The organism is Microcella humidisoli, assembly GCF_024362325.1.
In the GTDB taxonomy this organism is placed as follows: domain Bacteria; phylum Actinomycetota; class Actinomycetes; order Actinomycetales; family Microbacteriaceae; genus Microcella; species Microcella humidisoli.
This window is the reverse complement of the sequence record NZ_CP101497.1, coordinates 283,924-338,563: the sequence shown is the minus strand read 5'-3', so window position 1 is coordinate 338,563 and position 54,640 is coordinate 283,924. Positions and strand designations below refer to the sequence as shown.

The window sequence follows — 54,640 nt, the reverse complement described above, 5'->3', positions numbered from 1 at the left end:
CGGTCGCCGCGAGGCACCGGGCGGTGGCCGTGGTTTTCGCGGCGATGAATGGGCTTAACTCGCGCACCGCGTCGGCCCCCGCAATGTAGGTCACATCGACGATGATCTCGGTGACCGGGGTGCGAGCGTAGGTCGTGAAGACGTAGCGCGGAGCATTCGACTCGTCGAGCAGCCAGTCGACGCCGTCAACGTCAAAGCAGGGCAGATCGCTCGGCCCTTGCTCGGGTAACCCGCAGCGGTAGATGACCGCCGTCGGGTCACCCCAGGCGGCCGTGGACTGTGCGTTCGTCGAGCGCCGCGCGAGGGCCACGGTGCCGACCGTGTCGGGCAGACTCACCATGACTTCCGCGCACGCGAGCGCGTTCGATTCGGGGCCCGGCTCGAGAGCGACCGTGCCGGCGCATCCCGTCACGCCGAGAACCGCCGTCGCGAGCAGCGCGGCGGATGCCCGGCGGGCGCGCGGAGGAGCGGTGCGTGTCGACATCGTCTCCACGCTATCGCGGCACAGGTGGGCGTCGGCTTCGAGCCCGCCGCCTACATCGCCTGATCGGTCGCCGACAGCAGCAGCGACAGGAGCATGAACCCGATGAAGACAAGGATGATGACCAGGATCACGCTGAGGAACGACAGCACCCCGCCGATACCGATGATCATGCCGACGCGGGAGCCCGGGCTCATGTGCGAGAGCGGCCGCACCATGGCGCGCCAGACGACCATGTGGAGGCCGAGCACGAGCAGCGTCGGGCCGATGAATGTCAGCAGCAGACCGGCGAACTCGCTCAGGGGGTCGATGCCGAAGCCGCCGGTGACGGTGTAGATCACGAGCGCCACGATGCTGAGGGCCAGGCCCGCGAGCGGCAGCACGATCGCGAGGAGCCTGAGCGTGCGCCGGGCGCGCGTGACCGCTGGCGAGTCGCCGTGCGGCGCCGGAGCGACAGCCGGGGCGACGGCGGCGTCGGAGGCAAGAGCATCAGACGGGGTGCCGAAGAGCTGGTCGACGCCGTCGGCCGGGCCGTACGGCGAGGCGGGCGGGGGTTCGGGAGCTTCGTCGGGCCGCGGAGCATCAGTCATTCGTACACTGTACCAGCGGAGTGAAGAGCGACTAGCGTTGTGGCGTGATCAACCAGGGGAATGGGAGCGACACGCTCGGTGCGGTCGGCGAGCTCGCGGCGCTCGCGCGCATCATCCCGCTGCTGCCGGAGAGCGAGTCGACGATCCTCGGCCCCGGCGACGATGCGGCCGTGCTCGCGGCGCCTGACGGCCGCTACGTCGTGACGACCGACATGATGATTCACGGCCCCGACTTTCGCACCGCGTGGTCGACCATGCACGACCTCGGGTTCAAGGCCGCGGCGACGAACCTCAGCGACGTTGCGGCGATGGGCGCGCGGCCCACGGCGCTCGTCGTGGCGCTCGCCGCGCCCGCCGAGACGCCGGTCGCCGAGCTCGAGGCCTTGGCCGAAGGGCTGCGCGATGCGTGCGAGGCGCTTGCGCCCGGCTGCGGGGTTGTGGGCGGTGACTTGAGCGTGTCGAGCGTGCTGACGATCGCCGTCACGGCGTTCGGTGACCTCGACGACCGTGAGCCCGTGACACGTGCGGGCGCGCGGCCGGGCGACTGGATCGCGGTCTCCGGCTCGCTGGGCCTCGCGGCCGACGGGCTGCGGATTCTCTTCGAGCACGGGGTCGACGCGACGGGGGCTCCGGATGCTGCGGCAGCGGCTCGACTGCGCGCCGAGCATCCCGTGCCCCTCGCCGCCCAGCTCACGCCGCATCCGCCGATCGCGGACGGCGTGGCCGCCGCCCTCGGCGGAGCCTCCGCCATGCTCGACCTCAGCGACGGTCTCGCCCTCGACGCCCGCCGCATCGCCCGCGCGAGCGGGGTCAGCCTCGACCTCTCGAGTGAGCAGGTGCGCGAGGTCGCGCTCGCGCACGGCCTCGACCCCGCCGCGCCCGCGTCGCTCGCGCTCACCGGGGGAGAAGACCACTCTCTGCTGGCAACCTTCCCGCCCGATGTGGCGCCGCCGCTGGATGCTCTTCCCGGCGGCTTCCGCGTCATCGGCCGGGTCGCCGCGGCCGATCGTCATGGGCCCGCGCTGCTCGTCGACGGGCGGGTGTTCGACGAGCGCGGCGGATGGGACCCGTTCGCCGAGTGGAGCGGGCAGGCCGGGTGAGCACGGCGACGACCCCGGGGTACGGGTCGTTGCGGCGATAACCTGGCGTCATGAGCATCGGATGGGTTGAACGAGAGTTTGACCGCCGCGCGTCGACCTACGACCAGAGTTCCTTCCACGTGTCACTTGCGGAAGCCGCCGCGCGGTTTGCTGCTCCGACGGTCAAAGACGCAGTGCTGGATGTCGCCACGGGCACAGGTCTTGTCTTGCGCAGCTTGCAGACACTGCCTGCTGCCCACCTGACGGGCATCGACGTGTCCTCGGCCATGTTGGATGTTGCACGCTCCTCGTTGCCAGGTGCGCGCTTCCTTCAAGCGAGTGCAAGCCGCTTGCCTTTCGGGCCAGGCGAATTCGACGTCATTACCTGCGTTTCCGCAATGCCCTACCTTGACGATCCGGTCGAGGCTGTTCGGGAGTGGCAGCGAGTGCTTGTGCGCGATGGGCGGATTGTCATTTCTGTCTTCACGCCTGACGGACTGACCGGGCCAACGTTGCTTCGCCGTGCCGCCCGTCAACACGGCCTGATGGTGGACGATCCGAACGAATCGACGTCGACCGTCGACGCGTGGCGCGAGATCGCCGCAAAGGTCGGTATGCGCGTGGTTCGCACCGAGTCCTGGACGTTGGCCTTGCCGAGCGCGACCGTTGAGTCGCTACTCAAGCCGCAGTACCCCTTTGGCGTCCGAAACGACCTCCGCGACGCGACCTCAGATGACTTGGCTCTCGTTCGTGTTTCATTGGGGGAACTGATCGCTACAACAGACACGTGGGAGGCATCCGTCTTGCTGCTGGAACTTCGCGAGGACGGGTAAGCCTTCGCCGGGCAGTGATTGACCAAGTGATCACTTCTTTGCTGTACATCTAGAAGATCCATTTGTACAATTGAGCAATGAACCCCCTCAGCGTCGCCGACGCCCGCAAGCATTTTTCCGAGGTGATCGACCGCTCGCAAACGGAGGCCGTGTTCATTGAGCGCCGTGGACAACGCGCTGCAGTCGTCATCAGTCCCGGGCAGTATGAGCGCATGCTCGATGCCCTGGAAGAAGCCGAAGACGCCACGGCGTTCGACGTGGCGATGGCTGAGGAAGGGTCGAACGTGCCTTGGGCACAAGTGAAGGCCGACCTGGGCTGGGCGTGAGCTATCGCATCGAGCTGCGACCGGCGGCGATCCGCGCCCTCAAGCAGATCGACCACCGCGACCGCGAACGCATTCGCGGGGCGATCGCGCTGCTCGGCGACGACCCGAGGCCACCGGCCGCGAAGCCTCTGCGCGGGCGGCCCGCCTGGCGCGTGCGCGTGGGCGACTATCGCATCATCTACACGATCGACGACGGAGTGCTGCTGATCGTCGTCGTGACGCTCGGCCACCGCCGCGAGGTTTACGAGCGCTGACTAGCCAGACCGTGAATCAGGGGTTTCCGGGTCGAGCCAGTACACCGCGGTCTCGCCGTAGCGCGACACCTTGTCGAGCGCGAGCCCGGCGGGCCAGGCGGGAGCCGGGGTGCGCGATGAGCGCTCGAGCGCGACGACAGCATCCGGAGCCAATCGCGGCACGAGGCCCTCAAGCACGTGGTCGAGCTCAAGCCCGCCCACCTCGTAGGGCGGGTCGATGAAGACGAGGTCGAAGGTGTCGAGCGCCGACGACAGGTACGAGGTCGCGGGCTTTCCGATGATCTGGATGCTCGGCCGCTCGCCGCGCCCCGCCCGACCAGCCACAAGCGCAGCATTGGCCTTGCACACCTGCACAGCCGCGAACGACTTCTCGACGAGCACGGCCGAGGCGGCGCCGCGGCTGATGGCTTCGAGCGCGAGGGCGCCTGAGCCGGCGTAGAGGTCGAGCACGCGCATCCCGTCGATCGCGTCGCGCGCCTCTAGGGCGCTGAAGATCGCTTCGCGAACGCGGTCGCTCGTCGGCCGGGTGCCGGCGCTCGGCACCTTCAGCGTCAGCGAGCCCGCGAACCCGGCGATGATGCGTGTCACGGGGACAACGCTACTGCGCCCCGCCGTCTGCACTCCGTGGGCTGCCGGCGCCGAATGCGCGTGCGGCTCGCGACAAGGCCGAGTCGTCTCCAGATTCCGCAGGCACCGATGCCGATACCGACCTCGATCGGTCCCGAATAGGGGTGCGGCGTGTGACGTGCTGCAATTCGGGACCGATCGGTGCGCTCGACAACGACGACGACGACGATCGGTCACTCGTTGCGGACTGTCCCGCGAGACTTCGCAACGAGTGACCGATGGATGGCCAGAAGCGCGGCAGCACTCTGCGCGACAGCCCTCGAGCGAGTCGGCCCAGCCGAGTAGGCGCCGTCGCGCCCGGCCGTGACGGTCGGGCGGCGCGAGTAGCGTTGACACCGTGACCAGCCCGCTCGACGCCAAGCTCAGCAGTGCGCTGGGCGACCGCAGCGCGAACTCGCTGAAGAAGGCGTTCGGGATGCTCACCGTCGGTGATCTGCTGACCCACTATCCCCGGCGCTACGCCCGCCGGGGTGAGCTCACGGCGCTGAGCGAGCTCGTCGTCGGGGAGAGCGTGACGATCGTGGCCGAGGTCATCGAGGTCGTCGAGCGGTCGATGCGCGAGCGCAAGGGCACGATCCTTGAGGTGCGCATCACCGATGGCAAGGGCATCCTCGTGCTCACGTTCTTCAACCAGGTGTGGCGCAAGAACGAGCTGACGCCCGGCGCGCGCGGCATCTTCGCGGGCAAGGTCGGCGAGTACCGCGGCGTGCGGCAGCTCGCCCACCCCGACTACGAGCTGTTCGAGGCCGGCGACGCACGCGATGCGGGGCCGGAGGCGACGAAGTGGGCGATGCAGCCCATTCCGATCTACCCGGCCACGTCGACCGTGGCCAGCTGGCAGATCGCCAAAGCCCTCGGTGTCGTGCTCGACACCCTGCCGCCCGTCGACGACCCGGTGCCGCACAACGTGCGCGTCGACCGCGAGCTGCTCGACCTGGGGCAGGCGTACCAGTTCATCCACCGGCCCGAGAACGACGGGCAGTGGCGCCGCGCGCGCGACACCCTGCGCTTCCACGAGGCGTTCCTGCTGCAGGCCGCCCTGCTGCAGCGCCGGGCCGCCCTGCGCGAGCAGCCCGCGACCCCGCGGCGGCCGGGCGCGGAGCTCGCGGGCTTCGACGCCCAACTGCCGTGGAAACTCACCGACGACCAGGTGCTCGTGGGCGACGAGATCGCGCGCGACCTCGCCTCCGATGCCCCCATGAACCGGCTCGTGCAGGGTGAGGTCGGCTCGGGAAAGACACTCGTCGCGGTGCGGGCGATGCTCACGGTGGCCGAGAGCGGCGGGCAGAGCGCCCTGCTCGCCCCCACCGAGGTGCTCGCCGCGCAGCACGTGCGGTCGATCGTGCACACTCTCGGCCCTGACCGCGCGGCCCGCCTGCGCCCCGTGCTCCTCACCGGGCAGCTCAGTCAGCCCGAGCGGCGCAAGGCACTGCTGGCGATCGCGAGCGGAGCATCCCGCATCGTCATCGGCACCCACGCCCTCCTGGGCGACACCGTGCAGTTCGCCGATCTGGGCCTCGTTGTCGTCGACGAGCAGCACCGGTTCGGCGTCGAGCAGCGCGAGACCCTGCGCCGCAAGGGTGCCGTGCCGCCGCACGTGCTCGTGCTCACCGCCACCCCGATTCCCCGCACGGTCGCGATGACCGTGTTCGGCGACCTTGATGTGTCGACGATCGCGATGCTGCCAGCCGGGCGCATCCCGATCGTCAGCCACGTCGTGCCGCTCGCCGACAAGCCCGGCTGGTGGAACCGCGTCTGGGCGCGCCTCGGCGAAGAGCTCGAGCAGGGCCGGCAGGGCTTCGTGGTCGTGCCCGCGATCGATGCCGCGACGCCGGAGGACGACCCTGACGCGCTCGCCGACGATCCCGCCGACGGCTCCGCCGACCACGCGGATGCCGTGGCGCGCCCCCCGGCGACCGTCGCCGAGCTGACGCCCCTGCTGCGATCGCACCCCGCGCTCGCCGGGCGGCGGGTCGAGCCGTTGCACGGCCGCATGTCGACTGACGAGAAAGACGCGACCATGCAGGCCTTTGCGCGCGGCGAGATCGACGTGCTCGTCGCGACGACCGTCATCGAGGTCGGCGTCGACGTGCCGAACGCCTCGACCATGGTCGTCGCCGACGCGGACCGGTTCGGCGTGAGCCAGTTGCACCAGTTGCGCGGCCGCGTCGGCCGCGGTGGCGTGCCCGGGCTATGCCTCTTCGTGACCGCCGCGCAGCAGGGCAGCCTGGCGCGCGAGCGCGTCGAAGCGGTCGCTGCAACCCTCGACGGCTTCGAGCTCGCGCAGGTCGACCTCGAGCTGCGGCGCGAGGGCGACGTGCTCGGCGCGAACCAGAGCGGCGGGCGCTCGAGTCTGCGGCTGCTGCGGGTCGCCACCGACGGCGACCTCATCCTCGACGCGCGCGAGGCGGCGGCCGGGGTGCTGGGCGGCGATGCGGCTCTGCGCGAGCATCCCGCGCTGAAAGCGGCCCTCGCGCGCCGCCTCGATGAGTCGGCGCGAGACTTCCTGGCCAAGAACTAGTGGGCCCGATTCGACCGTGGCACGCCGGCCGGGGGAGGATGGGGCTATGAGAGTCATCTCGTACAACCTGCGCAAGCACGCCGCCCGTGGTGAGCTCGAGCAGCTCGTCGAGACGCACACGCCCAACCTGCTGTGCCTGCAAGAGGTCGACACCGACGACCTCCCGCGCGAGCTCGGCCCACTCCAACTCGCCGACGCGACGCGACTCAACCGGCTCGGCCTCGCGATCTTCTACAACCAGGAACGCTTCGAGGCGCTCAGCACCAAGGCCTTCGCGCTCAAGCGCTCGCTGCACGACATCATCGCCAAGCCCGCGCACGAGCGGCTGCTCGGCAGTCACCTCATCGACCGGAAGCACGACCGCGAGCTCGTCATCGGCTGCTTCCACGCGGCACCGCTGACGGCGCTCAACTCGCTGCGGCGCACGCAGATTCGAGCGGCACACGTCGCGCTCGACAGCTTCGGGCCGACCCTGCCGACGCTCATGGTGGGCGACTTCAACTACCCCGTGTTCAAGGACCACCTGTCGACGAGCGTGCAGGAGACGGGGCACGAGGTGACGCTGAGCGACGCGCGCACCTACACGCGCTACAAGTTCTTCCGCGGCCACTTCGACTTCGCCACGTCGATCGGTCTGTCGATCACCCGCGTGACGACGCTTCCGCAGGGGCAGTCCGATCACCTGCCGATCCTGGTGACCGCCGATTACGCCGCGCCGCTCGACGAGGGCGATGCCGACACAGTGGCATGACTGCGGCTCGATAAGCTGAGCGCATGAGCACCGTCGCCGTCGTTCCCGGGTCGTTCGACCCTGTGACCCTGGGCCACCTCGACGTCATCGAGCGGGCTGCGGCCATCTTCGACGAGGTTCACGTCGTCGTCGTGCACAACCCGGCCAAGCAGGCGATGCTGCCGATCGCGCAGCGCGTCGCCCTCATCGAGCAGGCGGTGGCCGACCGGGCGCTGCCGCCGAGCATCATCGTCACCAGCTGGAGCGTCGGCCTGCTCGTCGACTACTGCACCGACGTGGGCGCGAAAGTGCTCGTCAAGGGCGTGCGCAGTCAGGTCGACGTCGCCTACGAGACCCCGATGGCGATCGTCAACCGCAATCTCGCCGGGGTCGAGACCGTCTTCTTGCTGCCCGACCCGGCCCACGCGCACGTCTCGAGCTCGCTTGTGCGCCAGGTGGCCTCCTTGGGTGGCGACGTCGCCCCGTACGTGCCGCGCGCGGTCGCCGAGTTCCTGCTGAGTCAGACCACCGACTGACCCGCGGATGCCCGGCCTCGCGCGGCGCTAGCCGCCGAAGCCGCCCAGGCCTTTGCCGATGAGCAGCACGCCCACGAGCAGCAGGATCGTGCCCACCATCGCCGAGTTGTGCTGCACGAGCCACGACCGAAGCCGGTCGAGCGCTCCACTCAGGCGGTCGAGGGCGACGAGCGCCAGCACGACCGGAACCACGATCGGCAGTGCGGCGACCATCGCGACGATGAGCGCGACGATCGCCGACTCGCCGATCGTGAGCGCGCTGGCTTCGAGCGTGACCCCGACCCCGATGCTCAGCAAGAGGTTCTTGGGCTTGATGCCGCCGAAGATCGCCCCGAGCACGAAGGCCGACGACGTTGTGATGCCTTCCACCTTCGCGATCCACCCGGGTAGCTCGAGGTCGTCTCCGGGGGCGGGGCGGCTGCGCCACTGGCGCACGGCGAACACGACGGAGAGCACGCCGAGCGCGGTCAGCAGGAACGGAGCCGAGATCGACGTCTCGTCGTCGTGCGGCAGCACCGAGGCGAGCAGGTAGCCGACGGCGGCGATGACGATCACCGCGAGGAGGAACCCGAGCAGGAAGGCGATGCTTGCGGCGCGCGGGCGGCTCGAGAGCAGCATGAGCACGACCGAGGCGATCGCGAGGGGGCTGAGGGCGAGGGCGACCGCGAGGGGCAAGAGCTCTGCGATGACGTCGAGCACGGGGGTCCCTTCGAACGTGAAGCGCGATCGCGACGTGCGGCCACCTCACAGTGAACACCAGCGGCCCGTCGGCCGCCAGTGGCTAGGCTGACGCGCATGGGTGCATGGGGATCAGGGTCGTTCGAGAACGACGACGCTCTCGACGCGGTCGACGCGTTGGTCGATGGCAGCTTCACGCTCGACGAATTGCGCGAGGCGGTCGCCGGCGACTACCTCGAGGCTCCGGAGGGCTCGGTGGCGCTCGCGCTCGTCGAGGTCGCGCTCGCGGCGCTCGGTCGCATCGACCCGCCCGCCGAGCTGGATGAGGTGGACATCCGACTGCTCGCGACGCAGTTGGATGATGCCGCGTACGAGCTCATCCTCACGGCGGCGGAGCGCGTGGTGCAGCCCGACGGCTCCGAGCTCTACGAGCTGTGGGAGGACGCGGGCGAGGATGAGCTCGCCGAGTGGCGCACGGCCGCCGTCTCGTCGGTCGACCTGCTGCGCTCGGCGATCGCCGAGTAATTCCGCAAAGACCAATAGCGGATTCTGGATACAGTATGCAAGAATGGATCTCATGACACTCCCCCTCACCCTCGGATACAAGGCCTCTGCCGAGCAGTTCGACCCCCGCGAGCTCGTCGAGATCGCCGTGGCCGCAGAGGCGCACGGCATGCAGTCGGTCGCCGTGAGCGACCACTTCCAGCCCTGGCGCCACACCGGCGGGCATGCTCCGTTCTCGCTGACGTGGATGGCCGCGGTCGGCGAGCGCACGTCGAGCATCCGCATCGGCACCTCGGTCATGACGCCCACCTTCCGCTACAACCCGGCGGTGCTCGCCCAGGCCTTCGCGTCGATGGGCGTCATGTACCCCGACCGCATCTTCCTCGGCGTCGGAACGGGCGAGGCGCTCAACGAGGTCGCCACGGGCTTCAAGGGGGCGGGCGAGCAGGAGTGGCCTGAGTTCAAGGAGCGCTTCGGACGCTTGCGTGAGTCGATCGAACTCATGCGCCAGCTCTGGACCGAAGATCGCGTCAACTACCGCGGCCAGTACTACTCGACGCACGACGCGTCGATCTACGACCGCCCCGAGCACCCCGTGCCGATCTATGTCGCCGCGGGCGGCCCGTTCGTCGCTAAGTTCGCCGGCAAGGTCGGCGACGGCTTCATCTGCACCTCGGGCAAGGGCGTCGAGCTCTACACCGAGCAGCTGATTCCGGCCGTGATGGACGGCATCGAGCAAGCGGGCAAGAGCCCCGACGACGTCGACCGCATGATCGAGATCAAGCTCTCGTACGACACCGACTACGACGTCGCGCTCAACAACACGCGGTTCTGGTCGCCCCTCTCGCTCTCGGCCGAGCAGAAGCATGACATCACCGACCCCATGGAGATGGAGAAGGCCGCGGATGCCCTGCCGATCGAGCAGATCGCCAAGCGCTGGATCGTCGGCAACGACCCCGATGCGGTCGTGGCGCAGATCGCGAAGTACGTGGAGTACGGCATGAACCACCTCGTGTTTCACGCGCCGGGCCACGACCAGCGCCGGTTCCTCGAGCTCTTCGAGCGCGACCTCGCTCCTCGATTGCGGGCACTGAGCTAGTTCTTGCTCGTGCGCACCGACACGCTGCTCGGTCGACCACAGGGCGACCGCGGTTCAGTAACCCGTCACGGTGCCCAGCACCGCGTCGACACCGGAGAGGTTCCGGCATGACGGGCGCGCATCCTGACCTCAGTGTGTTCACCGTCGACGGTATCGGTGAGATCGTGCCGGGGGATGACCTGCCGCTCATCATCGCCGAGAGGGTGAACGGTGTCGCACGACCCGGCGACATCATCGCGGTGACCAGCAAGATCGTCAGCAAGGCCGAAGGGCGGTTGGTGCATGCGAACGACCGCGACGACGCGATTCGCTCGGAAACCGTCCGCGTCGTGGCGACCCGGGAACATCGGGGACGTGTGACCCGCATTGTTGAGAACAAGCTTGGGTTGGTCATGGCCGCGGCGGGAGTTGACGCCAGCAACACGGCCGATGGCACCGTGCTTCTGTTGCCGCTCCATCCCGATGAGAGCGCAGCGTCCATCAGGATGGCGATGGAGGCGACCGTTGGCGGGATGGTCGGCGTCATCATTACCGACACGGCCGGTCGACCGTGGCGCGAAGGACAGACCGATATCGTCATCGGCGCGAGCGGGGTCCGACTTCTTGACGATCTCCGCGGTCAGCGCGACGCAGCGGGCAAGCTGCTGGAAGTGACGGCTCCCGCGGTCGGCGACGAGATCGCGGCCGCCGCCGACCTCGTCAAGGGCAAGTCGAGCGGAGTACCCGTCGCCGTGGTACGCGGTCTTGCGCGCTTCGTCGACGCCGAGGCGCACGGTGGGCGCGAACTCGTGCGGGGCGCCTCGGACGACATGTTCAGCCTCGGAACCGCGGAGGCACGCCAGCAGGGTTGGGACGAGGGCTACCGCGCCGGGCTCGCGGCGCGCGACTCCTGACGTTGCGACGCGGGGGCCACGCTCGGTGATTCACGGCGTGCGCCGAAACTGATGGCGCGGCGGCCGGTTGCGGCATCGACGAGAATGCGCGCGTCGACGCCGTAGACCGTGCTGATGAGTTCATCGCTGAGGATGTCGAGCGTGCGGCCGTGCGCGATGCGCAGACCCCGCGACAGCACGAGGGCGTTATCGCTGAACTCGAGAGCAAGCGCGAGATCGTGAAGCGCGACGACCACGGTCACGCCCTCTGAGGCCAATCGTCGCAGCAGGCTCATGATGCTCAGTTGTGCGGCGATGTCGAGGTGGTTCGAGGGCTCATCGACGATGAGCAGACGCGGCCGCTGCGCGAGGGCCATGCCCAGCGCTACCCGCTGACGTTCGCCGCCGGAGAGCGACAGCAGAGCGCGGTCGGCGAAAGCCGTCATCCCCACGGCGTCGAGGGACTCGTCCACGATGCCGCTCTCGCTGTCGTCACCCCAGGCACCGACGTGGGGAGTGCGGCCGAGCGCGATGGCATCTCGCACCGTGAGCTCGATGTCGGTCTCGGTCGACTGCTGCACCATCGCCACGAGCTGAGCGCGACGTCGGCGAGTCATCGTCGAGAGGTCGTCGCCGCCCAGTTCGACGACGCCGGTGCCGTGCAGCCGCGCGAGCGCCGCGAGGACGCTCGACTTGCCGGCGCCGTTGGGGCCCACGACGGCCGTGACGGTGCCGGCTGCGGCCTCGAGGTCGATGTCGTCGACGAGCATCGTGCTCCCCGCGGCAACGCTCACCGATCGGGCCCGCAGTCCGGCGTCGGCAGGATCGGCCTGCGGCGCGGAAGAACGAGACGGGAACCAGGTCATGATCGAGCTCCGATCGTTGTGCGCCGCGCGAGGAGCGCGGCGAAGACGGGGGCGCCGACGAGCGCCGTGACGACGCCGACCGGCAGTTCGCGGGGGTCGAGCACCGTGCGCGCGAGCGTGTCGGCGAGAACCAGAAAGGCTGCGCTCCAGACGACGACAAGGGGGAGGAGTGCGCGATGCCCCGGTCCGACGACGAGTCGCACCATGTGCGGCATAACGAGACCCACGAAGCCGATCGCGCCGCTGACCGAGACCATCGCTCCCGTCAGCAGCGCGGTGGCGACGAGCAGGATGAGGCGGATGCGCGGCACATCGATGCCGAGCGTCATTGCCGACCGCTCACCGAACGCGAACGCGTCGAGCGTGCGACTTGTCGTCAGCAGCGCCCCGCCGACGACGAGCAGCGCCACGCCCGCGATCGCCGCGCTCGACCAGTCGGCGGCGCCCAGCGTACCCAGTAGCCAGCCCAGAATCTCGCGGTACGAGTCGCCGGTGGCGCTCCAGAAGATGACTCCGCTCGTGAGCGCACCGAGCATCGCGGAGACGGCGACGCCGGCGAGCACTGTGCGCACCGGAGTGATCGCGCCGCCGCGGCGCGCGATCGCGAGCGTCGCCGCCAGCGCCACCAGAGCGCCGAGGAAGGCGGCGACCGGCAGCAGCAGGCTGACTCCGAGCACGATGACGGCGACGGCGCCGAGCGATGCTCCAGAGCTCAGCCCGAGCAAGTAGGGGTCGGCGAGAGGGTTGCGCGTCACCGCCTGCATGATGGTGCCGGCGAGCCCGAGCCCCGCGCCGACGGCAGCGGCGGTAAGCACGCGCGGCAGTCGCAGCTCCCACACGATGCTCGACCGCAGCGCCGACTCGGGCTCGGCGCCGGTGAGTCGATCGAGCAGGATACGCGCGAGCTCGGCCGGGCCGATGTCGGCCGCGCCGACGACGATTCCGAGGATGAGCGCACCGAGCAGCACCACCCCGCCGAGCAGCGCGACGACGGTGATGCGTCGTCGCCGGCTGCCCGACGCGCCGGTCGTGCCGGCCACGCCCGGGGGCTGCGTACCAAGTGCGAGCATCCTCATCAGTCCATCGGCATCTCGGCGAGCTGCTGAGCGAGGTCGGCTGCGGCCCAGGCGGTGCGGGCTCCGGCCTCGGTCGAGGCGAAAGGAATCACGAGATAGCGCGAGTTCTGCACGGCGTCGAGCTCGGCCGTTGCGGCGTTCGACTCGAGCAGCGCGATCTTGTCAGCGGCGCTGTTCCAGGTCGCGTCGACGAGCACGATGACGTCGGGGTTGGCGTCGACGATGGCTTCCCAACTCATCGACGTCCAGGTGTCGGCGACGTCGGCGGCGACATTCTCGAGACCAACAAGGTCGAGAATCAGCTGCGGGTTACCAATGCCGGCACCGACGTACGGGGTGTCGGTGCCCGAGGAGTACCACAGGGCTCGAAGCTCGCGCGTGTCGGCAGAGATGGCGTCGAGGGTCGCCCGCTGCTCGGCGAGGAACGGTGCCGGGTCGACGGCGATGATCTCGGCGAGCTCAGTGATCTGGCGCTCGAGCTCATCGACCGTCATGCGGTCAGGCTGGTACGTGGGGTCTTTGCAGGCGCTCGGCGCGACATAGGTGTGGATGCCCAGCGCTGCGTAGCTGTCGCGCTCGCCCGAGCTGTCGGCGCTGAACACCGACTCCCATCCCGCGAAAATGAGATCGGGCTCGAGCTCGAGCACGGCCTCCTGGCCAGGAGCACTGTCGGAGAGCACGGGAATGTCGGCCGCGGGCGCCCATTGCTCCGGAATCGGGCCGTCAGGGAAGGCTTGCCCCACAATGCGATCGCCGGCACCGAGCGCGAGCAGTAGCTCGGTTGTTGACGACTTGACGGTGACGATGCGCTGCGGCGGCGAGTCGAAGACGACCTCGGTGCCGCAGTTGTCAACGGTGACCGCGGTGGCGTCGCTCGGCGCCGGTTCGGCTGAGGTCGAAGCGGCGCACCCGCTGAGCGCGACCACGGGAATGGCGGCCAGCGCGGAGAGACGGAGTGCGAGAGAGGTGGTGAACGAGTAGACCATGGATGCTCCATCCGGGGTGTGGGCAGGGGTGATGAGGTGCACAACCGGCTCGACGCCAGCGACCACCCCGTCCCAGTCCGGACGGGAGAACAACGGGACAGGTTTCCCGTGGGTCTTGTATCCAGTATACATGTCTGCGACACTCAGTCATCACGATGCATACTCAGGGATACGGTATTCGATAACCTGCCTAGACTGCATACCCGTAGCGTCGATGTCTGGAGGATTCCGATGACGAGCCAGGAAGCACCGGCCGACGTGCCGAGCTCCGCCCGTGGTGCGGGCCTCGACGGCCTGCAGGGCCTCGCCAGCCAAGCCGCCGTCGGCTACCGCTCCGTCGGGGCGATGGTCTACGACGTTCTTCGCGATGCCATTCTTTCGGGAGTGTTCGAGCCGGGCCAGAAGCTGCGCCAAGAGACTCTCGCCGAGGCGATCGGAGTGAGTCGTGTCCCGGTGCGTTCGGCGCTCATTCAACTTGAAGCGGACGGTCTCGTCGAGATGCACGACCGCAAGGGTGCTGTCGTGCGATCGCTCACCGTCGAGCAGGTGACCGAGATCTACCAGCTGCGGCAGCTCCTCGAAGAGCACGCTCTCGTGCGCTCGATGTCCACGATGACGCCCGCGCGCTGTGACAGACTCCGCGCGCTCGCCGACGATTCGGATGCGAAAGAAGAGGGCGCGGGCTTCCTCCGTGCCCGCGAAGAGTTCTACGCCGAGCTCTATGACGCCGAGAACAACCCACTGGCCTGGGAGCTCATTGAAGACTTGCGTCTCAAGGTCGGCCTCTATGTACTCGGCTGGCGCGTCGCCGGTGCGCACGACCACTCTCACCGCGAGCTCGTTGACGTCGTCGTGACGGGCAATCTCGACGCCGCGAAGGCGGCTCTCCGCGAGCACCTCGGCACCGTGCGCGATGGAGTGCTCCAGATGATCCGCCGCGACGGCGCCGCGAACTGACACGCGTGCGCCCTCGGCCCGAGCTCGCGGCGGCCACGGCCGGTGCGGTCGTTCTGACGGGGGTGCAGGGCATCGTTCCCGCGCTGCCCGAACTGCAGCGAGCGCTCGGGCTCGACGACCCGGCGGTGTCGCTCGTCATGCTCGTCTACGTGCTGGCGGGGGCCGTTTCGGCGATCCCCGCGGGGGCGCTCGCTGATCGCATCGGCGCGCGTCCTGTCATGGTCGTGGCGCTCGTCGCATTCGGGCTCGTCTCGATCACGCCGGTCGTCGTACCCGAGACGTGGATGCTGGTGCTCGCGCGCACCGTGCAAGGCGCCAGCTTCGGCGTCGTGCTGTCGCTCAGCGTCTCCGTGCTCGCTGACAGCGTCGACCGATCGCGGCAGGCTGCAGCGCAGAGCCGGCGCGTGGTCGTGATGTCGTCCACGGAAGCGGCGCTGCCCCTGGTCGCTGGCGTCCTCGTCGTCGCGGCGGGTTGGCAGAGCGCCCTGCTTCTCGGCGCGCTCGCGCTGCCTGTCGCTGCGCTCTGCTGGTGGGGACTTCCGGCAGGCGCGCCCGTTCGCCACCTCTCGGGTCGTGCCAGTTTCCACCTCGCGGTGAGGGCGGCGACGAGTCGTGACGGCCTCGGGGTGCAAGCTCTCGGTTTCGTGCGCTTCTTGCTGAAGTTCGCAGCGCTGAGTTTTCTCCCGATCCTCGCTGACCGCGCCGGACTCGGTGCCGCGGCGATCGGCCTGGCGTTCAGTGCTGGTGCGGTGCTTGGCATTGGTATTGCGGCGTTGGCGCCCGCCTTGTTGCGCCGTATCGGGGTGACCGCCGTGCTCGTGGGATCGCTGCTGCTGGCGGCGGGACCCTTCCTGGCCGCACCACTCGCGAATGATGCATCGATGGTCGCCGTCATCCTGGTCGTCATCATCGTGCTGATCTCGAGCATCGGAGACGCCCTGCTCGGTGTGGCAACCAACGTTGTCGCCGCGGCCGCGGCTCCCGCGGGAGCCCGGGGATCGTTCATCGGCATCACGTCGACGGTGCGCAACACCGGGAAGGTCATGGCGCCCGCGCTCGTCGCGATTCTCGTACTCGCGATCCCTCTCTCGTTCTCGGTCGCGATGCTGGGCACCCTCGGTCTCGCGGCACTTCTCGCTGTGCCTCGGGCCGTGCGGGCTGCTGACGCGCCGGAGCAGCATCCGGGGCGGGGTTCTTCCTCGCCGTAGCGAACGGAGCCCAGAGGTTCGCGGGGGCGGACATTCCGCGCGCCCCTGGCGAGTTCGATCGCGCACTCGTCTTTTTCTCTGGCTACTGGATTCTGGATACAGAATGCGCCATGATGGTCCACGACACCGCGCGTGCGGTGTGAGACCCCCAACGGCGAGGAGTGACGATGAGACCCGTGCACGTCGGATACGCCGCGATGAGCGGTGGAGTACCGCCTCGCGAACTCGTCGAACTCTGCCGGCTCGCCGAGCATGCGGGATTCTCCGGAGTCATGGCGGCTGACCAGCTGCAGCCGTGGTTGCCCGTGCACGACGAAGCACCGCACGTCTGGACCCTGCTCGCGGCAATCGCTGAGCATACGAACGGCGACCTCGGCCCCGGGGCGGTCGCTCCGATCCACACCGTGCACCCCTTCGTGATCGCCCAGGCGAGCGCGACGCTCGCCGCTCTGCACCCGGGTCGACACTGGCTCGGCATCGGCGCAGGGGAGGCGCTCAGCGCCCACATCGCGGGTCGGTACTGGCCGGAGGCACCCGAGCGTCTCGAAATGATGTGGGAAGCCGTCGACGTGATCCGAAAGCTCTTCAGCGGCAAAGAGGTGCGACACCGCGGAGAGTACGTCGCCCTTGAGAAGAGCCGACTCTGGACGATTGACGAGAAGCCCCCCGTGCTCATCGCGACTGACGGCCCCGTGACCGCCCGGCGCGCCGGTCGTGAAGCAGACGGCATCATCACGACGGCATCGTCGGTCGAGAAGGTGGCCGCGCTCATGTCCCGCTTCGACGAGGGCGCCCGCGACGCCGGACGCTCACCCTCAAGCCTTCTCAAAGTGCTGAGGGTGCAACTCTCATGGGCTCCGACGCAGGAAGAGGCCGAACGAGCCGCCGTGGAGCAGTGGCCGATGGCGGCTTTCGGCGCCGTCAAGAGCGACCTCCGGAGCCCGTATGACGTCGAGCAGCTCACGCGTCGAGTACGGGCCGACGACTTGCACGGCCGTCTGCTCATCACGAGCGACCCCGACGTCATCCGCGCGCAACTGCAGCGATACCTCGACCTTGGCATCGACCGTCTGTACCTGCACAACGTTGGCCAGCACCAGCGCGACTGGATCGCGACCGCAGGCCGAGAGATCGTGCCTCGCTTGACGGCGTGAGCTGAGCATCCAGCCCCGACCCACCCCTGACAACAAGGAGCCCACGTGAGAGAGACAGCAGTCGAGTTCTACAGCGAAGGAGATCGCATTGCTGCGCTCTGGCGTACACCTGACACCGACGGCCCGTATCGGGCGATCGTTCAAGGGCCGGGGTGGCTCGGCCTGAAAGACGCCAAGCTCTACGTGCGCTATCACGAGGCGCTCATCGCCGCCGGCTTCGGCGTGCTCATCATCGACTACCGCGGCTTCGGCGACTCTGGCGGCGATCGCGGCGTGCTCTCGCCCTCGCGCCAGCTCCAAGACCTCGTCAACGCGGTCACCTACCTCACGACGCGCGACGACGTCATCGTCGACGCGATCGGAACCTTCGGCACCGGCGGCACTGGCGGTGGCAACGCAATTCTGCTCGCCGGTGCCGATGCTCGCATCAAGGCCGCCGTCAGCCAGGTGCCCGTCTCCGACGGCGAAGACTGGCTCCACCGCATGCGCCAAGAGCACGAGTGGCTCGCCTACCTCGCTGCGCTCGATGATGATCGCAAGCAGCGAGTGCTGACCGGCGAAGGTCGGCGCGTGCATCCGCGCGAAGACATCATGGTGCCGACCCCCGAGCGTCGTGCAACCACGATCAAGGCCGATGTCGACGACCGCATCCCGAGTTCGATCTCTCTCTCGGCGGCCGAGGAGATCATCGCCTACAAGCCCATCGTCACGGCTCGCACTCTCGACACCCCGCTGCTCGTCATCGGTGTCGCGGGTGACGCCACGACACCGACGGATCACGCGGAAGCGCTCTACGAGGCAGCGCGCGGCCCGAAGCAGCTCATCATGCAGCACCACACCACGCACTACGCGGCGTACGACCGCTACTGGGAGCAGACCACCCCGCGCATCGTCGAGTGGTTCGACCGCTACGTGCGGCCGAGCGACGTCGAGATTCGCACGACCCTGCCGGCCGAGTCCGGCGAGACCATCGAGAACCTGGAGACACCGCAGTGACCATCGACCTTCGATTGAGTGGCGGGCGCATTGCGACGCCCCATGGCGTCGTTGACGCCGACCTGCTTGTGAGCGGTGAACGCATCGCCGGCATCGTCTCGCGCGAGACGGCCGTGGATGCTGCGCGCACGATCGACGTGACCGGCAAGCTCGTGCTGCCAGGCATGGTCGACGTGCACGTGCACACGCGCGAGCCCGGCTACACCCACAAGGAGGACATCCGCACGACGACCGAGCAGGCGGCGGCCGGCGGGGTGACGACGATCTTCGGTATGCCGAATCTCGATCCCCCCACGACCGACACCGCGACCTTGCGCGATGTCTTCGGCATGTACGAGCGCAGCTCGATCGTCGATTACAACCACAACCCTGCGCCGACGAAGCTCGACGAGGTCGTGGCAATGAGCGAGATGGGCATCCGTGCCTACAAGATCTACATGGTCGTCGATACGGGCCGCACCTACCCGCACCCCGCTGGCACCGGCATGCACGACCACGGTCACCTGCTGCAGCTCATGGACATCATCGCCACGACGGGCAAGCGGTTCATCATCCACCCGCACGACCAGGCGCTGATGGACTACATCGAGGGTGAGATTCTGGCCCGCGGCGAGAACACTCCGCAGGGATACGCGACGGCGTACGCGGCTCGCGAGGGCGTGATCTGGGACACCGCGATTGATGTTGTCCTGCGGCTTGCCGAAGCGTCGGGGTGCCCGATCCACATCGCGCACATTCAGACGCCCCGCTCGATCGAGGCCGTGCGCCGCGCGAAGGCTAACGGCGTCGACGTCACGTGTGAGGTCAACCACTGGGCGCCGTTCCTATCGACGTGGGATGACGTCGAACGGCTCGGCCCGTACGCGCTGTCGTACTGGCTGCCCGACGAGAACCGGGCCGCCGTCTGGGAGGGCATGCGCGACGGCACGATCGACATCGCCTCGAGCGACCACGCGCCGCACACGCGCGAGGAGAAAGAGGTCGGTTGGACCGAGATGTGGAGCGCCCACACCGGCACCCCGGGCATCCAGTACTACTACCCGCTCATGCTCGATGCCGTGAACAAGGGTCAACTCACGCTTGACCGAGTCGTCGACATGGTGGCAACGCAGCCTGCCGCTGCTTTCGGTCTCGAGGGAGTCAAGGGCGTGCTCGAGGTCGGGGCCGATGCCGACATCGTGGTCGCCGACCTCAACGCGCCGTGGACCATCACGAACGACGGTGTGCTCTCGCGCATCGAGTGGACCTGCTACGACGGGCGCGAGATCTCGGCCCGGATCGACCGCACCTTCGTGCGCGGCCATGAAGTCTTCGCCGATGGCGTCGTCACCGGCGCCCCCGGTACCGGAAAGCTCGCACTGTCGAGCACTGACAGAGAAGGAAACGCACGATGAAATTCGGACTCCTGCTGCCGCACTTCGGTGAGCACGCGAGCAAGGACAAGCTGCTCGAAGGTTCCATTCTCGCCGAGAAGATGGGTTTCGACTCGGTCTGGGTGCGCGATCACCTGGTCTTCGAGCCTCACGGCGAGATGGAGAAACCGAACCGTACGTTCTACGACGCCATGATCACCCTCACGGCGATCGGTGCTGTGACCGAGAAGATCGAGCTCGGCACGGGCTCGCTCATCCCGTTCCGGCACCCGCTCGTCACGGCCCTCATGGCCGGCACCATGACGCAGCTCGTCGGCGACCGACTCATCCTTGGGTTCGGGGCTGGCACCTTCGACCACGAGTTCGAAGCGATCGGTTGGGGCGACCTCGACCGGGTCGAGGCCGTGCGTTCCAACGCCGAGATTCTCAAGCGCGTCTTCACCGAGAACGACGTCACCTACGACGACGGCATCTTCTCGTTCGAGAACGTCACGATCGAACCGAAGCCGGTGGGCGGTCGCATTCCGTTCTGGTACTGCGGTGCGACGCCGCGTTCCGCTCGCCTCGCGGTGGAGTACGCCGATGGCTGGATGCCCGGACGCATCTCGATGGCGACGTTGGAGAAGCGCATCGCCACGATGACCGAGCTCTCGGCTGAAGCGGGCCGTTCGTTGCCGACCATCGCGGTGATTCCTCCCACGAGCATCGAGTCCACACGCGAAGAGGCGCTCAAGCACGTCAACATCCCTGGTTTGCTCGCGTGGGCCAACAAGGCGAAGTTCGCGGTGAAGCCGCCGTCGGGCACGTTCGAGACGGTCGACGACCTCGAGGGGCAGTTGATTCTGGGCAACCCCGAGCAGGCCGTGGAGCAGCTCAAGAAGTTCGAGTCGGTCGGCGTCGAGCACCTGGTGTTCGACTTCCGGTTCAAGTTCGACAAGTATTTCGAGCAGATCGAGCTGCTGGGCACTGAGGTGCTTCCGAAGATGCGCTGACGCGCCGTCGGGGGCGATCGAGAATCTGGTCGCCCCCGACGACCTCCTTCCACCTGACGCCGGAGTCGAGCTCCGGTACCGACCACAGAGAGACGTGATCCCATGCCAGACTCCGCAGAGAACGTTGCTGCGCCGCTGATCGAGGTGCGCGGCGTGACGGTGCGATACGACATCGCCCGCACCGGGACGAGCCTGATGGCCGTCGAAGGTGTCAACCTCGACATCGCCGAGGGCGAGTTCGTCACCGTCCTGGGCCCGAGCGGTTGCGGCAAGACGACCGTCATGAACGTCATCGCCGGCCTCGTGCAGCCCACGGAGGGCACCGTCACCGTCGACGGACGCATCGTGACCGGGCCGGGCCCTGACCGCGCCGTCGTCTTCCAGGACTACGCGCTGCTGCCATGGCGCTCGGTCTTCGACAACGTGCGTTTCGGGCTCGAAATGCAGTCGACACTGAACTCGGGCGACTGGCGCGAGCGCGTGCAGAACGCGATCGAACTCGTGGGTCTCGCAGGCTTCGAGCAGTCGTACCCGCGGGAGCTGTCCGGCGGCATGCAGCAGCGGGTCGGACTCGCGCGGGCCATCGTCGCTGAGCCTCGCATCCTGCTCATGGACGAGCCCCTCGGTGCCGTCGACGCTCTCACCCGAGAGGTCATGCGCGATGAGATCGAGAAACTCATCACCGCTACCGGCAAGACCGTCATCTTCATCACGCACTCGATCGAAGAGGCCATCCTCTTGGGTGACCGCATCGTTGTGTTCAAGAGCCACCCCGGCGCGGTTCTCGAGGAGATCACCGTTGATCTCCCTCGGCCGCGGTCAGAGCGTGGGGCGCAGTCTGACCCGAGGTACCTGGAGCTGCGCGACCACTTGTGGGACGTGCTCCAGAACGAGGCCACTGCAGCATCACGGGGAGGACAGGGATCGTGAGCTCCCTCTTCGCCGCCCCCACGGGGCTGCGTGCGCAACGGGGAGTCGCCGGCTTCATCGCAGGACTGAGCCCTCGGGGTCGAGCGCTCCTCATCGCTGTCGAAGTTGTCCTGCTCCTCCTGCTGTGGCAGTTCCTCGTGGGCACGCTTGGCCTCGTCAACGCCGTCTTCTTCCCGCCGCCGCTCGACGTGGCACAGGGATTCGCCGAACTCGTGCAACAGGGAACCTTGGCGCAAAACGCTGCCGTGTCGGTGCAGTCGTGGCTCACCGGGTTCGCAATCGCCGTCGCGATCGGTGTGCCGCTCGGTTTGCTCATGGGCAGTTCGGTACCGGTCGATCGCGTCTTCGGCCCGATCGCCTGGACCCTGTATGCCGCGCCGGCCGTCGCCTACCAGCCACTCACGAAGGCGTGGTTCGGCTTCGGCACGGGGCCGGTGATCTTTCTCATCGTCATTAGCGCGATCTTCCCGATCATGCTGAATCTCGCCGCGGGCATTCGGACGACAAGCCCGTCGCTCATCCGTGCTGCTCGTGTCTACGGCGGTTCGCGAATGGACGTCTACCGCAAGATCCTGCTGCCAGCCGCGGTGCCGTACTTGTTCGCCGGTCTGCGCCAGGGTGCTGTGCTGGCGACGATCGGCATGGTGGTCGCAGAGCTGACCGGAAGTTCAGTCGGCATGGGCGCCGTCATCATCCGCTCGGCCAATACCTACAACACGGATCAGTCGTTCGCGGCGATCATGCTCATCGTTCTCTGGAGCGTCTCGATGACGCAGCTCGTCGGTCTCGTCGAGCGCTGGCTCGCGCCCTGGAACCGTCGGAAGGGGGCCGCCTCGTGACCGCCACGATGCCGCTCAAGATCGTTCGCCCCAGTCGATCCGCGAGGCGAGGCTCCGGGGAGGGCCGCTGGCGGTTGCTCCTTGCGGGCGTCGTGCTCGCGATCCTGCTGCTCTGGGAGGCGGCGGTGAGCTGGCTCCAGCTCGTCCCGGCAGTCTTCCTCCCGCCACCCACCGCCGTTGCCGCCTCGTTCCTCGAACTCATCGTGCGGCCCGACTTCTGGTCGGCCTTCGGCTACAGCCTCGGCAACCTGGCGATCGGCGTTGTGCTCGCTGTCGTGATCGGCGTGGTGGTCGGACTCGCAGTCGGGTGGTTCCCTGTGCTGCGCTTCACCGTCGCGCCCTTCCTGTGGCTGCTGTACTCCACACCGAAGGTCGCCCTTGCCCCGCTGATCATCCTCATCCTGGGTTTGGGTGCGGCGTCGCAGATCGCTCTCGTGCTGCTGCTCGCCGTCTTCCCGATCATGCTCAACACCATGGAAGGCGCGCTGACCGTCAACCGGTCGCTCGTCAACGCGGGGCGCGTATTCGGCGCCAATGGCATCGCGTTGGGGGTCAAGGTGCTCATTCCGGGCACGTTGCCGTTCAGTTTGGTCGGCATCCAGCGCGGAGCCGCCTTGGGCTTCACCGGACAAGTGCTCGGTGAGTTTCTCGGGGGTGCGGGCGGCCTGGGCCACCTGCTCGAGCGGGCTGCCTTCGACTTCCAGATGGACGACGCGATCGCCATGGTCATCGTGATGGTCATCATCGCCAATCTCACGCTCACGGTCATCGGGCTGCTGCGCAAGCGCTTCGCGCCGTGGCATGACGATCGCGCGACCGTGAAGGCGGGCTGATTCATGCACCGTGAGACGGTGGTGCCCGAGGGGATCTACGCGCCCACGTGGGACTTCAGCCAAGCGGTCAAGATCGTTGACCCCGGATCGCTGGTGTACCTCAGCGGCATCATGGGCTATCGCCCCGACGGCACGATGCCCGACGGCATCGTCGCGCAGTCGGAACAGCTCTGGCAGAACCTCGGAGCCGTCATGGCCGCTGCGGGTGGCACTCTGGCCGACATCATCAAGGTGACGGTCTACGTCGGCGAGAGCTACCTGGACCACCGCGCCGAACTGCGTGCCGTGCGCTCGCAGTACTTCTCGGAGCCCTTCCCGGCCAGCACACTCGTGCAGGTCGCCGGCTTCGCGAATCCCGAGTACCTCATCGAAGTCGAGGCGGTTGCCGCGCTCGCCTGATTGACACCGCCAGAGGCGGGCACCTCTTATCACACAGGGGTGCCCGCCTGTGTCATGCCTGCTGACGTGCCGGACGCTGCGTCTGGTTCGTGCAGGGGAGCCTTGGGACCTGCCTCGGCGCTGCGCCGCGAAGCGTGGGAGACCCAGGTGCAGCAGGGCTGGCTTTGGCCGTGGGCGAGGGGGAGAGCGGAGGTCGAACGACGACACTCTCAGACACGAAGAAGGGGGCCGGACGTCGTCTCGACGTCCGGCCCCCTTATGATGCGGAGGGACCCAGCGGGTGAATCTCTCAGGTGCTTGCTACAGCTCTACGGGTAGGCGATCTCGCTGGGTCCTTCGTTGTCGATGCCCAGCAGCTCCTGAGCCTTCAGCAGGTAGCCGAGGTCGACGTTCTCATCGAAGTCGAGCGGCTGCAGGCTCTGGGTGTCGATCGTGATCTGCCAGGCCTCCTCGTCCACGTAGAGGTTCGGGCAGGCCAGGTGGCCGTCGAGAACCCACGGGTTGTCCTGCACGCGCAGGTCGGCGACGTCGAAGTCAGCGGCCTCGAAGATGTCGAGCACCTCGTCCTTGTTCGTCGGGACCTCGCCGGCGCTGGGGGCCACCATGAAGTCGACAGCCTTCATCGTCGCGCGCAAGAAGCGCACGGCGCTGTTGGGGTTCTCCTGCAGCCATGCCGAGCCGGCCATGTGGAAGTCGTTCGCCCAGTTCTGCAGCGACTCCACCACGATGTTCGCCCCGTACTCCTCGAGCGCCGGACGGTCGTCGCCGTAGAACGGGATCAGGCTGACCCGGTCGTTGACGAAGAACTCGCGCCAGGTGGCCGAGTCGGGGCCGGGATAGACGATCTCGACGTTGACCGTCGAGAGGTCCCAACCGGCTTCCTTGAGTGCGAGTGCACGCTGGAACTCGGCGGGGTCACCAGCCTGACCAGCGAGCACGACGGCGGTGCCATCGAGTTGCTCGACCGAGGTGATGTCGGGCTGCACGGCGAAGTCGAAGTTCTGGCGGCAGTAGTGACCACTGAGCAGCTCGGCCTCGACGCCACCGCGAATCGCCTCGATCACGGTGCCGGCGCTGTCGACGCCGATGTCGGCACTTCCGCTCGACACGGCAGCGGCGACGTTGTCGGCGGTGATCACCTCGACGGTGAGACCCTCCTCCTCGTACCAGCCCTTCGCCGTGGCGACCTCGTACATCGAGTACATCGTGATGTCGGGGAAAGGGATGGCGACGGTGATGTCGGCGTCTTCGGCGGGACCGATCTCGCCTTCGGGGAAGGTGACCCCACCGGCCGGTTCTTCGGTTCCGGGGTCGGCCGGGGCGGTGCAGCCGGCCAACAGCGCTGCGGCGGAGACGCCGGCGACGACGGCGACTCCCCACTTGCGGGACAGTGTGCTCATGTGTCTCCCATTCCTGTACAGGGGCATGACGCGTGACCGGGGTGGGGGAGCGTCGTTGCCCGAATGCTGGATACGGTATCCAGAATGTGGTTTCCTGTCTACGTACGGTCACCAAATCGTGATATGCCGCGTGCCAGCCTCGGGCCAGCCGCGCCGTAGACAGGAGGCGTCGATGCAGCCGAACACTGCTGATCGGGGGATGGATGAGCTCCGATCGCGCATCGCTGCCGACCCGGAGGCGGGCATCATGCGTCCGTGGTTGCGCGCGACGATCGTGGAGGGCGTGCATGGTGCAGCCGAGTTCGAGCAGTACGGGCGGTCGCACCGATTCGAGAGCGATGAAGCGATCGAGCGCGGAGGTTCCGGCTCTGCGCCGAGCCCCCTGCGCTATCTGCTCGCCGCCCTCGCGTTCTGCTCGCAGGGCTGGATCGCGAAAGAGTTCGCCGAGCGGTCGGTCGACGCACGCACCGACACCGTGGATGCTCGCACCATGATCGACATGGCGGGCGAGCTCGGCATCGGTGCCGCGGCGCCGCACCCGCCGTGGTTCGTGCTGGACATCGCGTGCGCGTCCGACGCCGTCGACGACGGCGCGCTGATCGAGGCCGTCCGCGCAGGAGTGGCTCGGTGCCCCGTGGCCTCGCTGCTCGCCGCGGCGGTGCCACTGAGGCTGCTCGTGCGGCAAGGGGACAGCATCCTGCTGGATGAACGCGAGGACAGTATGCGCAGTGACGACGAGCGCGAGCTGTCGCGATGACTGAGGTGACGCTCCTGCGGGGCGGGTACGTGCTGACCCTCGACGACGAGCTCGGCGAGATACCCGACGCCGACGTGCTGCTCATTGACGGCGGCATCGCGGAGGTCGGCGTCGACCTGCAAGCGCCCGAGGGTGCCGACGAGGTCGACTGCCGCGGCATGCTCGTGATGCCAGGATTCATCGACACGCATCAGCACCTCTGGAACTCGTTCTTCCGGGGTCTCACCACGGGGGTCGGCGAGCGTGCCTACTTTCCGGTGAAGCGCCGGCTGGCAGCGCTCGTCACTGCCGATGACACTGCGGCGGCGACGCTCGCGGCATTGTGGGAGTCGGCAGCAAGCGGCATCACGTCTGTCGTGGACTGGCACCACAACCTGCGTTCCCCTGACTATGCCGAGGCGACGGCGGCCGCGCATCGAGTGAGCGGTCTTCGCACGCGGCTCGCCTATGGCAATCCCGACGCCTGGGACGCGACCAGGACGGCCGATCTCGACGACCTCGAGCGATGGGCGAGCGCCGGAGTCGGGCCATTGAGCGATCTCGGGCTCGCCGTGCGTGGGCCCACCCGTTCTGAGCCGGCGGTGCTCGCCGCCGAGTGGGAGGCGGCAGCACGCCTCGGGCTGCCGATGACCATGCACATGGGCGGTCGTCGATCCGACGTCGACCGCTATGCCGATCTTCGCGCGATGGATTCTGCGGGTCTTCTCGTGCCGGCGCTTCAGGTCGTTCACGCGGTCGATGCCGACGAGGAGGAGCTGAGATTGCTCGCTCATCGAGGTGTCTCCATCTCGCTGAGTCCTGCGACCGAGCTCGGATCGATGGGGGCACCTCCGATCGTCGCTGCCCTCGATGCCGGAGTGCAGCTGAGCCTGTCGACCGACTCGCTCGCGCTGCCCGCTCGCGCCGACATGTTCGAGCAGATGCGCACGGTGGTCCGCCTCGGCAACGCTCGTGGTGGCGCCCCTGTGACCCCTCGCACGGCGCTGTCGCTCGCGACGCGCGAGGGCGCCCGCGACCTGGGGTGGGACCACGTGGTCGGACGGGTGCGGCCGGGGCTTCGGGCTGACATCGTGGTGGTGGATGCTCGACGACTCGGATTCGCCGTCGCTCTCGACCCCGTGCTCTCGCTCGTCATGGCCTGCGGTGTCGAAGACGTGCATCATGTCCTCGTGGATGGCCGTTGGGTGAAACGTGGGGGAGTCGACCTCACCGGGCTCGACGCCGCGCGAGCACGGTCGCACGCTGCGCTGCGCGCACTACTCGCCCGCGCAGGCTGGGCGGTCGGAGGAACGGGCGAGGGGGACGTCGCGGTGGCTGGACAGGGAACCGAGTAATGGATACTGTATCCAGAAAGGGCGATGCGGCTCACGCTCGCCCCCTCGCCATCGGAGGCTCATGCTCGCCGCACTGCTGACCGCGCACGGTCTCGAGCGACTAGCAGTGTCGCCCGTACCGCTTCCGGTGCTCCGCGCCGGCGAGGTACTGGTCGAAGTCGAGGCGCTGGGCGTCAATCAACTGGACCTCAATGTCATCGCTGGCATCGGTCCCGGGGCGTCCGCCGCTTTGCCCCGCATTCCTGGCATCGATCCGGTCGGCGTGATCCACGCCGTCGGTCACGGCGTCAACGCCGCCCGAATCGGTGAGCCTGTCGTTGTCAAGCCGAACATCCCGTGCGGTTCATGCGACTTCTGCAGTCGCGGGTCTGAGGCGCGCTGCCCTCAGCAGACCGTGATCGGCGTGCATCGCGACGGCGGAGCAGCCGAGTACGTCGCCGTGCCTGCCGCCAGCGCCATCCCGCGCGGTGAGCTCGATGCGGCGCTCGCCGTCGGCATGCTTCACAGCCTCCCCATCGTGCTGCAGGCGCTTCGCGCGGCCGGCGATGTGCACACGGGGCAGACGGTCGTCATCTCCGGCGCGACAGGGGTCCTCGGTGACGTCGCGGCGCAGTACGCGCGACACCGCGGAGCGCGAGTCGTGGCCGTCTCCCGTCGACCCGCCCCCGCACTCGACGGAGTCGAATCGATCGTGGCGGATTCTTCGGAGATCGTCGCCCGCGTGCGCGAGCTCGCACCCGACGGAGTCGACCTCGCACTCGACACGACCGGGAGCGCCGATGTCGCGAGCGCTCTGCTCGGTGTGCTCGGCTGGGGCGCAACGCTCTCCGTGTGCTCGGCGAGTGTCTCCACCGATCTGCGGGTAGACCTCCGCCGCTTCTACCTCGGTCGGCACCGTCTCGTCGGCTCGGCAAGCGCCGACTACGCCGATATCCGTGATGCCATTGCGCTCACCGCGTCGGGTGCCGTCGTGCCTCGTATCGACAGCCGCTACCCGCTCGCCACGATCACCAGCGCCTACGAGCGCTTCTCGCACCCTGACCGACTCGGAAAGGTCGTCATCGATGTCTCCTGATCCCACGCCGGCTGGCCCGCTCGCCGGCATCCGTGTCATCGAGCTCGGCCAGTACATCGCCGGACCCTACGCGGCGAAGCTGCTGGGCGACATGGGCGCCGATGTCATCAAGGTCGAGGCGCCCGAGGGCGACCCGATGCGCCGGTGGGAGGGCAAGTCGGGCTACAGCCCGCAGTTCGCCGCCTACAACCGCAACAAGCGATCCATCGTGCTCGATCTCAAGAGTGCTGAGGGGCTGGATGCCCTTCTCGCGCTCGCGGACGACGCCGACATCCTGCTCGAGAACTTCCGGCCGGGTGTTGCCGACCGACTCGGCTTCGGCCCGGCCGTGCTCGCCGCCCGCAACCCGCGACTCATCACCTGCGCCATCACGGGGTTCGGGCCAACCGGTCCCCTCGCCAGCCGACCCAGCTATGACACCGTGATCTCGGCTGTCGGCGGCATGTACAGCCAGATCGTGCCCGCCGAGTCGGTGCGCCCGCTCGGCCCGGCATTCTCCGACCTCCTCGCGGGCCAAGCCGCAGCGCAGGCGGTGCTCGCCTCACTCGTCGCTCGGGCTTCGAGCGGCCGGGGCGAGAGCATCTCTGTGCCCATGGTGGGCGCTCTCATCGACTTCCTCACCGAGTCGGCCTCGACTTATCTGCAGACCGGTGCCATCTCGCACCCCGACTCGCGACCTCGACGCGCGCAGGCATACGGATTCACCGATGTCGATGGCCGTGCCTTCATCGTGCACTTGTCGGTGCCGGAGAAGTTCTGGACGGGACTGCTCGAGGTCGTCGAGCGACCCGACCTCGCGACCGACGATCGTTTCTCGTCTCGCGAGGGCCGTGTGCGCCACTACGACGAGCTCGACGCCGAGCTCAAGGCCGTCATGAGCACGCGCACGCGCGCCGAGTGGTTCGCCAGGCTCGAGGCGGCTGACATCCCTCACGGGCCGCTCAACACGGTGGCCGACCTCTTCGACGATCCGCAGATCGCGTCGATGGGGCTCGTTGAGAGCCTCGAACTGCCGGACGGCAGCACGATTGACATCCCTCGTCACTCCGTCGACTTCTCACGGTCGAAGCGCCCTGTGTATCGAGCCGCACCACTGCTCGGTGCCGATACCGACGCCGTGCTGACCGATCTCGCTACTCAAGGAGCCCTCTCGTGAGCATTCCCGACGACCTCGTCGCGATCGACGTGCACACCCACCCGCAGACGGCGGAGTTCATCGCCGCCATGGGGCAGCGCCACGCGCAGATGTCGAAGCACTTCGGCCGCGAGCGGCCCGTCGTGAGCTTCGCGGAGCAGGCAGATGCCTATCGCGAGCGCAAGATGATGGCCGTCATCGTCAACTCTGACTCCGAGACTACGAGCGGCATCAAGGGTGCGCCGAACGACCTGTTGGGCCGAGCGCAGGCCGAGCATCCCGATGTCTTTCTCGCCTTCGCCGGCATCGACCCCTGGAAGGGTGTTGCGGCGATCGAAGAGATCAAGCGCATGCACGGCGAGTACGGCATCAAGGGCGTCGGCGAACTCAACCCCTCGCGGCAGAAGTTTCTCGCAAACGACCCCCGCTTCTCCCCGCTGTGGCAGACCTGCAGCGATCTCGGGCTCGTCGTGATGTTCCACAGCGGCTTCCCGGGCGCGGGCGCCGGAACGCCGGGTGGTGGAGGCTACCGTCTCGAGAACGCGAAGCCCGTGCCCTACATCGATGACGTCGCCGCCGACTTCCCCGACCTCAAGATCATCAGTGCGCACCCTGCGTGGCCATGGCACCTCGAGAACCTCGCGATGGTCTGGCACAAGTCGAACGTGTACCTCGACCTCTCGGGCTGGGCGCCGAAGTACCTTCCGCCGGAAGTCGTGCGATACGCGGACTCCCTCATCAGCGACCGCGTGCTCTTCGGCTCCGATTGGCCCGTCATGACCGCCGACCGCTGGATGGACGAGTTCGAGGCGCTGCCCTTCAAACCGGAGTCGCGACGCAAGATCCTGCTCGACAACGCACGCACGCTCTTCGGGCTGTAATTCACTCGACCTCTCGACGAAAGGACACGCGATGGCACAGCTCGTGATGGCCGCGGCGACGCCGCACAATCCGTTGCTCTGGCGCACCATGCACGAGCCGATGCCCGACGATCTGCGGGGCGTCGCCGACAACTTCGCTCTTATCGGGCGCACGATGCGTGAGCTCGGCGTCGACGTCATCGTCGAGGTGGGAACCGACCACGTGCGCCAGTTCTACTCCGACAACTGCCCGGCGTTCATCATCGGCAAGGCCGACAGCTACCACGGCACCTTCGAGAACGAGGTGCGGACCTTCGGCATGGAGTACTGCGAAGTGCAGGGCCACCGTGAGCTCGCCGACCACATCGCAGGTCGCACCGTGCTCACCGATGCGATCGACTTCGCGGTGAGCCACGAGTGGAGGCTCGACCACGGCTTCATCATCCCGCTCGCCTACACGACTCCCGACTTCGACATCCCCGTCGTGCCGATTCACGTCAATGCGACGCTCCCGCCCCTGCCACGGCCCGAGCGGTTCGCGGTGCTCGGCCGCCACATCGCCGAGAGTGTGCGCACCTGGGAGTCCGACGCGCGCGTTGCTCTGTTGACGTCCGGTCACATGGCCACCGAAATCGGCGGCCCGCGGCAGTTCATGGGCGCGGGCTCGCCCGATCCTGACTTCGATCGCGATGCCGTGCGGTGGTTCCGTGACGGAGACCTCGAAGCCGCCATCGCCGGGTGCACCTACGAACGCATCATGGCGGCGGGCAACGTCACCTACCAGCACGTCAACATCATCGCGGCGCTCGCCGCGATGGATGGCCGCCCTGCTGACCTCGCTGAGGCCACTGAGTCGCGCTACGCGTCGAGCCCTTTCTTCCTGTGGAGGAACGCATGAGCAAGTACATGATCAACAAGCTCATGCGAGCTATCGAGATGAGCGACTCCGCCGTCGTCGCCTATGTCGGCGACACGGAAGCCTTCGTCGACGCTTGGCTCGCGGGCGGGGCGGGGCCCGACTCGGTCACGGACGACCGCGCGTTGACCCCGGAGGAGCGCGCCGCGTTCATTGCCCGCGATGAGGCCGAGCTCTATCGACTCGGCGCGCATCCCTATCTCTTGTGGCACTTCATCGAAGCGGTGTGGGTGCATGAAGTGCCCTGGCCGGACCTCAACGAGCGCTACCGCGAAGCGGTTCGCCCTCATGGCTACCCTGACTACGTCTGTTGAGCATGTCGCGCTGGACCGTCATCGTGCCGGTGCGCGGTACTGCCCGTTCGAAGACACGGCTCTGCCTGGCCGGCTTTGACTCCTCGATGCTCGGCGCCGCCTTCGGACTCGATGTGGCTGAAGCGGCCGCGACGGCGACGTTGGTTCAGCACGTCGTGGTGACGACGGCGTCTCCCTACCTCGCAGCGGCCGCTGCCGATCGGGGAGCACGCGGACTTCTCGACGACGGGCCAGGCACTCTCAACGAGGTGGTCTCGCGGGCGGTCGATCGGGTGCGAACGGCCAACCCTCTTGCCAACGTTGCGGTCCTCATGGGGGACGTGGCGATGGTCACCCCAGCAGACATCGACCAGTCGTTGACGATGGCGGCCAAGCACTCCCGCGCATTCGTCGCCGACCGTGACGACGAGGGCACGGTCATGCTCACCGCACGAAAGGGATACCCGCACCGACCGAGGTTCGGTCAGGCCTCCCGCTCGGCGCACCTGGCCGCGGGCTACTGCGAGATCGTGCTCGATGAGGAGGCCCGCATTCGCCACGACGTCGACACCTCCAGCGACCTTGCTGTTGCCTTCAGGCGGGGTATGGGATCTGAAGTGACCCGCCTGTTGACCACCGAGTTGCGTGGCGAGTCTGCGCTGACCTAGCTGCTCGCCAACGAGCAGACGCACGGCATGAACCATCTCGCGTAACACGAGCGGAACACGGGCATAACCCGGCCGGAATGCGTCGGGCCTAGCGTCAGAACCCTCGACGAACCGGGGGTGACGGCTCATGGCCGACATGCAGCACGAAACGACGATCGCGCCGCCGCAACCCGCGTCGCCGCCACCACCCGCGCCGCCGGGCTGGACGGGTGCCGCGATGGCGATCCACGCCGTGCGCCGCATGCCCACGCCGATGATCGTCAGCCTGCAGCCGGCCGGGCACGAGCCGATGCTCATCGACATGCGCGGGTACGTGTTCCAGTGGCCGACTCCCCTCGAGCAGTTCCCGGATGACCCCGCCACGGTCGCGATCGGAACGCGCGCGATTCGGGATGCGGAGCCCGCGTTCGCGGGAGACGACTTCGTCGACCACCCGCCCGCCTTCGCCGGGGCTTCGCTCGAGCCCGTGCTGTGGCTCATCGGCACGCGAGCCTTCGGGGGAGCGCGCGCCTCGTGGCTGCGGGCGGGCGACCGCTACCGTCTCTACCGCTGGCCCGACTTCGGGCTGCTGCCGATGACCCAGGAGCAGCAGCGCATCGTCAGGGCGAGCGCGGCGGGGTTCGCCGTCGTGGAGAAGATCGCGCAGCGCGCCAGGGTCGAGGTCGAGGCCGCTCAGCGCGTCATCAACGCCCTGAGCCTCATGGGGCTGCTGCGCCGGCACGCGGCGGCGAACGCCGCTCCCGACGCCCCGCCGCCGCCACCCGTGGGGTCGATCCCCGGGCGGTGATTCGGGCGCCTGGTAGCCTGGACGACGGCCTCGACGCGCCGTGCGGTGCTCGAAGTCGGACTCAGGGGAACCCAGACGCATGCCGAAGCACCTCCACCGCAGCACTCGGCCGGCCTATCGCCGGCATGGCTGGTCGACCCCGCGCACCGTCTTCACGTCAATCATCGCGGGCCTCGTCATCATGGCGTCGCTCGGATTCTCGACGCCGACGCAGGCAGAGCTCTTCGCCGCCTATGTCGACGAGAACGCGCAAGAGCTCGTCGCCGTCTCGTCGCCCGAGATCATCCCGGTCGTCGAACGGCACGACTTCAGTGCGACGCCCGGCTACGAGACCTTCATCGCCGGCGGAACCAACCACGACTGGGCCAAGCTCGTGCTGCTCATGGGGGGCTTTCCGCTCACCGAGGGCAACGTCACGGTCGTGACGCGGTGGATGCGGCAAGAGAACTTCGTCGACAGCTGGTGGAACCGCAACAACCCGCTCAACAACGGCTGGGGCTCGGGCGGTGGCGGGGGCACGGGCCGTTACGTCGACCTCGTGGATGCTGCGGCGAACGCCGCCGAAGCGCTCAACACCCTGCCCCGCTACAGCGAGATCGTGGCGACGCTGCGCGCGTCGGCGCCGACGGAGCAGGTCGAGCGCGCGATCTGGTTCTCGGGCTGGGCGACGGGCATGTACAAGAACGGCCAGCACTGGTCGTACGCTCCCGTGCCGGTGGTGACCGCGCCACCGAGCGCCTGGGGCCGGTAGGCCCCAGACGCCCGGCTCAGCGCGGGCATCAGCGCGGCGGCAGGGTCAGCAGCGCATCGCGCTGCATCGACCGCTCGCGGCGTTCGTTCGCCTGGGCCATCCGCACGCGGCGGGCCCGTTCGTCGCGGTCGTCGAGCAGCCGCGGGCGACGGCTCCACGCCACGAGCGCGACGCCGAGGCGCAGCGCGAGGCGATCGATGAGACGGACGCGTCGCGTCGGAGCGCGGTGCTGAAGCGTCGGACTCGGGGGGTGCTGCTGCTGGCGACCCGGTCGGGTCGTCGACATGGTGGTGTTCATCAGAAGGGTGTCCTCACTGCGATCGGGCGCAGGATTGTGGCGCCCGGTAATCCGGATGCTCCGCTCATGGCGGGGCGGGGGAAGGCGACCCGCGCACAGCGCACGAGCCGCTCGTGAGCCCTGCAGGATGCGGCCGAGATCAGGCGCACCCGGCAGAGCCGTGGCGGATTCGAGAGAGTTCGAATCGGGCTTCGAGAGCGTCGCCACCGGCAGAGAGCGGGCGGCAGAAACGCGGCTGCCCGATCAGGCGGTGAGAACGCCGACGAAGCCGGCGGTGGTGGGAATCATTCCCTGAGTGGATCGAATCAACACGCTCGGCCTCCTTTCGTCTTCTGGCGCTCGACGAACTTACCCGCAGCGCGTCGCCCGACGCAAGCGCGAATCCCGGGCGTGTCGCACTGTTCACCGATTCGTTACGCTGGCGCCATGACCCAGGCCTCGTCTCCCACCGTCGATCAGCGCCGACCGACGGGGGTGACCGTGATCGGTGTGTTCGCCTACGTCGGCGGCATCGTCGATATCGTCGGGGGCTCGATGCTGCTCGTTCTGGTGACCGGTGCTGCGCTCGTCGCCAACCCTGTTCCGGGCGGCTTCCTGACGGCGATCTCGATCATCGTCGCGGGCATCGTCGTGGTCGCCGTGGCGGGTGCGCTGCTGCGCGGCAGCGGCCTCGGGCGCTGGATCGTGACGGTCGTGCGCGTCGTCTCGCTCGTGGGGCAGATCGTGGCGCTCACCTCGGGTGGGGTGGCGCTCGTCGCGGGCATCATCAGCGTCACGATCTCGGTCATCGTGCTCTCGTGGCTGTGGACGCCACGGGCGAACGCGTACTTCGCGCTCGAGCGGATCCCCCGCTGATCGCCCGTTCTCGTCAGGCGCGCGCGATCGCGTAGTCCGCGCCCACGCCGGTTCGCGCCGGCATTCGGCCATCCCGCAGCCGCGCGAGGCCCTCGATCACGAGATCGACCATGAGCGCGTACTCCTCGTCGTGGTCGTGGTGCTCGCGGATCGTGCGCGTGATGCCCGGGTACTCACTCGCGAGCGCCCCATCGTAGAGCTCCCTCACCCGGTCGCCGAGGGCCACGGCGGACGGCCGCCGGGCCTGCTGGGCCGTGAACCCCATGATGGTGCCGTCGACGATGTGCAGCCCGTGGTGGGCAAGCTGGGCAGTGAACCCGGCGTCGAGCAGGGCGGTGGTGATCGTTTCGGCGTAGCGCAGCCGGCCGTCGCCCACGCTCGGGCGGTTCGCCACGAGCTCGACGGCCCAGGGCCGTGCCATGAGCGAGTCGTGTGCGCGGTGCATGACGGCCGCCAGCCGAGCTCGCCAGTCGGTGATGCTCGCATCGTGCTCATCGATCCAGCCGCGCACGATCGCATCGACCATCGCATCGAGCAGGGCCTCCTTGCTCGCGACGTGGCGGTACAGCGACATCGCCTCCACCCCCAACTCGGCGCCGAGGCGACGCATGCTGAGCGCGTCGAGACCGTGCGCGTCGGCGAGGGCGAGCGCGGCCTGCAGCACGCGGTCGTGGCTCAGGGCATCCCGGGGCGGGGTCATGCGGTCTCCTTGACAGGCCGGGCGGTCATCGATAACTTACGGCGTAAGCATACACTGTAAGCACGCCGTCACGCCCCCGAGGAGCCCGCCATGAAGTCGATCGTCGCCACCACCTACGGCGGCCCTGAGGTGCTGCGGGCGGTGGATGCTCCGCCCCCCGTCGCAGCCGAGGGCCAGGTGCTCGTGCGCGTGGCCGCGAGCTCGGTCAACCCGCTCGACTGGCACGAGCTGCGCGGCATGCCCTACCTGGTTCGGATCGCCCGAGGCCTGCGCGCCCCCAAACCGCGCGGCCAGGCGATGGGGTCTGACGTCGCGGGTGTCGTCGAGTCGGTGGGCCCGGGCGTCCCGCGGTTCACCGTCGGCGACCGGGTGCTCGGCTTCGGACTCGGCGCCTGGAGTGAGCTCATGGTGGTGGGCGAGGCGGGCCTCGTGCACGTGCCCGACGGCCTGCCGTTGACGGATGCGGGCGGAGTCGGCGTCGCGGCGATCACGGCGCTGCAGGGCCTGCGGCGGGGCGGGCTCGTCGCGCCGCTCACCTGGGCCCCGGGCGAGGTCGAGCCGATGCGGCCGCGCGTGCTGATCATCGGCGCCTCCGGCGGAGTGGGCACGTTCGCGGTGCAGATCGCCAAGCTGCTCGGCGCGCACGTGACCGCGGTCACGAGCACGCGCAACCTCGAGCTTGTCGCGCGCCTCGGGGCCGACGACGTCATCGATTACACGACGACGGAGGTGACGCAGGGGCTGCCGCGGTTCGACCTCGTCTTCGAGCTCGCTGGCAATCGTCGCGGGCGCGATCTAGCGCGCATCCTGACCCCGACCGGCGCTCTCGTGTCGTGCGGCGCCCCGCGCGGCCAGTGGGTCGGTCCGCTCGTCGGCCCAGCGGTCCTCGCGGTGCGCTCGTGGTTCTCGCGGCGCACGTTCACGTCATTCCTCGCCAAGCGCGACACGGCCGACCTGCAGCAGCTCGCCGACTGGCTCGGCACGGGAGCGTTGCGGGTGGTCGTCGACGAGGTCTACCCAGTCGAGCGCATCGCCGACGCGGTCGCGCACGCCGAGGCCGGCCACGCCCGCGGCAAGGTCGTCGTCACTCTCTGACAGCACGGTGTCACGGTGTGGCCGTGATGCTCGCACTCGTGCACACTCGGGTGATGGCAGAGACGCAACCCGAACTGAGCACCGTGCTCCGACGACGCGTTCGGGCTTCGCCCGCCGATGTGTTCGCCGACTGGACGGTGGCCGAGCGGCTCGACTGGTACCTGAACCCCGAGAACCGGTCACGAGCGACCGTGCCGATCACCGTCGATCTGCGGGTCGGCGGCGCGTGGTGCGTGCCGATGATCGTTGACAGCACCACCGCGTACGTCACCGGCGGTGTGTACCGGCAGATTCAGCCGCGCCGCGCGCTGCGCTTCGCGTGGGGGGCTCGGCCCGGCTGGCCCGACCCCGATGACGGGTTCGAGGGTGCTCTCGTGCTGGGGGAGACTGGCGGGCAGACCGACATGGAGTTCACGCTCTCGTGGGCCGCGCCTTCGGGCACCGACGTCGCAGGGTGGTCCCAGTGCGTCGCCGGGTGGGGCAGCACGATCGACCGCCTGGTCGATCGCTACGGGTAAAGGGAGGACGATCATGTCGTTTCAGGCATACCTCGACGCAGTCGAGGTGAAGACGGGCAAGACGCCCCGCGAGCTCATCGCAGAGGCGGGTGCGCTCGGCTATGACGATTCAGGCGTGAAGGCCGGCGTCATCGTGCAGTGGCTCGCCGACGACTACGGCTTGGGCCGCGGTCATGCGATGGCGATCGTGCACGTCATCAAGAAGGGTGCGACGATCGACGCGAAGCACGTCGGGTCGGGCGGCACGCATAGCGACGCCAGTGACACGCTCTGGCTCGACGGGGTCGCGACGAAACCGCAGTAGCACGGTCGTCGGCCGTCGCGCCTACGCTGACGGTGTGGTCGCGAACTCCGACAAGCCGGTGATGCTCTTCGAGCGCGTCGAGGCCTGGGAGGAGTGGCTCGAGGCGCATCCGGACCACCCCGGGGTGCGCCTGAAGATGCGCAAGAAGCGCTCGACCGCCCCCGGCATCACCTACGACGAAGCGCTCGAGTCGGCGCTGTGCTTCGGCTGGATCGACGGGCAGATCTACGGGCTCGACGACGACTACTCGCTGCAGGTGTTCACGCCGCGGCGCCCTCGCTCGGTGTGGTCGCAGCGCAACGTCGGCATCATCGAGCGCTTGACCGAGGCGGGCCGCATGCGCCCACCGGGCCTCGAACAGGTGGAGCGGGCGAAGGCCGACGGTCGGTGGGATGCCGCCTACAGCCAGAAGGGCATGGTCGTGCCCGCCGACCTGCAGGCCGCGCTCGACGCCTCACCTGCGGCGTCAGCGACCTTCGCGGCGCTCAGCGCCCAAGCCCGGTTCGGCATCGTGTTCCGCCTTGCCGGCGTCGTGCGCGCCGAGACGCGGTCGCGCAAGCTGTCGGGCTACATGGAACGGCTCGCGCGCGGCGAGTCGCCGATCTGACGCGTGCGGTTGGCCCCGCGCGCGCGACCGGGCAGAATCTCGGGATGACCGAGCCGACCCGCACTGCACTATTGCCGCGCGGCGATCGTCGCCAGCTGCTCGTGCCCTCGTGCGGTGACTGCCTTGCGCTCTGCTGCGTCGCGCTGGCCTTCACGCGCTCTGCCGATTTCGCGCACGACAAGCCGGCGGGCGAGCCGTGCCGCAACCTCGCCGATGATCGCTCGTGCACGATTCATGCCGAGCTGCGCCCGCGGGGCTACCGCGGGTGCTCGGTCTACGACTGCTTCGGTGCGGGCCAGCGGCTCTCGCAGGCGGCGGTCGACAGTGCTCCGGATACGCGCACGGCCCGCACGGCCCTCTACGCCGCCCTGCCGATCGCCCGGGCCCTGCACGAGCTGCAGTGGTGGCTCGCCGAGGCCCTCGCCCACCCCGATGCGGGGCCGCAGCGCCGCGCGCTGCTCGATGCCGCCGAGGCGACGCAGCGCCTCGGCGGCGCCGGGCCCGAGGCGTTGCTCGCGCTCGACCTCGATGCCGTGCGAGCCTCGGTGCTGCCGCTGCTCGCCGAGCTCGCCGCCGCCGCGCGTCGCGGCCTGCCGGCCCCGACGCGCGTGCGCGGTCGCACCCTCGGCCCGCGCGCCGACCTGCTCGGCGCGCGGCTCGACGGTGCCGATCTGCGGGGTGCCGACCTGCGCGGCGCTCTGCTGATCGCCGCATCGTTGCGGGGTGCCGACCTGGCGGCCACCGACCTGCTCGCGGCGGATCTGCGCGATGCCGACCTCTCGGGTGCCGACGCGAGCGCGGCACTGTTCCTGACGCAGCCCCAGGTGACGGCCGCGATGGGCGACGCGTCGACACTGCTTCCGCCGGGCATCCGCCGCCCCGATCACTGGGTCGCAGCGCACCGCGACTGATCGATCACCCGGTCGAGACGGGCACCTCGATCGCCCCGGTGCGCGCCTCGCGGTCGCTGCGGTCCTTCCTCAGTGCCGTGCCGCCGATGATGAGGGCGCACGCGATGATGACGAGGTTCTTGACGATGTACTGGCCCTCGAGCGTGAGGCCCCACGGGATGACCGTGAACGTCACCTCGGGCAGCAACACGAGCGGCAGGAAGGTCGCTGGCATCTGCGGGATGAGCAGGAGCAGGGCCACCCGGGTGAGCGGGGGGAACAGGAACGCCACGCCGATCGCGACCTCCCACAGGCCGATGAGCGGAATGATGATCTCGGGTGTCAGCCAGTAGATCGTCGCCGCGACCAGGTCGTAGGCGGGGCTCAGCTCGCCGATCATCTTGAGCGCGCCGAACCAGATGAAGACGATGCCCAGGGCGAGTCGGGCGAACTTGATGCCGAACGCGTCCATCGTCCAGACGACGAGCCGGTCGAAGCGCTCGAGCAGGGCGGTGATGGTGGGCATGGCTCCTCTTCCGGGTCGGTGCTTCGACGCTAGGCGAGGCTCCTGGGCGCGGGATGCTCGCGCGGTGTGCACCGGCTGACCGAGGCGGTAGCGTGTGGCCATGACGCCGTCGATCGCCGTTCCGACTATCAGTCTCGACCGCGACCCGAGCGTCGTCGGGCGCGAGTTCGACGAGACTCTGCGCACGGTCGGCTTCTTCCAGGTCGTCGACCACGGGGTCGACCCCGCGGTGGCCGATGCCGCGTGGAGCGCGGCGCGCGCCTTCTTCGATCTGCCGCTCGCCGACAAGCTCGCCGTCGAGCGGACCGCCGGCGGGCTCTACGGCTATTTCCCGATGCGCAGCGAGTCGCTCGCGGCCTCGCGCGGCGACATCACGCCGGGCGACCTGAAGGAGTCGTTCAACATGGGGCCGGGCATCCGCCCCTCGTTCTCGCCGGTCGACGAGACGGAGGCCGCGCTGTTCACGGCGAACGTGTGGCCCGCCGCGCTGCCGGATCTGCAGTCGACGTGGCAGGCGTACTACGCCGAGATGAGTGCCCTCGCCGAACGACTGATGGGCATGTTCGCGCTCGGGCTCGACCTCCCGGCCGACTACTTCGCGCGGTCCATCGACGCGAGCCCCAGCGCCCTGCGGGCCATCAACTACCCCGAGCAGACGCACGCGCCCGAGCCGGGGCAGTTGCGCGCGGGAGCCCACACCGACTACGGAACGCTCACGATCCTCCGCCAAGAGCCTGGTCGCGCGGGTCTCGAGGTGCACGACGCCGCGACCGAGTCGTGGGTGCCGATCCCCCCGGCGGAGGGCGCGCTCGTCATCAACATCGGCGACCTCATGGCCCGCTGGACGAACGACCGCTGGACCTCGACCCTGCACCGCGTGGTGAATCCGGATGCCGAGGCTGGGTCGAGCGCCGCCGCGAGCCAGCGCCGCCAGAGCATGCCGTTCTTCCACAACGCGAACTACTCCGCCATCGTCGAGTGCCTGCCCTCCTGCCTCGCCGCGGGGGAGTCGCCGCGCTACGAGCCCGTCATGGCGGGCCCGCACCTCGCCGGCAAGTCGACGAAGAGCGTGGCCCCGACCGCATGACCGTGCCCGCTATCGGCTACGCCGCCGCGCTCGAGCAGCTCGCCCCACGCGAGGCGGTGCGGCTCGCGGCGCTCGCCGAGCAGCAGGGTTTCCGCGGCACGCTCGCGGGCGACGCGGCGCAGCCGTTCACCCCGAGCCAGGGCGAGGCGGCCTTCGTCTGGAACGTCGTCTCCGCCCTCGGCGCCCAGACGACCGGCGAGCTCGGGGTCGGTGCCCTCGCGCCGACCTTCCGGTGGCACCCCGCGCTCGTCGCGCAGGCATCCGCGACGCTCGCGAGCCTGTACCCCGACCGGCACTGGCTGGCGCTCGGCAGCGGGGAGGCGATCAGCGAGCACATCGTCGGCGGCTACTGGCCCGAGCCCGCCGAGCGCATCAACCGCATGTTCGAAGCGGTGACGATCATCAAGAAGCTCTTCGCCTCCGGCTCGGCTGGCCGCGACGTCAAGCACGAGGGCCGCTGGTACCAGCTCGAGTCGACCCGGCTGTGGACGAGCCCGGCGGCGCCGCCGCAGCTGCTCATCGCGACGGCCGGGCCGATCACGGCGCGCCGTGCCGGGCAGGTCGCCGATGGCCTGCTCATCGACTCGGTGCCGTTCGAGAAGCTGCCGGTGCTGCTGCAGCGCTTCAGCGAGGGGGCGCGGGAGGCGGGGCGGCGGCGCGAGGCGCCGCGGCACGCCCTGCGCCTGCACCTCTCGTGGGCGCCGACCGAGGCCGAGGCGATGCAGAACGCGCTCGCCGAGTGGCCGCAGGCGGGCATGCGCTTCGCGAAGAGCGACATCCGCTCGCCCTACGATCTCGAGCAGATCGCCAAGCTCGTGCGCCCCGACGACTTCGACGAGCGGATGCTCATCTCGAGCGACCCGGATGCGCATCGGGCGAACATCCAGCGCTACCTCGATCTCGGCATCGACCGCATCCACCTGCACAACGTCGGTCGCGACCAGGATGCGTTCCTCGAGCTCTTCGGCCGCGAGGTGCTGCCCCGCCTCACCCGCTGAGTCGTGCACCGTGCGGCGTCGGATACCTGTGCCAGAGTGTTGCTCATGAACCCGATTGCCCCCTTCGACGCTCTGTTCACTGCGATCCCGATCCTCGTGTTCATTGCGGTCGTCGTCGGAGTCACCCTTCTGATCTGGGTGATCTACACGGTCGTGTGGATGGGGGTGAGGCGCGGGCTCGAGGAGTACTACGGGCCCGGCGAGTACCGCGGCTTCACGCCCCCAGCCACCCGCGAGAGTGCCGACTCGGCGCCGCCCGCTCGTGAACGCCGGCATCGCTCCGGTCGCCTCACCCGCTGAGTGTGCCGCGCGCGGCATGTGCCGCGAACGGCACACAGCCCCCGGGGAGCACCCGACCGGGAAGAATGGGCGCATGACCGACGCGAGCGCCGCCGAACCGCCCGCCGCCGAACTGCGCGTCTGGGGCATCTCGGGGCTTCCCGAGATCACCCCGGGCGACCACCTGCCGCGCCTCGTCGCCGACGCTGCGCGGCGCGCGGGGGTCGAGCCCGGCGACATCCTCGCCGTGACGAGCAAGATCGTGAGCAAGGCCGAGGGCCGCATCGTGCACGCCGCCGACCGCGAGCAGGCGATCACCGACGAGACGGTGCGGGTGGTCGCGACGCGCGCCCGCGCCGACGGCGGCACGACGCGCATCGTCGAGAACCGTCTGGGCCTCGTCATGGCCGCGGCCGGCGTTGACGCGAGCAACACCGCCGACGGAACGGTGCTGCTGCTGCCGCTCGACCCCGACGCGAGCGCCGCGGCGATCCGCGCCGCCGTCGAGGCGTGCGTCGGTACACCGGTCGGCGTCGTCATCACCGACACGGCGGGCCGTGCGTGGCGCGAAGGGCAGACCGACATCGTGATCGGCGCGAGCGGCGTGCGGCTGCTGGACGACCTGCGCGGGTCGCGTGACGCCGCGGGCAAGCTGCTCGAAGTGACAGCCCCGGCGGTCGGCGACGAGATCGCCGCGGCGGCCGACCTCGTGAAAGGCAAGGCGAGCGGCATCCCCGTCGCAGCCGTGCGCGGGCTCGCCCGGCTCCTCGACGACGATGCGCCCGGGGCGCGCAGTCTCGTGCGCCCGCACGCCGACGACATGTTCTCGATCGGCAGCCGCGAAGCCTACGAAGACGGCTACCGTGCGGGATTCTCGGCCCACGCTCCGGAAGACCGTGACAGAGTCGAGGAATGAGCATGACGACGACGTCGGAGGTCGGGGCGCTGAGCGCTGAGCAGTTCGCGGAACTCGGAGCGGGCATCCGGCGGGCCATGAACAGCGTTCTCGACGGCAAGCCCGACGCGGTGGATGCGGCGCTCACGGTGCTGCTGGCCGAAGGGCACCTGCTCATCGAAGACGTTCCCGGCGTCGGCAAGACGATGCTCGCCCGCGCGCTCGCGCGCTGCATCGACGGCACCGTCAACCGCATCCAGTTCACGCCCGACCTCTTGCCGGCGGACATCACGGGTGTCAGCGTCTTCCGCCAGCAGCTCGGCACCTTCGAGTTCACGCCGGGGCCGGTCTTCGCCCACATCGTCATCGGCGACGAGATCAACCGCGCGAGCCCCAAGACGCAGTCGGCCCTGCTCGAGTGCATGGAGGAGCAGCAGGTCACCGTCGACGGCCGCACGCACCACCTCGAGAGCCCGTTCCTCGTCGTCGCGACGCAGAACCCCATCGAGATGGAGGGCACCTACGCGCTGCCCGAGGCGCAGCGCGACCGCTTCATGGCGCGCATCTCGATCGGCTACCCCGACGCCGAGAGCGAAGCGCTCATGGTGCGCGATCGCGAGCACGGCAGCCCGCTCGACCGAGTCGAACCGGTCGTCGATGTCGCGGGGCTGCGCCGCATGATCGCGACCGTGCGCGAGGTGTACGTGAGCCCCGCCGTCGAACGCTACGCCGTTGCCATCGCGCAGGCGACGCGCGAGGACTCCGCCCTGCGCCTCGGGGCGAGCCCGCGGTCGACGCTGCAGCTCGTGCGGGCGAGCCGCGCGCGCGCCGCCCTCGACGGCCGCGACTTCGTGCTGCCCGACGACATCGACGCGCTCGCGACCACGGTGCTCTCGCACCGCATGCTGCTGGTGCCGCGCGCGCAGCATCCCGACGGCAGCACCGTGCGCAGTGTCGACGAGGTCGTCGAGCGCATCGTGGCGGCCACGCCCGTGCCGGTGCCGACCGCGCGCGACTAGGCCCCGCTCGTGCCCCGGCTCACCGCTCGCGGCATCGCGTTCCTCGTGGTCGCGGTGGGCCTCGGCGCGCTCGCCTACGTGCTCGAGCGGCCCGAGCTGCTGCCGATCGCGGCGATCGCCGTCGCGGCCCCGCTCATCGCCCTCGCGGCCGTCGCAAGCTCGCGGCCGCGAGTGCGCGTGGGCCGGCAGCTCGAGCCCGTCGTCGCGACCGAGGGCGAGCAGGTGCAGGTGACGGTCACCGTGAGCGGACGCGCGCGGGCCGCCGAATGGGTCGAGCGCGTGCCCATGCTGCCCGGATTCGCGGGGCCGGGCCGCCTGCGCGAGGTCACGGGGGCGCGGCCCTCATCCCTCGGCTACCGCTATTGGCCCGCCCGACGGGGCCTCGCCCTCGTCGGCCCGCTGCTCATCGAGGATCGCGATCCTTTCGCGCTCGCGCTGCGGGTCACCGACACGCGCGCGGTCGTCGCGCAGCTCGTGCTGCCGGCCGTGACGCCGCTGCCCGTCGGGCCCGTTCCCGACCCGTCGACCGATGCGGGACCGCGCACCTCGCGGTCGCGCGAGCGCGCTGACGACGACGTCGTGACGCGCGAGTACCGCGATGGCGACGCCCTTCGCCGCGTGCACTGGCGCGTGACGGCGCGCCAGGGCGAGCTCATGGTGCGGCAGGACGAACCGCAGGCGGGGCCGCACGCGCGCCTTGTCGTCGACACGCAGTCGATCGGCTATCGCGACGCGCAGCTCGTGCGCGACCGACTCGCGCGCGGTCAGCGCACGGCGTCGAGCCCGACCTTCGAGTGGATCGTGCGCATGGCCGCCTCGGCCGCCGTGCACCTCGCCGAACGCGGCTACAGCGTCGAGCTTGACACCCCGACCGAGCGCGGCGCCGACGCCCCCGTCGCCGACGGCCCGGTCGGCGACGTGCTCGGCGAGCTCGCGCTGCTCGAGCTCGCGACGCGCGCCGGCGACCTTCCCGAGCGCGCCGCACCGGGCGCTCCGCCGATCGTCGTGATCGCGGGTGCCCCCGACGATCAGACCCTGCGGTGGATGCTCGCACAGCGTTCCGGCCGCGCCCCCGCCGTGGCACTGCTCGCGGGTCCGGCGGCTCCGGGCGTGCGTGCTGACGGGTCGCTCGACCCCGACCCGGTGCGGGATTCCTTCGAACGGGCCGGATGGGCCGTCGCGCGCGTGTCGATCCGGCGTGCGCCCGACGATGCCTGGCTCGCCCTGCTCGGCGAGCAGCTCGGCGACCTGCCCGACTGGGCTCTGCCGGCGGCGGTGGGTCGTGGCTGAGCGGGCCCGCACGGGCGCGGCCCTCTCGTCGTCGCGCGGCGAGCGGCGCGGTTCTGTGGCGCTCAGCAGCGTCGCCCTGCTCGCAGTCGCGGCGGCCGTCACGGCGTTCAGCGCCATCCTCGATGAGGGGCTCTGGGGTCCGAGCGTGCTCGTCGTGGTGGCGGCGGCGATCGCCGCGGCCGCCACGGCCCGACGGTTCTTGACACGGTGGCCGGTCGTCGGCGCGACGGCGGCCGCGCTGCTCGGCGCGCTGCTCGCGCTGACGGTGCAATTCGCCGCCGACACGGCGCTGCTCGGCGTCGTGCCGCTGCCGGCGACGGTCGCGCGGTTCCTCGAGCTCATTGCCGCGGGCGAGCTGTCGATCGCCGAGCAGTCCATCCCGGCGGCGGCCGATGACGGCATCCGGTTCATCATGGCGATCGGCGTCACGGGCCTCGCGATCATGACCGAGGCGGTGCTCGTGCACGGGCGCCGCCCGGCATTCATCGCGGTGCCGTTGCTGGCGATCCTCGCGGTGCCGGTCGTCCTCGCTCCGGGTGCTCTGCCCCTGCTGTCGGTGCTCGCGACAGCGGCGGCGTTCCTGCTCGCCCTGGCAGTGCACCGGCCTGCCGCGAGCGGAGGAGCCGCGGCGGCGGGGCGCGCGCTCGCCGTGGCGGCGGGGGTGCTCGTCGCCGCGCTGCTCGTGCCGCCGCTGCTGCCGCCCGTCATCGCGGGTGCCGCGCTGCCCGGTACGGGCCTGGCGGGTCTCGTGACGGGCGTCAACCCGGTGCTCGAGCTCGGCGACGACCTGCGTCGCGACACCCCCGTCACCGCGTTGCGCTATTCGACCGATGCCGACGGGGGTGTGTATCTGACGCTCTCGCACCTCGCCGACTTCGAGGGCCAGACGGTGCAGCCCGTGCTCGGCGGCGAGGCGACCGAGTCCGATCAGGTCGGGCCGCCGACGTGGCTCGGCGAGCAGGTGCCGACGAGTACCGTGAGCACGAGCATCCAGCTCGAGAATGTTCGTTCGCGCTGGGTGCCGCTGCCCGCCGCGCCGCTCGAGGTCACCGGACTCGAGGGTTCCTGGGTGGTCGACTCGCAGGGCATCACCGTCAGCGCCGTCGAGGGGTCGTTCCGCGGGGGAGAGTACGCGGTCGAGAGCCTCGTCGCCGAGCCGACCCCGCTGCAGCTGCGCGAGGCCGGTACCGCCGCCGACGGGCTCGACCGCTACCGGGCGATTCCGGAGGGGCTCGACCCGATCGTCGCTCGCACGGCCGAGGCGGTCGCCGACGCGGCCGCGGGGCCGTCGGCGTACGACCAGGCGCTCGCGCTGCAGCGGTTCTTCACGGGCGGCGACTTCGTCTACTCGGAGGAGGCCCCGGTCGAGCTCGGCTACGACGGCACCGGCGCCGACATCGTGGCCGTGTTCCTCGAGGCGCGCGCCGGGTACTGCGTGCACTATGCGGCCGCGATGACACTCATGGCGCGCACCCTCGGCATCCCCGCCCGCATCGCCGTCGGCTTCCTGCCGGGCAGCCGCAATCCGGATGTTCCGAGTGAGTTCGTCGTGAGCACCGACGATCTGCACGCCTGGCCCGAGCTGCACTTCGACGGCATCGGCTGGGTGCGGTTCGAGCCGACGCCCTCGCGCGGTGCCGTGCCCGAGTACGCGAGCGACGACGTCCCCGCGCCGGGGGAGGAGCCCGCGGTCGACCCCGAGACGGGCGAGCCGATCGAGCCGACCGCCGCGCCCAGTGCCGGGCCCGCCGAGCCGGGGGAGTCGGCGTCGCCCGAGCCCACCCCGGGCGTTGAGGGTGCGGATCCGAGCGATCTCATCGACGGCGGCAACGACGGCTCGGTCGACGGCGTGAGCGCCGCGGGGCCCCTGCAGGGCGGTGCGGATGCCCGTCCGCTCGCCGCGGTTCTCCTCGCGCTGCTCCTCCTCCTGCTGGCGGCTCCCGGTGCCGTGCGGGCCCGACGTCGCGCCCGCCGTCGCCGGTCGCCGGATCCGCTCGACCGCTGGCGCGAACTGCGTGACACGGCGCGCGACCTCGGGCTGCCCGCCGAGGAGTCGAGCACGCCGCGCGCGCTCGCCGCCGCGTGGGCGGCCCGATGGCCGAATGACGAGCATGCCCCGGCGCGCGCCGACGCGCTCGACCGCGTGCGCACGGCCCTCGAGCACCGGGCCTACGCGCAGCCCGGCGGGCGCGTCGATGCGCCCGAGATCGACGGGCTGCTCGGGGCGCTGCGGCGCTCCGCACCGCGGTGGCGCCGGGTCGTGGCGACCGTCGCACCCGTGTCGTTGCTCGACCGCACGCCCGCCGATGAGCGGCTGCTCGCCGCCGCGCTCACGACCTAGGCTGGGCCGGTGTCTGCGCTCGTCTCGCTCGTCGTCCCCGTGCGCGACGCCGCGAGCGCGAAGAGCCGACTCGCCGCCGACGGCGGTGCCGAGGCGCATGCCCGGCGCGCGGCCCTCGCCGCGGCGATCGCGCTCGACACCGTATCGGCGGCCCGTGCCGCGCGCCAGGTCGGCGAGCTCATCGTCGTGGGCGCGCTGCCGCAGCCGATCGAGGGCGTGCGCGTCGTCGACGACCCCGGCTTCGGGCTGCTCGTCGCGATCGGCGCCGGGCTCGCCGCTGCCGACCCTGCGGCGCCGACGGCCGTGCTGCTCGGCGACCTGCCGGCCCTGCAGCCCGAAGATCTCGATGCCGCCCTCGTCGCCGCGAGCGAGCACCACTGGGCGTTCGTGCCCGACGCCGAGGGCGAGGGCACGACGCTCGTCGTCGCTTCAGCGGCGCTGCCGCACTCTCTGCGGTTCGGCCCCGGTTCGGCCGAGCAGCACCGCGACGCGGGCTACGTTGAGCTCGAGATCCCCGAGCGCTCGGGGCTGCGCCGCGACGTCGACACGCTCGAGCAGCTCAGCGCCCTCGGCCTGCTCGCCGAGTCGGGGGTCGTGCTGCTGGGTCCGCACACGAGCGCGCTGCTGTAGCTCCGGCGCGCTGCTGCAGCTCAGGGGTTCAGCGGTACTCCTCCGGCGGGCCCTGCTCGGCGTTGGTCGGCTCCATCCAGAACGGGTCCCAGTAGTGGCCGTCCGGGTCCTGGAAGGCCCGGCTGTACATGAAGCCGAGGTCGCGCGGCTCGAGGGCCGAGCCGCCGGCCTCGACCGCGCGGTCGACGAGGGTGTCGACCGCGTCACGACTGTCGCAGCTCAGCGCGTACTGGGCGCCGATCGCCGAGCGAGCATCCGCCACCGCATGGCCGGGAATGAAGCTGCCGAAGAACTCGTGGGTCAGCAGCATGACGAAGATCGTGTCGCTCACGATGACGCAGGCGCCGTCGTCGTTGGAGAAGAGCTCGTTGATCGAGTAGCCGAGCGCCTCGTAGAACGCGCGGGAGCGGGCCAGATCGGCCACGGGCAGGTTGATGAAGACCATGGTGGACATGGGCACCACTATCCTCCGGAACGCACCTCGGCGACAGTGAGAGAGAGCCGGCGGCCCGTTGCGGCGTAGCCCTGCTCGCGGTGCGACTGGGCGACGGCGACACGCTCCGGGTCGGGCGTGCCGTAGGTCGTCGTGCGCTGGCGCGCGACGCGTCCGATCGAGCTGGCCAGCTCTTCGAGCTCGGCGACCGTCTTCTCCGAGCCGTTGTCGGCGCCCGCCATGCGGCTGATCGTCTCCTCCATGAGGGTGCCGCCCACGTCGTCGGCGCCGCCGCGCAGCATGAGCTGGGTGCCTTCGGTGCCGAGCTTGACCCACGAGGTCTGCACGTGGTCGATGCGGCCGTGCAGCATCAGGCGAGCGACGGCGTGCACCGCGCGGTTCTCCTGCGGCGTCGGGCCGGGCCGCGCCACGCCCGCGAGGTAGACGGGCGAGCTCGCGTGCACGAAGGGCAGCAGCACGAACTCGGTGAAGCCTCCGGTGTCGTCCTGCACGCGGGCGAGGGTGCGCAGGTGGGCGACCCAGTGCGGCGGAGCATCCACGTGCCCGTACATCATCGTGCTCGACGAGCGAATGCCGAGGCGATGCGCGGTCGAGACGATCTCGATCCACTCGGCGGCGGGCAGTTTGCCCTTCGTGAGAACCCAGCGCACCTCGTCGTCGAGAATCTCGGCGGCCGTGCCCGGAATCGTGTCGAGCCCTGCCTCTTTCGCGGCCGTCAAGAACTCGGCGAACGACAACCCGGTGCGGGATGCTCCATTCACGATCTCCATCGGGCTGAAGGCGTGCAGGTGAATGCTCGGCTGGCGCCGCTTCACTTCGCGCGCGAGGTCGAAGTAGGCGGTGCCGGGCAGATCGGGGTGGATTCCGCCTTGCATGCAGATCTCGGTCGCGCCAAGCGCCCACGCCTCATCGACCCGGTCGCCGACCTGCTGCATCGAGAGCGTGAACGCGTCGGCATCGGTGCGCCGCTGCGCGAAGGCGCAGAAGCGGCAGCCGGTGTAGCAGACGTTCGTGAAGTTGATGTTGCGGTTGACGACGTAGCCGATCTCGTCGCCGACCGTGTCTCGCCGTACTCGGTCGGCGAGGTCGGCGAGCGCGTCGAGGTCGGCGCCGTCGGCGTGCAGCAGGGTGAGGTAGTCGTCGTCGCTGAGCCCGGCCGGAGCATCCTCAGCCCGGCGCAGCACCGCGGCGACACCCGTGCTCACGGCGACCGTGCGTTTTCGAGCTCCGGTCGTCGCTTCGCGCAGCTCGGCCCAGTCGCCGTAGACGTCGTCGAAGTCGCTGCGGGTCTCGGTGCGGCGGCCCTCGGTTTCGATCGCGACGTGCAGGTCGGTGCGGCCGGTTCCGGCCCCACTCGCCCAATCCGGGTCGGGCTCCTGCCACGGGATGCCCTGCAGCACGGCGGCCTCGTTGGCAAGCCCATCGGCTCCCGCCAGGGCCCGCACGTGCGGCACGATGCGCGGGTCGAGCCATGGCTCTTCGGCTCGAACGTAGTGGGGGTGCGCGGTCAAACGCTCGTGCAGCGTGAACCCTGACTCGGCAGTCAGGCGCGCGAGCTCGTCGATCTGCGGCCAGGGGCGCTCGGGGTTGACGTGGTCGGGAGTGAGCGGGCTCACCCCGCCCCAGTCGTCGATGCCGGCACGGATCAGCAGGCCGAGCTCTTCGGCGTCGGTGAGGTTCGGCGGCGCTTGCACGCGCGCGCTCGGGCCGAGCACGAGACGGCTGACGGCGACGGCGGCGATGTACTCCTGCAGGGCGAGGTCGTCGGCGGCGCGCATGGCCGTGCGCGGCTTGGCACGGAAGTTCTGAATGATGACTTCTTGAACGTGCCCGTGCCGGCGTGAGGTCGCGCGGATGGCGAACATGCCGTCGACGCGCTCGGCGTAGGTTTCGCCGATGCCGAGCAGCAGCCCGGTCGTGAACGGGATGGCGCTGCGGCCGGCGTCTTCGAGCACCCGCAGGCGCAGCTCGGGGTCTTTGTCGGGCGAGCCGAAGTGCGCGAGGCCGCGCGTCTCGAACAGTCGGCGCGAGGTGGTCTCGAGCATCATGCCCATGCTCGGCGCGACGGGCTTGAGGCGTTGCAGCTCTTGCCAGGTCATGACGCCGGGGTTGAGGTGCGGCAGCAGGCCGGTCTCTTCGAGCACGAGGATGGCGACGGAGCGCAAGTAGTCGATCGTGGAGTCGTAGCCGCGGGCGTCGAGCCATTCACGGGCGGCGGGCCAGCGGTCTTCGGGCCGGTCGCCGAGCGTGAAGAGGGCTTCCTTGCACCCGAGCGCGGCGCCTTGGCGCGCGATCTCGAGCACCTCGTCGGGGGAGAGGAAGGGAGCTTTGCCCTGCGCGGCGAGCTGGTTGGGGGTCTGCACGAACACGCAGTAGTGGCAGCGGTCGCGGCACAGGTGCGTGAGCGGAATGAACACTTTGCGCGAGTACGTGATGACGCCGGGGCGTCCGGCCTTCTCGAGCCCCGCATCCCGCACGCGGCTCGCGACGGTCAGCAGCCGCTCGAGGTCGTCGTGCCGGCAGTGCAGCAGCGTCTCGGCCTCGGTCGCGTCGATCGTGACGCCCGATTCGGCGCGCTTGAGCGCGCGCGAGATCGCGGATGCAGTGGGCACGAAGTCGGCGGCGCTCACGGTGGTGCCGGTGGCGTGCGTGGTGGCGGGTGTGGTGTCGGTCATGGATGCTCCCGGCAGGCCGAGCGACGGCAAGCACGTTGAGCCCGCCAGGTCGGGCACCGCAAGAGTGGCGCCAGGTCGCACCCCAGACCGGGTGCGAGACGTTCGATGCCTCACACCCTACTCGCGCCGCAGCCCTGACACGCGTTGCGCCGCAACTGCTCTCGCGCCACCGCCCGTGCTGCCCGGCTCTCCGCTCGCGTTCCACCTTCCTGTTTCAGCGCTGGAGGCTTCCGAAAGCGCGGAAGTTCGTGAATGCGAATCGTAAAGCTCCGCGTTTCTGGAAGTCTCCGCACGCAGATCTACCGACGCTTACGACGTTTCGTGTCGATGGTTGTCGAGGTTCGTCCACAACTCATGGTGTTTGCCCCCGGTGCCGTTCCCTCTCGGCCAAGGTCGCCGGGCGAGCGTCCACAGGGGCGGAGCGCAGCAGGCTGCGAGCAGCCCAACGGTGCGACAGTGCCGCGATGCCGCCCGCATCACGCGACCCGGAGGATCCCTTTCGCGATCCCGTTGAGGAGCGCAGCGCGCCGAGCGAGGACGAGTTCGCAGGGTTCCGACGGTTCGAGTTCATCCTGCGAAGGATGGGCGGCATCGCTTCGCGGCGCGAGCTGCTGCAGGCGTCCGGTGGTGATGAGACGAGGTTCTGGTTCGCGCTCCACTACGGCTATCTCACCCGCGTGCGACAGGGCTGGTACGCCGCCCAGACGGTGCTCCCGGATGCGCGGGCGGCGTGGGCCGCGGGCGGGCCGCTCGCGTGCGTCAGCGCCCTGGTGCATCACGGGATGCTCGAGGCGAGCGCGCTCCCCGAGCAGCACCCCCTGCACATCGCGCAGCCGGCGGGCGGCCGCCGAGCTCGAGGCGCTCCGAGCGACCTCATCGTGCACTGGAGTGATCGCGACCACTCCTCGGGCACGCGGCTCGCGGTCGCGCCGGCAGTCGCGCTGCGGCACGCGCGGCGGTGTCAGCCCGCACTCGCGGCGCTCGCCGTCGCCAGCGCCGCCTCGGCGAGGGCCGCAGCGGTGTCGAGGTCGCGCATCCAGAGCGGCACCGCGGCGGCGGCGAAGCCGTCCGCGCGCAACCCGGCCACGAGCGGCTCGTCCACCTCGTCGACCAGCCACGCATCGAGCAGACCGCCCGCGCTCGAACCAACCCCAGCCCGGGGGCCGTAGTGCCGGGCGACCGCGCCGGCATCCGTCTCCACCCCGATCGTCGTGAGGCACGCGTCGGCCATACCGCGCACCGCGGCCCCCGCGATGATCGGCGAGACGCCCACGATCGGCGCACGGCCGGTCGCTGACAACGAGCCAGCCGCGAGCACCGCCTCGCGCATGCCCGGGATACCTAGGATCGTGCCGATCGACACCACGGGGTTTGACGGTGCGACGAGCACCACGTCGGCCGCTGCGAGCGCGGCGAGCGCTCCCGGTGAGGGGCTCGCCGACGAGACGCCGCGCTGCTCGAATCGCAGGGCCGGAACCTGGGCGCGGTAGCGGGTCCACCACTCCTGGAAGTGCAGATCCTCCTCAGCGCCCGTGTCCGAGGCGACCCACACGTGCGTGTCGATCTCCTGATCCGTCGAAGGATGCAGGCGCACGCCGCCGAGATCCCAGCGCTCCTGCAGTCGGGCGACCACGTCGGAGGGGGTGAGCCCCGCGCGCAACCACGCCGAGCGTGCGATGTGCGTGCCGAGGTCGAGGTCGCCGAGCGTGAACCAGTCGGGCGTCACGCCGTAGGCCTGCAGCTCGGCCGAGACGCGCTCGCTCTCGCCGACCCGGCCCCATCCGCGCACCTCGTCGTTCTGCCCCGACAGCGTGTAGAGCATCGAGTCGAGGTCGGGAGTGATGCGCAGGCCCGCCAGCCACCAGTCGTCGCCCGTGTTCACGATCACATCGATCGACGAGTCGGGGTGCCAGCGCTGCACCGCCTCGCGCAGCCCGCGCACGAACCGCGCGCCTCCGACCCCGCCCGCGAGCACCACGATCCTCATGCCGTCAACGCTAGCGCCGTCGACTCGTGCTCATATGTGCGCGCGGGTGTTCCCCTGCGCACCTGCGCCTTAGGTTTTACTCACGCGTCACTGGGCGAAACGAGCCGGAAACGCTCGAAGCGCACACTGGCCCCAGTTCAAAGAGGAAAAGGGGAACCACCCATGACCACCATCCGCGCCGCCATCACCCAGACCACCTGGACGGGCGACAAGGAATCGATGATCGCCAAGCACGAGCAGTTCGCGCGCGATGCCGCCGCCGACGGGGCTCAGATCATCTGCTTTCAAGAGCTCTTCTACGGGCCGTACTTCGGCATCATCGAAGACGCCAAGTACTACGACTACGCCGAGCCGGCCGACGGCCCGATCGTGCAGCGCTTCGCGAAGCTCGCGAAAGAGCTGAAGCTCGTCATCGTCCTCCCCATCTACGAAGAAGACATGCCCGGCGTGTACTACAACACCGCCGTCGTGGTGGATGCCGACGGCACGATCCTCGGCAAGTACCGCAAGCACCACATCCCGAACCTCGACCGGTTCTGGGAGAAGTTCTACTTCCGCCCCGGCAACCTCGGCTACCCCGTGTTCGACACGGCCGTCGGCAAGGTCGGCGTGTACATCTGCTACGACCGGCACTTCCCCGAGGGATGGCGCGAGCTCGGCCTCAACGGCGCCGAGCTCGTGTTCAACCCGAGCGCGACCAAGCCCGGCCTCTCGAACCGGTTGTGGGAGCTCGAGCAGCCCGCCGCGGCGGCCGCGAACCAGTACTTCATCGCGGCCAACAACCGCATCGGCACCGAGAGCGACGAGTTCGGCGACCTCGCCGTGACCTTCTACGGCTCGAGCTACTTCGTCGACCCGCGCGGCAACTACGTGGGCGACGTTGCGAGCCAAGACCAGACCGAGATCGTCACGCGCGACCTCGACCTCGACCTCATCCGCGAGGTGCGCAACAACTGGCAGTTCTACCGCGACCGTCGTCCCGAGAGCTACACGGCGGTGGTGAAGCCGTGAGCACGATGCTGATCCGCGGCGGCACGGTCGTCTCCGCCACCGGCCGCGGCGCGGCCGACGTGCTCGTCGACGGCGAGACCATCGTCGCCGTGCTCGCGCCCGGGTCGACCCTGCTGGGGCACGATCTGTCGGCATCCGTCGACACGGTCATCGACGCCACGGGCAAGTACGTGATTCCCGGCGGCATCGACGCGCACACCCACATGGAGCTGCCGTTCGGCGGCACCGCCGCCATCGACACCTTCGAAACGGGCACGATCGCCGCCGCCTGGGGCGGAACGACGAGCATCATCGACTTCGCCGTGCAGACCGCGGGCCAGAAGGTGTTCGACGGCCTCGCCGCCTGGCACGAGAAGGCCGGCGGCAACTGCGCGATCGACTACGGGTTCCACCAGATCGTCGGCGGCGTCGACGACGACTCGCTCGCCGCGCTGCCGAAGCTCATCGACGAGGGCATCACGAGCTA

General features: G+C 69.5%; 61 protein-coding genes (2 of these 61 running past the window's edge). 46 read left to right on the top strand and 15 right to left on the bottom strand.

Annotated elements, in window-relative coordinates:
* Positions 1 to 484 carry the 5' portion of a DUF3515 family protein gene (locus tag NNL39_RS01590; RefSeq protein WP_255159967.1) on the bottom strand. 62 nt of this gene lie to the left of the window's left edge, so 484 of the gene's 546 nt are visible here — the first part of the coding sequence; it begins with the start codon at positions 482 to 484; the stop codon falls past the left edge of the window.
* 50 nt (positions 485 to 534) lie between these two features.
* Positions 535 to 1,071 carry a hypothetical protein gene (locus NNL39_RS01585; RefSeq protein ID WP_255159966.1) on the bottom strand — a complete coding sequence of 179 codons (537 nt, stop codon included), beginning with the start codon at positions 1,069 to 1,071 and terminating at the stop codon, positions 535 to 537.
* 44 nt (positions 1,072 to 1,115) lie between these two features.
* On the opposite strand from NNL39_RS01585, the gene thiL reads away from it, so the two are divergent.
* From thiL to NNL39_RS01565, 4 genes are all read left to right on the top strand, one after another.
* A complete protein-coding gene (gene thiL, locus NNL39_RS01580) occupies positions 1,116 to 2,171 on the top strand; it encodes a thiamine-phosphate kinase (RefSeq protein WP_255159965.1) in 1,056 nt (351 codons plus the stop codon).
* Positions 2,172 to 2,221: 50 nt separating this feature from the next.
* Positions 2,222 to 2,983: a class I SAM-dependent methyltransferase gene (locus NNL39_RS01575; RefSeq protein ID WP_255159964.1), complete on the top strand. Its 762-nt coding sequence runs from the start codon at positions 2,222 to 2,224 to the stop codon at positions 2,981 to 2,983.
* Between the two features lie 77 nt (positions 2,984 to 3,060).
* Positions 3,061 to 3,309 (top strand): type II toxin-antitoxin system Phd/YefM family antitoxin, encoded by a 249-nt coding sequence (locus NNL39_RS01570; RefSeq protein ID WP_255159963.1) that lies wholly within the window; start codon positions 3,061 to 3,063, stop codon positions 3,307 to 3,309.
* Complete coding sequence (locus NNL39_RS01565; RefSeq protein WP_255159962.1) at positions 3,306 to 3,563, top strand: type II toxin-antitoxin system RelE family toxin; 258 nt, start codon at positions 3,306 to 3,308, stop codon at positions 3,561 to 3,563. The genes NNL39_RS01570 and NNL39_RS01565 overlap by 4 nt, the downstream gene beginning before the upstream one ends.
* Here the strand turns inward: NNL39_RS01565 and rsmD are convergent, their stop codons facing one another.
* Entirely contained in the window at positions 3,564 to 4,151 is a 588-nt protein-coding gene (gene rsmD / locus NNL39_RS01560; protein WP_255159961.1) for a 16S rRNA (guanine(966)-N(2))-methyltransferase RsmD, read from the bottom strand.
* Between the two features lie 376 nt (positions 4,152 to 4,527).
* Between rsmD and NNL39_RS01555 the strand changes: the two genes are divergently transcribed.
* Genes NNL39_RS01555 through coaD form a run of 3 tightly spaced genes read left to right on the top strand, consistent with a single transcriptional unit; the run spans position 4,528 to position 7,977 of the window.
* Entirely contained in the window at positions 4,528 to 6,711 is a 2,184-nt protein-coding gene (locus NNL39_RS01555; protein WP_255159960.1) for an ATP-dependent DNA helicase RecG, read from the top strand.
* Between the two features lie 46 nt (positions 6,712 to 6,757).
* A complete protein-coding gene (locus tag NNL39_RS01550; RefSeq protein ID WP_255159959.1) occupies positions 6,758 to 7,462 on the top strand; it encodes an endonuclease/exonuclease/phosphatase family protein in 705 nt (234 codons plus the stop codon).
* Between the two features lie 23 nt (positions 7,463 to 7,485).
* The gene (gene coaD / locus NNL39_RS01545) at positions 7,486 to 7,977 is read left to right on the top strand and encodes a pantetheine-phosphate adenylyltransferase (protein WP_255159958.1); all 492 of its coding nucleotides are present in this window, start codon (positions 7,486 to 7,488) and stop codon (positions 7,975 to 7,977) included.
* 27 nt (positions 7,978 to 8,004) lie between these two features.
* Here the strand turns inward: coaD and NNL39_RS01540 are convergent, their stop codons facing one another.
* A complete protein-coding gene (locus NNL39_RS01540; protein WP_255159957.1) occupies positions 8,005 to 8,676 on the bottom strand; it encodes a GAP family protein in 672 nt (223 codons plus the stop codon).
* A 96-nt stretch (positions 8,677 to 8,772) separates the two neighbouring features.
* Here NNL39_RS01540 and NNL39_RS01535 point away from each other — a divergent pair, with 96 nt between their 5' ends.
* From NNL39_RS01535 to cofE (NNL39_RS01525), 3 genes are all read left to right on the top strand, one after another.
* Complete coding sequence (locus NNL39_RS01535) at positions 8,773 to 9,180, top strand: DUF4259 domain-containing protein (RefSeq protein WP_255159956.1); 408 nt, start codon at positions 8,773 to 8,775, stop codon at positions 9,178 to 9,180.
* Between the two features lie 52 nt (positions 9,181 to 9,232).
* Complete coding sequence (gene fgd, locus NNL39_RS01530) at positions 9,233 to 10,258, top strand: glucose-6-phosphate dehydrogenase (coenzyme-F420) (RefSeq protein WP_255159955.1); 1,026 nt, start codon at positions 9,233 to 9,235, stop codon at positions 10,256 to 10,258.
* A gap of 107 nt (positions 10,259 to 10,365) precedes the next feature.
* Positions 10,366 to 11,151 carry a coenzyme F420-0:L-glutamate ligase gene (cofE, locus tag NNL39_RS01525; protein ID WP_255159954.1) on the top strand — a complete coding sequence of 262 codons (786 nt, stop codon included), beginning with the start codon at positions 10,366 to 10,368 and terminating at the stop codon, positions 11,149 to 11,151.
* Here cofE (NNL39_RS01525) and NNL39_RS01520 read toward each other — a convergent pair.
* Genes NNL39_RS01520 through NNL39_RS01510 form a run of 3 tightly spaced genes read right to left on the bottom strand, consistent with a single transcriptional unit; the run spans position 11,118 to position 14,151 of the window.
* Positions 11,118 to 11,996, bottom strand: coding sequence for an ABC transporter ATP-binding protein (locus NNL39_RS01520; RefSeq protein ID WP_255159953.1), 879 nt, complete (start codon positions 11,994 to 11,996; stop codon positions 11,118 to 11,120). The genes cofE (NNL39_RS01525) and NNL39_RS01520 overlap by 34 nt on opposite strands.
* The gene (locus NNL39_RS01515; protein WP_255160857.1) at positions 11,993 to 13,066 is read right to left on the bottom strand and encodes a putative F420-0 ABC transporter permease subunit; all 1,074 of its coding nucleotides are present in this window, start codon (positions 13,064 to 13,066) and stop codon (positions 11,993 to 11,995) included. The genes NNL39_RS01520 and NNL39_RS01515 overlap by 4 nt, the downstream gene beginning before the upstream one ends.
* 5 nt (positions 13,067 to 13,071) lie before the next feature.
* Positions 13,072 to 14,151 (bottom strand): putative F420-0 ABC transporter substrate-binding protein, encoded by a 1,080-nt coding sequence (locus NNL39_RS01510; protein ID WP_255159952.1) that lies wholly within the window; start codon positions 14,149 to 14,151, stop codon positions 13,072 to 13,074.
* 15 nt (positions 14,152 to 14,166) lie between these two features.
* Here NNL39_RS01510 and NNL39_RS01505 point away from each other — a divergent pair, with 15 nt between their 5' ends.
* The 10 genes from NNL39_RS01505 (at position 14,167) to NNL39_RS01460 (ending at position 23,739) form a co-directional block, all read left to right on the top strand.
* Positions 14,167 to 15,015, top strand: coding sequence for a GntR family transcriptional regulator (locus tag NNL39_RS01505; protein ID WP_255159951.1), 849 nt, complete (start codon positions 14,167 to 14,169; stop codon positions 15,013 to 15,015).
* Between the two features lie 5 nt (positions 15,016 to 15,020).
* Positions 15,021 to 16,223 (top strand): MFS transporter, encoded by a 1,203-nt coding sequence (locus NNL39_RS01500; RefSeq protein WP_255159950.1) that lies wholly within the window; start codon positions 15,021 to 15,023, stop codon positions 16,221 to 16,223.
* Positions 16,224 to 16,390: 167 nt separating this feature from the next.
* Complete coding sequence (locus NNL39_RS01495; RefSeq protein ID WP_255159949.1) at positions 16,391 to 17,377, top strand: TIGR03557 family F420-dependent LLM class oxidoreductase; 987 nt, start codon at positions 16,391 to 16,393, stop codon at positions 17,375 to 17,377.
* A 45-nt stretch (positions 17,378 to 17,422) separates the two neighbouring features.
* Positions 17,423 to 18,373 (top strand): alpha/beta hydrolase, encoded by a 951-nt coding sequence (locus NNL39_RS01490; protein WP_255159948.1) that lies wholly within the window; start codon positions 17,423 to 17,425, stop codon positions 18,371 to 18,373.
* Positions 18,370 to 19,767, top strand: coding sequence for a dihydroorotase (locus NNL39_RS01485; protein ID WP_255159947.1), 1,398 nt, complete (start codon positions 18,370 to 18,372; stop codon positions 19,765 to 19,767). The genes NNL39_RS01490 and NNL39_RS01485 overlap by 4 nt, the downstream gene beginning before the upstream one ends.
* Complete coding sequence (locus NNL39_RS01480; RefSeq protein WP_255159946.1) at positions 19,764 to 20,738, top strand: LLM class flavin-dependent oxidoreductase; 975 nt, start codon at positions 19,764 to 19,766, stop codon at positions 20,736 to 20,738. The genes NNL39_RS01485 and NNL39_RS01480 overlap by 4 nt, the downstream gene beginning before the upstream one ends.
* Before the next feature lie 102 nt (positions 20,739 to 20,840).
* Positions 20,841 to 21,668, top strand: coding sequence for an ABC transporter ATP-binding protein (locus NNL39_RS01475; protein WP_255159945.1), 828 nt, complete (start codon positions 20,841 to 20,843; stop codon positions 21,666 to 21,668).
* A complete protein-coding gene (locus NNL39_RS01470) occupies positions 21,665 to 22,507 on the top strand; it encodes an ABC transporter permease (protein ID WP_255159944.1) in 843 nt (280 codons plus the stop codon). Before NNL39_RS01475 ends, NNL39_RS01470 begins: the two co-directional genes overlap by 4 nt.
* A complete protein-coding gene (locus tag NNL39_RS01465) occupies positions 22,504 to 23,340 on the top strand; it encodes an ABC transporter permease (RefSeq protein WP_255159943.1) in 837 nt (278 codons plus the stop codon). Before NNL39_RS01470 ends, NNL39_RS01465 begins: the two co-directional genes overlap by 4 nt.
* A gap of 3 nt (positions 23,341 to 23,343) precedes the next feature.
* Positions 23,344 to 23,739: a RidA family protein gene (locus tag NNL39_RS01460; protein WP_255159942.1), complete on the top strand. Its 396-nt coding sequence runs from the start codon at positions 23,344 to 23,346 to the stop codon at positions 23,737 to 23,739.
* A gap of 308 nt (positions 23,740 to 24,047) precedes the next feature.
* Here the strand turns inward: NNL39_RS01460 and NNL39_RS01455 are convergent, their stop codons facing one another.
* Entirely contained in the window at positions 24,048 to 25,139 is a 1,092-nt protein-coding gene (locus NNL39_RS01455; RefSeq protein WP_255159941.1) for an ABC transporter substrate-binding protein, read from the bottom strand.
* Positions 25,140 to 25,338: 199 nt separating this feature from the next.
* Between NNL39_RS01455 and NNL39_RS01450 the strand changes: the two genes are divergently transcribed.
* Positions 25,339 to 25,896, top strand: a complete 558-nt coding sequence (locus NNL39_RS01450; RefSeq protein WP_255159940.1) for an OsmC family protein — start codon at positions 25,339 to 25,341, stop codon at positions 25,894 to 25,896.
* Positions 25,893 to 27,230, top strand: a complete 1,338-nt coding sequence (locus NNL39_RS01445; protein WP_255159939.1) for an amidohydrolase family protein — start codon at positions 25,893 to 25,895, stop codon at positions 27,228 to 27,230. The genes NNL39_RS01450 and NNL39_RS01445 overlap by 4 nt, the downstream gene beginning before the upstream one ends.
* 100 nt (positions 27,231 to 27,330) lie before the next feature.
* Here the strand turns inward: NNL39_RS01445 and NNL39_RS01440 are convergent, their stop codons facing one another.
* Complete coding sequence (locus NNL39_RS01440; protein ID WP_255160973.1) at positions 27,331 to 27,513, bottom strand: hypothetical protein; 183 nt, start codon at positions 27,511 to 27,513, stop codon at positions 27,331 to 27,333.
* On the opposite strand from NNL39_RS01440, the gene NNL39_RS01435 reads away from it, so the two are divergent.
* The 8 genes from NNL39_RS01435 (at position 27,427) to NNL39_RS01400 (ending at position 33,715) form a co-directional block, all read left to right on the top strand.
* Positions 27,427 to 28,305, top strand: coding sequence for an alcohol dehydrogenase catalytic domain-containing protein (locus NNL39_RS01435; RefSeq protein ID WP_255160856.1), 879 nt, complete (start codon positions 27,427 to 27,429; stop codon positions 28,303 to 28,305). The genes NNL39_RS01440 and NNL39_RS01435 overlap by 87 nt on opposite strands.
* Positions 28,295 to 29,461 (top strand): CaiB/BaiF CoA transferase family protein, encoded by a 1,167-nt coding sequence (locus NNL39_RS01430; RefSeq protein WP_255159938.1) that lies wholly within the window; start codon positions 28,295 to 28,297, stop codon positions 29,459 to 29,461. The genes NNL39_RS01435 and NNL39_RS01430 overlap by 11 nt, the downstream gene beginning before the upstream one ends.
* Positions 29,458 to 30,321, top strand: coding sequence for an amidohydrolase family protein (locus NNL39_RS01425; protein ID WP_255159937.1), 864 nt, complete (start codon positions 29,458 to 29,460; stop codon positions 30,319 to 30,321). Before NNL39_RS01430 ends, NNL39_RS01425 begins: the two co-directional genes overlap by 4 nt.
* A 31-nt stretch (positions 30,322 to 30,352) precedes the next feature.
* On the top strand, positions 30,353 to 31,198 hold the full coding sequence (locus tag NNL39_RS01420) for a DODA-type extradiol aromatic ring-opening family dioxygenase (RefSeq protein ID WP_255159936.1): 846 nt from the start codon (positions 30,353 to 30,355) through the stop codon (positions 31,196 to 31,198).
* Positions 31,195 to 31,530, top strand: a complete 336-nt coding sequence (locus NNL39_RS01415) for a hypothetical protein (protein WP_255159935.1) — start codon at positions 31,195 to 31,197, stop codon at positions 31,528 to 31,530. Before NNL39_RS01420 ends, NNL39_RS01415 begins: the two co-directional genes overlap by 4 nt.
* A 2-nt stretch (positions 31,531 to 31,532) precedes the next feature.
* Positions 31,533 to 32,177 carry a 2-phospho-L-lactate guanylyltransferase gene (gene cofC / locus NNL39_RS01410; RefSeq protein ID WP_255160855.1) on the top strand — a complete coding sequence of 215 codons (645 nt, stop codon included), beginning with the start codon at positions 31,533 to 31,535 and terminating at the stop codon, positions 32,175 to 32,177.
* A 127-nt stretch (positions 32,178 to 32,304) separates the two neighbouring features.
* Positions 32,305 to 32,964: a hypothetical protein gene (locus NNL39_RS01405; RefSeq protein ID WP_255159934.1), complete on the top strand. Its 660-nt coding sequence runs from the start codon at positions 32,305 to 32,307 to the stop codon at positions 32,962 to 32,964.
* Positions 32,965 to 33,043: 79 nt separating this feature from the next.
* Entirely contained in the window at positions 33,044 to 33,715 is a 672-nt protein-coding gene (locus tag NNL39_RS01400; RefSeq protein ID WP_255159933.1) for a hypothetical protein, read from the top strand.
* A gap of 28 nt (positions 33,716 to 33,743) precedes the next feature.
* Here the strand turns inward: NNL39_RS01400 and NNL39_RS01395 are convergent, their stop codons facing one another.
* Entirely contained in the window at positions 33,744 to 34,001 is a 258-nt protein-coding gene (locus tag NNL39_RS01395) for a hypothetical protein (RefSeq protein WP_255159932.1), read from the bottom strand.
* A gap of 438 nt (positions 34,002 to 34,439) precedes the next feature.
* Here NNL39_RS01395 and NNL39_RS01390 point away from each other — a divergent pair, with 438 nt between their 5' ends.
* Positions 34,440 to 34,868 carry a hypothetical protein gene (locus tag NNL39_RS01390; protein WP_255159931.1) on the top strand — a complete coding sequence of 143 codons (429 nt, stop codon included), beginning with the start codon at positions 34,440 to 34,442 and terminating at the stop codon, positions 34,866 to 34,868.
* 13 nt (positions 34,869 to 34,881) lie between these two features.
* On the opposite strand, the gene NNL39_RS01385 is transcribed toward NNL39_RS01390, so the two are convergent.
* Complete coding sequence (locus tag NNL39_RS01385; protein WP_255159930.1) at positions 34,882 to 35,568, bottom strand: TetR/AcrR family transcriptional regulator; 687 nt, start codon at positions 35,566 to 35,568, stop codon at positions 34,882 to 34,884.
* Positions 35,569 to 35,658: 90 nt separating this feature from the next.
* On the opposite strand from NNL39_RS01385, the gene NNL39_RS01380 reads away from it, so the two are divergent.
* From NNL39_RS01380 to NNL39_RS01360, 5 genes are all read left to right on the top strand, one after another.
* On the top strand, positions 35,659 to 36,663 hold the full coding sequence (locus NNL39_RS01380; protein WP_255159929.1) for an NAD(P)-dependent alcohol dehydrogenase: 1,005 nt from the start codon (positions 35,659 to 35,661) through the stop codon (positions 36,661 to 36,663).
* A gap of 83 nt (positions 36,664 to 36,746) precedes the next feature.
* Positions 36,747 to 37,181: an SRPBCC family protein gene (locus tag NNL39_RS01375; RefSeq protein WP_255159928.1), complete on the top strand. Its 435-nt coding sequence runs from the start codon at positions 36,747 to 36,749 to the stop codon at positions 37,179 to 37,181.
* Positions 37,182 to 37,194: 13 nt separating this feature from the next.
* Positions 37,195 to 37,485, top strand: coding sequence for a DUF4287 domain-containing protein (locus NNL39_RS01370; RefSeq protein ID WP_255159927.1), 291 nt, complete (start codon positions 37,195 to 37,197; stop codon positions 37,483 to 37,485).
* Between the two features lie 34 nt (positions 37,486 to 37,519).
* Entirely contained in the window at positions 37,520 to 38,092 is a 573-nt protein-coding gene (locus NNL39_RS01365; protein WP_255159926.1) for a YdeI/OmpD-associated family protein, read from the top strand.
* A 44-nt stretch (positions 38,093 to 38,136) separates the two neighbouring features.
* Positions 38,137 to 39,003, top strand: a complete 867-nt coding sequence (locus NNL39_RS01360) for a pentapeptide repeat-containing protein (protein ID WP_255159925.1) — start codon at positions 38,137 to 38,139, stop codon at positions 39,001 to 39,003.
* A 4-nt stretch (positions 39,004 to 39,007) separates the two neighbouring features.
* Here NNL39_RS01360 and NNL39_RS01355 read toward each other — a convergent pair whose 3' ends face one another.
* On the bottom strand, positions 39,008 to 39,508 hold the full coding sequence (locus NNL39_RS01355) for a hypothetical protein (protein WP_255159924.1): 501 nt from the start codon (positions 39,506 to 39,508) through the stop codon (positions 39,008 to 39,010).
* 100 nt (positions 39,509 to 39,608) lie between these two features.
* Here NNL39_RS01355 and NNL39_RS01350 point away from each other — a divergent pair, with 100 nt between their 5' ends.
* The 8 genes from NNL39_RS01350 to cofC (NNL39_RS01315) all read left to right on the top strand — a co-directional run bounded on the left by NNL39_RS01350 (position 39,609) and on the right by cofC (NNL39_RS01315) (position 48,047).
* On the top strand, positions 39,609 to 40,595 hold the full coding sequence (locus NNL39_RS01350; protein WP_255159923.1) for an isopenicillin N synthase family dioxygenase: 987 nt from the start codon (positions 39,609 to 39,611) through the stop codon (positions 40,593 to 40,595).
* Positions 40,592 to 41,593, top strand: coding sequence for a TIGR03557 family F420-dependent LLM class oxidoreductase (locus NNL39_RS01345; protein ID WP_255159922.1), 1,002 nt, complete (start codon positions 40,592 to 40,594; stop codon positions 41,591 to 41,593). Before NNL39_RS01350 ends, NNL39_RS01345 begins: the two co-directional genes overlap by 4 nt.
* Before the next feature lie 45 nt (positions 41,594 to 41,638).
* Positions 41,639 to 41,893, top strand: coding sequence for a hypothetical protein (locus NNL39_RS01340; protein WP_255159921.1), 255 nt, complete (start codon positions 41,639 to 41,641; stop codon positions 41,891 to 41,893).
* A 73-nt stretch (positions 41,894 to 41,966) separates the two neighbouring features.
* Complete coding sequence (gene cofE, locus NNL39_RS01335; RefSeq protein WP_255159920.1) at positions 41,967 to 42,788, top strand: coenzyme F420-0:L-glutamate ligase; 822 nt, start codon at positions 41,967 to 41,969, stop codon at positions 42,786 to 42,788.
* 2 nt (positions 42,789 to 42,790) lie between these two features.
* A complete protein-coding gene (locus NNL39_RS01330; RefSeq protein ID WP_407665131.1) occupies positions 42,791 to 43,786 on the top strand; it encodes an AAA family ATPase in 996 nt (331 codons plus the stop codon).
* A 9-nt stretch (positions 43,787 to 43,795) separates the two neighbouring features.
* On the top strand, positions 43,796 to 45,076 hold the full coding sequence (locus NNL39_RS01325; RefSeq protein ID WP_255159919.1) for a DUF58 domain-containing protein: 1,281 nt from the start codon (positions 43,796 to 43,798) through the stop codon (positions 45,074 to 45,076).
* Positions 45,069 to 47,417, top strand: coding sequence for a DUF3488 and transglutaminase-like domain-containing protein (locus NNL39_RS01320; protein WP_255159918.1), 2,349 nt, complete (start codon positions 45,069 to 45,071; stop codon positions 47,415 to 47,417). The genes NNL39_RS01325 and NNL39_RS01320 overlap by 8 nt, the downstream gene beginning before the upstream one ends.
* A 9-nt stretch (positions 47,418 to 47,426) precedes the next feature.
* Positions 47,427 to 48,047 (top strand): 2-phospho-L-lactate guanylyltransferase, encoded by a 621-nt coding sequence (cofC, locus tag NNL39_RS01315; protein ID WP_255159917.1) that lies wholly within the window; start codon positions 47,427 to 47,429, stop codon positions 48,045 to 48,047.
* A 28-nt stretch (positions 48,048 to 48,075) separates the two neighbouring features.
* Here the strand turns inward: cofC (NNL39_RS01315) and NNL39_RS01310 are convergent, their stop codons facing one another.
* The 3 genes from NNL39_RS01310 to cofD form a co-directional block, all read right to left on the bottom strand.
* Positions 48,076 to 48,501, bottom strand: coding sequence for a VOC family protein (locus NNL39_RS01310; RefSeq protein WP_255160853.1), 426 nt, complete (start codon positions 48,499 to 48,501; stop codon positions 48,076 to 48,078).
* Positions 48,502 to 48,509: 8 nt separating this feature from the next.
* The gene (locus NNL39_RS01305) at positions 48,510 to 51,176 is read right to left on the bottom strand and encodes a bifunctional FO biosynthesis protein CofGH (protein ID WP_255159916.1); all 2,667 of its coding nucleotides are present in this window, start codon (positions 51,174 to 51,176) and stop codon (positions 48,510 to 48,512) included.
* 961 nt (positions 51,177 to 52,137) lie between these two features.
* On the bottom strand, positions 52,138 to 53,163 hold the full coding sequence (cofD, locus tag NNL39_RS01300; protein WP_255159915.1) for a 2-phospho-L-lactate transferase: 1,026 nt from the start codon (positions 53,161 to 53,163) through the stop codon (positions 52,138 to 52,140).
* Positions 53,164 to 53,325: 162 nt separating this feature from the next.
* Between cofD and NNL39_RS01295 the strand changes: the two genes are divergently transcribed.
* Together NNL39_RS01295 and hydA are read left to right on the top strand one after the other, a co-directional pair.
* Positions 53,326 to 54,174: a nitrilase-related carbon-nitrogen hydrolase gene (locus NNL39_RS01295; protein ID WP_255159914.1), complete on the top strand. Its 849-nt coding sequence runs from the start codon at positions 53,326 to 53,328 to the stop codon at positions 54,172 to 54,174.
* Positions 54,171 to 54,640 carry the start of a dihydropyrimidinase gene (hydA, locus tag NNL39_RS01290; RefSeq protein ID WP_255159913.1) on the top strand. It continues 994 nt past the right edge of the window, so only the first 470 of its 1,464 coding nucleotides appear in the window; its start codon is at positions 54,171 to 54,173; its stop codon lies off the right edge, out of view. The genes NNL39_RS01295 and hydA overlap by 4 nt, the downstream gene beginning before the upstream one ends.

What these genes read in the sequence shown, in the direction of transcription:
- NNL39_RS01575 (WP_255159964.1), top strand. Translation starts at nt 2,222, where the DNA reads ATGAGCATCGGATGGGTTGAACGAGAGTTTGACCGCCGCGCGTCGACC.
- NNL39_RS01295 (WP_255159914.1), top strand. Translation starts at nt 53,326, where the DNA reads ATGACCACCATCCGCGCCGCCATCACCCAGACCACCTGGACGGGCGAC.
- cofD (WP_255159915.1), bottom strand. Translation starts at nt 53,163, where the DNA reads ATGAGGATCGTGGTGCTCGCGGGCGGGGTCGGAGGCGCGCGGTTCGTG.
- NNL39_RS01345 (WP_255159922.1), top strand. Translation starts at nt 40,592, where the DNA reads ATGACCGTGCCCGCTATCGGCTACGCCGCCGCGCTCGAGCAGCTCGCC.
- cofE (WP_255159920.1), top strand. Translation starts at nt 41,967, where the DNA reads ATGACCGACGCGAGCGCCGCCGAACCGCCCGCCGCCGAACTGCGCGTC.
- NNL39_RS01430 (WP_255159938.1), top strand. Translation starts at nt 28,295, where the DNA reads ATGTCTCCTGATCCCACGCCGGCTGGCCCGCTCGCCGGCATCCGTGTC.
- NNL39_RS01390 (WP_255159931.1), top strand. Translation starts at nt 34,440, where the DNA reads ATGACCCAGGCCTCGTCTCCCACCGTCGATCAGCGCCGACCGACGGGG.
- NNL39_RS01515 (WP_255160857.1), bottom strand. Translation starts at nt 13,066, where the DNA reads ATGCTCGCACTTGGTACGCAGCCCCCGGGCGTGGCCGGCACGACCGGC.
- NNL39_RS01455 (WP_255159941.1), bottom strand. Translation starts at nt 25,139, where the DNA reads ATGAGCACACTGTCCCGCAAGTGGGGAGTCGCCGTCGTCGCCGGCGTC.
- NNL39_RS01460 (WP_255159942.1), top strand. Translation starts at nt 23,344, where the DNA reads ATGCACCGTGAGACGGTGGTGCCCGAGGGGATCTACGCGCCCACGTGG.
- NNL39_RS01370 (WP_255159927.1), top strand. Translation starts at nt 37,195, where the DNA reads ATGTCGTTTCAGGCATACCTCGACGCAGTCGAGGTGAAGACGGGCAAG.
- NNL39_RS01570 (WP_255159963.1), top strand. Translation starts at nt 3,061, where the DNA reads ATGAACCCCCTCAGCGTCGCCGACGCCCGCAAGCATTTTTCCGAGGTG.
- NNL39_RS01535 (WP_255159956.1), top strand. Translation starts at nt 8,773, where the DNA reads ATGGGTGCATGGGGATCAGGGTCGTTCGAGAACGACGACGCTCTCGAC.
- NNL39_RS01480 (WP_255159946.1), top strand. Translation starts at nt 19,764, where the DNA reads ATGAAATTCGGACTCCTGCTGCCGCACTTCGGTGAGCACGCGAGCAAG.
- coaD (WP_255159958.1), top strand. Translation starts at nt 7,486, where the DNA reads ATGAGCACCGTCGCCGTCGTTCCCGGGTCGTTCGACCCTGTGACCCTG.
- fgd (WP_255159955.1), top strand. Translation starts at nt 9,233, where the DNA reads ATGACACTCCCCCTCACCCTCGGATACAAGGCCTCTGCCGAGCAGTTC.
- NNL39_RS01585 (WP_255159966.1), bottom strand. Translation starts at nt 1,071, where the DNA reads ATGACTGATGCTCCGCGGCCCGACGAAGCTCCCGAACCCCCGCCCGCC.
- NNL39_RS01360 (WP_255159925.1), top strand. Translation starts at nt 38,137, where the DNA reads ATGACCGAGCCGACCCGCACTGCACTATTGCCGCGCGGCGATCGTCGC.
- NNL39_RS01495 (WP_255159949.1), top strand. Translation starts at nt 16,391, where the DNA reads ATGAGACCCGTGCACGTCGGATACGCCGCGATGAGCGGTGGAGTACCG.
- NNL39_RS01520 (WP_255159953.1), bottom strand. Translation starts at nt 11,996, where the DNA reads ATGACCTGGTTCCCGTCTCGTTCTTCCGCGCCGCAGGCCGATCCTGCC.
- NNL39_RS01310 (WP_255160853.1), bottom strand. Translation starts at nt 48,501, where the DNA reads ATGTCCACCATGGTCTTCATCAACCTGCCCGTGGCCGATCTGGCCCGC.
- NNL39_RS01385 (WP_255159930.1), bottom strand. Translation starts at nt 35,568, where the DNA reads ATGACCCCGCCCCGGGATGCCCTGAGCCACGACCGCGTGCTGCAGGCC.
- NNL39_RS01475 (WP_255159945.1), top strand. Translation starts at nt 20,841, where the DNA reads ATGCCAGACTCCGCAGAGAACGTTGCTGCGCCGCTGATCGAGGTGCGC.
- NNL39_RS01355 (WP_255159924.1), bottom strand. Translation starts at nt 39,508, where the DNA reads ATGCCCACCATCACCGCCCTGCTCGAGCGCTTCGACCGGCTCGTCGTC.
- NNL39_RS01305 (WP_255159916.1), bottom strand. Translation starts at nt 51,176, where the DNA reads ATGACCGACACCACACCCGCCACCACGCACGCCACCGGCACCACCGTG.
- NNL39_RS01445 (WP_255159939.1), top strand. Translation starts at nt 25,893, where the DNA reads ATGACTGAGGTGACGCTCCTGCGGGGCGGGTACGTGCTGACCCTCGAC.
- NNL39_RS01400 (WP_255159933.1), top strand. Translation starts at nt 33,044, where the DNA reads ATGCCGAAGCACCTCCACCGCAGCACTCGGCCGGCCTATCGCCGGCAT.
- NNL39_RS01415 (WP_255159935.1), top strand. Translation starts at nt 31,195, where the DNA reads ATGAGCAAGTACATGATCAACAAGCTCATGCGAGCTATCGAGATGAGC.
- NNL39_RS01330 (WP_407665131.1), top strand. Translation starts at nt 42,791, where the DNA reads ATGACGACGACGTCGGAGGTCGGGGCGCTGAGCGCTGAGCAGTTCGCG.
- NNL39_RS01405 (WP_255159934.1), top strand. Translation starts at nt 32,305, where the DNA reads ATGGCCGACATGCAGCACGAAACGACGATCGCGCCGCCGCAACCCGCG.
- cofE (WP_255159954.1), top strand. Translation starts at nt 10,366, where the DNA reads ATGACGGGCGCGCATCCTGACCTCAGTGTGTTCACCGTCGACGGTATC.
- NNL39_RS01380 (WP_255159929.1), top strand. Translation starts at nt 35,659, where the DNA reads ATGAAGTCGATCGTCGCCACCACCTACGGCGGCCCTGAGGTGCTGCGG.
- NNL39_RS01350 (WP_255159923.1), top strand. Translation starts at nt 39,609, where the DNA reads ATGACGCCGTCGATCGCCGTTCCGACTATCAGTCTCGACCGCGACCCG.
- NNL39_RS01395 (WP_255159932.1), bottom strand. Translation starts at nt 34,001, where the DNA reads ATGTCGACGACCCGACCGGGTCGCCAGCAGCAGCACCCCCCGAGTCCG.
- NNL39_RS01420 (WP_255159936.1), top strand. Translation starts at nt 30,353, where the DNA reads ATGGCACAGCTCGTGATGGCCGCGGCGACGCCGCACAATCCGTTGCTC.
- NNL39_RS01340 (WP_255159921.1), top strand. Translation starts at nt 41,639, where the DNA reads ATGAACCCGATTGCCCCCTTCGACGCTCTGTTCACTGCGATCCCGATC.
- NNL39_RS01550 (WP_255159959.1), top strand. Translation starts at nt 6,758, where the DNA reads ATGAGAGTCATCTCGTACAACCTGCGCAAGCACGCCGCCCGTGGTGAG.
- NNL39_RS01450 (WP_255159940.1), top strand. Translation starts at nt 25,339, where the DNA reads ATGGATGAGCTCCGATCGCGCATCGCTGCCGACCCGGAGGCGGGCATC.
- cofC (WP_255160855.1), top strand. Translation starts at nt 31,533, where the DNA reads ATGTCGCGCTGGACCGTCATCGTGCCGGTGCGCGGTACTGCCCGTTCG.